The organism is Arthrobacter sp. NPDC093125 (genome assembly GCF_044754225.1).
Taxonomy (GTDB): Bacteria; Actinomycetota; Actinomycetes; order Actinomycetales; family Micrococcaceae; genus Arthrobacter.
Genome location: NZ_JBIVOQ010000006.1, coordinates 51454 through 108136, shown reverse-complemented (window position 1 = coordinate 108136; position 56683 = coordinate 51454). Strand labels below are relative to the sequence as shown.

The following is a 56683-nucleotide window of genomic DNA, read 5'->3' as shown; positions in this document are numbered from 1 at the left end:
GGCTTCGTGGGCCGGGGGATGGAGAAGCCGGCGCCGCGCCCGAGCAGGAGGACCGCCAGGCGAGGCTGCGTCACGTGGAAGAGGCCCTGGACCAGTGCTGGGACCTGCTGCGCCAGCGCCGGGCCAAGGCCAAGGCCGGCGATGATCCGGAGGACGCTGAGGTGCGCCCCGCCAACGAAGTGGAGGGCTACCGCCAGTAGGCCGGCCGCCGCCCGGGCGCGAACTCGCCGCCCGGCGCGGGGCCGCAAGTGTACGTTCGCGCGGGACCGCGGGGCCTCAAGTGTACGTTCGCGCGGGCCTACTGCTCGGCGCCGCCGTGGAGCCCGTCGTCGCTGCTGTCGCTGGAGGCGGCTTCGCCGGTGTCGTCAGAGAGGTCCATGTTTCCGCGCGCTTCGGCCATGGTGGGTCCGCCGGAGGGGATGTCGTAGCGCTCGGGCCGGATGCCGTGCGACTGTTCCTCGATGAGGGCCTGCTCTTCGCTGAAGCGGATCACGTTGGCTTCGTCGCCGGCATCACCCGGGATGTCCTCGCGGACCTTTGACGGGTCCGGAACTATGAAGCCGTCTTCGCGGTTGTTTTCGTCGCTCATGGTTCATCCTTTCCAATGCATTCCCCGGTTCGGGCCTACATGGTAAGCCTACTTCCTATCGTGGAGAGCGGGAAATGAGGGCCTCGCTGGGCGCTGGTGAGCGGCACTGCTCCTGGCCTGCCAATCCGAGACTTGAAGCTCATTTCGCGTGTAATCCGCGTCATAGTCGGCCGCGACACGCAGAATTAACGATTTCAAGTCGTCAGAATTAACCTCCGCACGGCAAACTACTGAGGGAACAATCGCTCTATGAGGGGAACCATGCGCAAGACTGCCGCAGAAAACACCAACTTCCGGCTTAAGGCCGTGCTGGACGTTCTGGCAGAGGGGGTGTTGACTGGTGAGTCGCAGAATGCCGGCGAGGTGCTGGCAGAAGCGCTCGTGCGGGTTCCGCTGAACGCCTACGAAGCTGAGCTCCTCAGCGGCGGCATTCCCCGCGGCCACAAGTCGCTCACCACTGCCACGGCCAAGCTCGTAAAGGCCGGCTGGCTGGTCAAGGGCCGCTCTGGCTGGATCATCACCGAAGACGGCCTGCGTGCCACCGTAGCTTTCCCGGATGCCGCAAGCTTTGCAGCCGCGCTCGACGCCGGAACTCCGGTTCCTGCCGACACGCCCCTTCCGGTCGCCGTCCCCGCCCAGTCTGCAGAAAAGAAGGCTGCCGCGGCTAAGAAGGCACCCAAGGCTGAAAAGGCCGAGAAGGCTCCGTCCAAGGCAGCGAAGGTCGTGGACAAGGCCGCCAAGCTGATCGAAGATGCGGTGGCCCCGGTTGCCAACGCGGTGCTCGGCAAGAAGGACGAGGCTGCCTCCGAAACGGAAGCTCCCGCCGTCGAAACCTTCCCCCAGCCGGAAGCAGTGGCTGTTGCGGGCGACTTCAACACCCTGCTCGGTGCGCCGGAAAACTGGGCCCCGCAGTACGACGAGGCGCAGATGCAGCTGGACGCCATCGACCAGCTGTGGAAGCTGACCGCCGACATTCCGGCCGGTTACTACACCTTCAAGATCGCCCTGAACCGGTCCTGGGAAGAGAACTACGGCGCGTACGGCGCGTTCGATGGTCCCAACCACGAACTGCACCACGACGGCGGCCGCCTCACCATCCGCTACGATCACCGCACCAGGGACATCACAGTCAACTAGTCGGTGCTGCTGCTGCCTGCGGGCAGCGTCCCGCCGGGAAGCCCCGCTGCCGCAACCGCGGCAGCGGGGCTTCGCTGTTCCCCGGGCGTTGAGATCAGCTGGAACGGGCTCGAAAGCAACGATTTGATCGCAGTTAGGGCTCCTCCAAGGACTTTCCAAGGTGGTGTAGGGCACTCTTAGTCCACCGTCTTTTTCAATCTTGGAGGGAGGGTTTGATGCGCCGACCAGCATCATCCGCACTGACTGCTTTTTCCGCGGTATGCCTCGCAATGACGCTTGCCTCCTGCGGTTCACCCGGCTCTGCACCAGCCACCGGCTCTCCCGCCGGGACCGCGACGGCGACCGCCACCACCTCAGCCGACGCGACGGCGACTGCCACGGAGACCACCCCAACGACAGCCGCGCCCGCCACGGGCACCGCCGCTCCGCCTGCCGAAGGCTGGAAGACGTTCACCGCCAGGGACGGGTCGCTGGCCTTCGACTATCCGGCTGACTGGACCATCAAGGATCCCGCCGGGCAGACGCCCCAAGGCGGCGGTGTCTTCGTGGAAGTGTCCAAGCCCGACGGCAAGTCCATGGCAACCCTGCGTACCAACATGGTGACCGGCGCCGAATGCACCAAGAAGACGCCGTACGGCGTCCTCGACTCCCAGCCGCTGCCCGCGCTGGCGCAGAACGGCCAAACGCCCCGGTTCACCTTCGAATCCCGCACCGATCCTGACGTGGCTGATCCCATGAAGTCTTCTGTCTTTGCCTACGGCATCACTGCGGCGCCGGAACCAACCGGACCGACGGCATGCCCCATCGCCCACTTCTTCGGCTGGCCGCCCAGCGGGGCGATGTTTGGAGGCGCCTACAACCCCTTCGACACATCCCCGGGGAATGAGCCGCATGTGGACACGCCGGAGGCATACAAGGAGACCACCGAGTACAAGAACGTCCGTCAGATGATCACGTCCCTGCGGCCCGCAAGCAAGTAGCTCCGGACTGTCTGGCCCGGCGCTACATTAGAGCCATGACTGAGTCGAATGCGCCCGAAGCAGACAGCGTCCGCCTCACAGCACGCGTGACCGGCATGGTCCAGGGCGTCGGCTTCCGCTACTGGACCGCCCGCAAGGCTGACGAGTTGGGGATTACCGGTTCCGTCAGAAATGACGACGACGGCTCGGTCGCCGTCGTGGCGGAGGGCCCGCAGCCGGTCATTGTGGAGTTCCGGCGCTGGCTGGGATCCGACGAGGCGCCAGGGCGTGTATCCCACGTTGATGAGGAGATGTCACAGGCTGAGGGGAAGTTCAGCAGCTTCGACGTGGTCATGTGAGGGTCCTGATTCTTCCGGCGCCGTCACCCCTGCAGCGCCGTCCGACCTGCAGCACCCTCATACCTGCAGCGGGCGGCGCGGACTGAGCCCGATGAACGCGCCCAGTTCCTCCAAGGCTGATGGCTTGCGGGGCATGTAGTTGGTCAGTTCCGGGGAGCGGACTATCACTGCCCGCCACTGGCCCCGTGAGACCGCCACATTGAGGCGGTTCCGGTTGAGCAGGAACTCTGCACCACGGGGTGCTTCGGCAATGGCCGAGCAGGCCATGGATACGAGCACCACCGGAGCTTCCTGGCCCTGGAATTTGTCCACCGTTCCCACCCTCACCCCGGAGAGTCCCTCCCGGTCGAGGGCATGCCGGATAACCTGCACCTGGGCGTTGTAGGCAGCGACCACCAGAATGTCCGTCGCCTCGAGCCTCCTGACGGGTTCATCCTTGCCCGCAGTCCATTTCAGCCCGATGTGCTCGCGGGCCAGCTGGATGACCTTCGCGGCCTCCTCCTTGGAGCTCGTAGTGTTGCCGCTGTGTTCCACAAGGACGGTTTCCACTCCTGCCGGAACGCCGTCCAGGTACCGGTGCGATGCTGCGGAGGCTGACTGGAGCCTGCCGTCGTAGCTCAGCACCGAGACCGCCTGGCAAAGCGCTGGATGCATCCGCCAGGAGTCTGCGAGGAAGTAACCGAGCTCCGCAGGCATGGTGGCGTGGCCGTCGGACAGCCAGCCGAGGGCTGACTCATCGACGGGTTCGGGGTGCGATCCCTGCGTGACCTGCGGGAGCTGCTGAGGGTCGCCCAGCAGCAGCAGACGCTTGGCGGCCCGGGCAACCGCCAGTGTGTTGGCCAGCGAGTACTGCCCGGCCTCGTCGATGACGAGCAGGTCGAGTGCGCCGGGAGGGACGCACTTGCCTGTCATGGTCCAGGCCGTTCCGCCGACCAGGCAGCCTCCGCCCGCCGCAAGGATGCGCGCCACGTCATTGTCCGTCGTGAGCTCCCACGGGACATCGGCACTGGTGCGAGGGGCCTTGACGTCCTTTGCCACCACCGCTGGGTCTACTCCTGCCGTTTTGATGGCGGTGCAGAGCATGTTCTCGACCACGGAATGCGACTGGGCCACGACGCCGACCTTCCAGCCGCGCTGCACCAGCCGGGCGATGACGTGGGAACCCACATAGGTCTTCCCCGTGCCGGGAGGCCCCTGGACCGCCACATACGACCGGTCCAGATCCTCGACGGCATCGGTGATGGCCGAGATGTAGTCGGCGGCTCCAGACTCGTTATGGGTGACCGTCGGAAGTGACGCCCCCGAGGTCAGCCGCGGAGGTACGCGGCGCAGTACATCAAGGCCGGCGTGCTTCGGCAGATCGGGCAACGTGGACCCGACGAGCTGCGCGAGTTCAGCAATCGCCGCTTCGATGTTGGCTGTGGGGATGGGGCGGTCTGAGGTGAGCGCCATGGGCAGCTGCTCGTACGGTGGCACCTTGCCGGTGGACTTCTCGGTGATGGTGATGATCGACTTGCCGGGCTGGTCGGGATGGTCTTCGACGGCCTCGATGAGGGTCCCGAAGATGCCGTCGCGGGACACTGACTCCTTCGCATCGGGGTGCAGGGCTGAGCCGCTTCGCTCCGGCCGCGGGGTCCGCCCGCCGTCGACCTCTCCAAGCCCCTCAGGCAGGGGATCTTCCAACATCCGGAACCAGGTGGAGCCTGTCCGGAATTCCGAGCCCTCGCTCATGGTGCCGGTCAGGCGCAGCGTCCGGGACTCGGTGCGCGCGCGGGACGTCGGCGGCGCCCAATCGGACACCACTGCGGCTTCCTCGACCACGAAGACGTTGCGCTGGTGCGACCAGTGGTCCACTTCGGACTCCAGACGGTCGAAATGCTCCCACCAGAACTGTTTGGCTTCCCGGCGGTGGTAGCCGGTGGCCGCCGCGACCATGGCCACGGCCTGCTCGTCCATGGTCAGGGCGCGGTTGTCGGGGAGGGACCCGAGGTAGCCGCGCAACGCCGCTTCCTCGGGCAGTGCTTCGTCCTGCAGCTCCGGCACAGCCTCCACGACGGCGCTGGTGCTGGTGCTTGCGCTTTCCTGCTCGTACCCGGCGGCTGGAACCCGTGCATTCCCCACGGCGGGCGCATCGTGGCCAAGCTGCAGCAGCCAGTCCCGCAGGCGCAGGGTGGAGAGGCAGTCGTACTCGTTGTAGTCGGAGATGGACGCGAGGATGGCGGCGGCCTCAGCCTGGGTTTCGGGTCCGCCGTCGCGCGCGGTGCAGTAGGCAGCGTAGGCCACCACGGAGGCTCCGGCGTCCTTGACGTCTCCGGACCGCAGGTTGTCGCCCATGTACAGGGGCTCGAGTTTCTTGATGGAGTAGGAGGCCTCGGAGATCCGCAGGGAGTGCCGCACGGTGGCGTAGAGATCCACGAGCAAGCCTTCACGAAGCCAGGAATCGACGATGTCCTCGCCGGCTACATGCCGCAGCGACAGCTTCCTGAGCGCTGTCTTCTCGTACGCGGCGTAGTGGTAGACGTGCATGTCCGGATACCGTTTCCGGCGTTCCTCCACATAGGCAAGGAAGTCCAGGAAGGCCTGGCGTTCACCCGCCAGGGAGTGCGCCCAGAAGGGCCGGAAGACCGGACTGGCGCCGGGCGCATCCCCGGGCAGCGGGGCCTCGATCACACCGAAGAGGTACTCCAGCCCCCATTGCCCGCCTGCAGGATCCTGCCACAGCGGATCACCCTCAAAGTCGAAGAAGATATCGCCGTCGCTGGGAGCGGGGATGCTGGCCAAAGCGTTTTCGGCCAGCACCTTGTAGGTGACGGTGTGCTCCTCGCCGTCCTTGAGGAACGTCCGGGAGCCGTCCGGGGCTTCGCGGCCGGTCTGCATGCGAGCCTGGTCGCGCAGCCGGCGCCATGAACCTGTTGCCTTGTCCTCGGGGAGTTCTGCAAGGGCATCGATGGTGGTGATGCCGTCGGCGATGAGTTTTTTCCGCTGGACGAGGTTCATGCCGCCGACCATCAGCAGGTCGCGGTGTGCGGACACCTGTTCGGCGCAGTAGTCGCACCTTCCACAGTGCGCGGTCCCGGGCTGCTGCCACTGGATGGGGGCTTCAGAGGCCCGGTGGGCCGCAGTGAGTTCACGGAATCGGTCGCGGCGCTCGCGGAATACCGGCAGGAGATCGGTGAGGGAGTGGATGCTGTGTTCGAGGTTGCCCAGCACCAGCGTGACACGGGGAGCAGGATCGAGTCCCAGTTTGATGAGCTGGTCCCCATAAGCGGCGAGCTGCAGCAAGGCGCCCACCTTCGCGTGCCGCGCCAGCTTCGTGTCCCAGACCGCGTACCGGGGTGGGGTAGCGTCAGTTGCCCTGCCGGCTGAACCGTCAACTGCATTGCCAGTGCCCGACGCCTCTGCGGGTTCCTTCACCAGGAAGTCCGCGTAGCCGAGGAATTCGCCGTCGAAGAAGGTGGCTTGGAAGACGACGTCGGCACCGGATCGGAGAGCGGCGGCAGTCTCCTGATGCTTGTCGGCCAGGGCACTACGGTCGGTGGTTCCGCGGTCAACGCTGTAAACGCCGGTACCGCGCGCCGCATCCCAGGTGCCGTACCGGGCGATGAGGGTGTCCAGGACCTTGTGTTCGTGGACGTCGCCGAGTTTGCCGGCGCGGGTCTGCATCTCGTCGGGCGGGAAGTCGGCTTTGGGGGAGCGCCCCAGCTTCTCGTCGAGGATGCGGAGGGTGCGGTATTCGCACTCACTGGCCGTAACGAGATCGCTGGCTGAGAACACCAGGTCACGGGGCGCCCCGGGCGTCAGTGGATCGAGCAGGAACATGGGGCCTCCCCATCGGCAACCTCACGCCGGGAGGGTTCCCGGTGCGCTAAGTCGAATCTAGCAAGAGGCTGTGACAAAGAAGCAGGTGCTCCCGGAAAGGACTGAGCAGGGCCCAAAGTGAGCGAAAAGAAGGTAACGGAGCGTTATAGACCTCACCGCCATGGCCGTTCTAGACTGGCGGCACCCTCCACTACCGTGCACCGACGACGCCGTTCGGCCTGCCGCCTGTTCCGGCCCGGAGGGAGCATCGCAGCACTTCACGAATCACAACCGGCCCTCATCGGTGAGGGTCCGTGACGCCAGGAGGAAGAGATGGAAGGGAACAAAGCCGTTGCCTACAAGGCACCCGGCAAGGTGGAGGTCATAGATATTGATTACCCCACTTTCGAGCTAAAGGACGGACCGGGCGTTAACCCGGCCAACGTGGGGCGGAAGGTGCCCCACGGTGTGATCCTCAGGACGGTCGCCACAAACATTTGCGGATCTGACCAGCACATGGTGCGCGGACGGACCACTGCACCGCCGGACCTCGTGCTGGGCCACGAGATCACCGGCGAGGTGGTGGAGGTGGGTCCGGACGTGGAATTCATCAAGGTGGGCGACGTCTGCTCGGTGCCGTTCAACATCGCCTGCGGGCGGTGCCGGAACTGCAAGGAGCGCAAGACGGGCATCTGCCTGAACGTTAACCCGGACCGCCCGGGCAGCGCCTACGGGTATGTGGACATGGGCGGCTGGGTGGGCGGCCAGGCCAACTATGTGCTGGTGCCATACGCTGACTGGAACCTGCTGAAATTCCCGGACAAGGACCAGGCCATGGAGAAGATCCTGGACCTGGCCATGCTGTCGGACATTTTCCCGACGGGTTTCCACGGTGCTGTCAGCGCAGGTGTAGGCGTGGGCTCCACCGTGTATGTCGCGGGCGCCGGTCCTGTTGGCCTGGCAGCGGCGACCAGCGCCCAATTGCTGGGTGCCGCCGTCGTAATTGTCGGTGACCTCAATGCCGACCGGCTGACGCAGGCCCGCAGCTTCGGATGCGAAACCGTTGACCTCTCCAAGGGCGGGCCGGCGGAGCAGATCGAGCAGATCCTGGGTGTTCCGGAGGTGGACTGCGGCGTGGATGCGGTGGGCTTCGAAGCGAGGGCTCACGGCGCCGGTGCGAAGGAGGCCCCGGCGACGGTGCTGAATTCGCTGATGCAGATCACTGCTGCGGGTGGCGCGCTCGGCATCCCCGGGCTCTATGTGACGGGCGATCCGGGCGGCATTGACGAGGCCGCGAAGACGGGGTCCCTGAGCCTGAGCCTGGGGACCGGCTGGGCCAAGTCGCTGAGCTTCACCACAGGGCAGTGTCCGGTGATGAAGTACAACCGGCAGCTGATGATGGCCATCCTGCATGACAGGGTGAGCATCGCCAAGAACGTCAACGCGAAGCCCATCACTCTGGATGAGGCGCCCCAGGGCTACGCCGAATTCGACGCCGGCGCCGCCACGAAGTACGTGCTGAACCCGAACGGCTACCTGAGTTAGGAGAAGTCTGACAGGGCGCGGGGTCAGGCCGCATCGGAAACCGTTGGCCGTCTGCCGGCAGGCAGCGGTGCGCCGAGGGCCGTGTGTTTGATCCCGCGTCGCTGTTGACCCACCCCGTCGCTGTTTACCCACGCCGTTGCTGTTTACCGACGAGGGACTGGTGGGGAGAATTGTTGCATCACGAACATCCAGCCAGAACCGAGGCCAGCGATGAGCAACCAGCCCGAAGAAACCCCGTTGGAAGTACCTGAAGCTGATGCCGTCGAGCAGCGGCTGTCAGCCATCCCCGACGCGGGAGGCGACGAGTTCAGTCCCTTGCCCGAGGACGCGTCGGAAGCGGACGTGCTAGAGCAGCGGACCCCGCTGGTGGCCACGCCCCTGCCCGATGCGGCCCCTGATCTTCCGGCAGAGCGGGCTGCGGAAGCGGATGCTCTCGAACAGGCAGCGGGAACCCCGGGCGGCGACGAGGACGACTACCCGTACGGCGGCGAGCAACCGGAAATGCCGGAGTAGGCCTAAGTGGGCTGGCAGGCTGACCGAGCCCGGCGACCTGGCGGCCCGGCGTCCTAGCGCGAAGTTCCGCCGCAGGCGGCCAGTACGGTGCTCATAGCGGTGTGCTCGGCGCGCGTGATCCAAAGCTTGTAAGCCGACTTGACCGAAATCTGCCGCGCGACGTACGCACAGCGGTAGGCCTTATTGCCGGGCAGCCAGGTGGCGGCGTCGCCGTCGCCCTTTTTCTGGTTGGCGGGGCCGGAGACCGCGAGGAGGTTCCGGGGATCGTTGGCGAAGGCGGTGCGCCGCGCCTTGGTCAGCTGCTGGGCGCCCTTCTGCCAGGCGTCGCTGAGCGCGACGACGTGGTCGATCTGTACCTCGCTGCTGGTGTCGGCGCCGCGCCGGAAGGAGATGGTGGTAGCGGTGTACGGGTCGGCCAGCCTGCCCGTGAGGATCACGCAGTTCCTGGTGCCGGGCTTGGTGGTTGTCGCGGTGAGGTCACGCGCGAGGATGTCGTTGCGGGTGTCGCAGCCGTTGTTGTCGGTGTCCGCCCATGCCGGGCCGAACTCCGTGCGGTCGTAGCCGGTTTTCGGGGCGCGGCCCTTGACGGGCAGGGTTGCGAGGAGGTCCTTCGCGGCAAGGGCCTCTGTCCGGCTGAACCCTTGTCCGGTCCCGCCCGGTTGGACGTCCGACGGCGGCTGTTGCGTCGCACTGATTGACCCGCCGCACGCAGTGCTCGCCAGGATGACCGCAGCGGCAACGCCGCCTTTTATCCAGTTGGCGCTTGTCGTCCGGCGGTCCGGCAGTGATGGTGCTTTATTCAAACTCGTTATGCCCCTATGGCGTGTGGTTTTTGCGTCCGTCGAGCCTACCGGCGGAGGCCGCTGGGACCGGGGAGGGTGAACCACAAGCAGGGGTATGTTGCGGCGCGGGCAGCTTGCGGAGCCTGGACCGCACACGCAGAAGGGCCTCGTACATCCTCACGGAGTGCGGGGCCCTTCCTAGCGGCAGGACCACCGCAGCTGGGGGACGCGGCGGGCCTGGCATCAGAATAAGGCCGTTCCCTGAGAATTGGCTAGGAGCTTTTAGGCAGTCCTTAGAATCATTTTTCGATTCTCCACACAATGAATTCGGAGGGCCGTAAAAGCCGGTTCGAGACGGAAGGGGAGCCGGGGATCCTTGACTTCAAAGGCGGGCTGAACAAGTGTGGAAAGCGCACCCATCCGCTGGCATTTTCACCTTGAGGAGATACGCGATGACGCTTCCCGCAGGCCTGACCCCGGGCATTTGGACCTTGGATATGTCCCACAGCGACATAGGTTTTACTGTTCGGCACGCAGGCATCAGCAAGGTGCGCGGCCGCTTCACGGATGCTTCTGCAACGGCACATGTCCGCGACTCGCTTAAGGACTCTTCGCTGCACGCCACGGTGAAGACCGCCAGCTTCGATTCAGGTGAGCCAAACCGCGACGCCCACGTGCGGGGAGCGGACTTCTTCGATGTGGAGAGCTTCCCCGAGATGACCTTCCGGGCCACCGGCGTGGAGGGCGACGGCGAGGACTACACTCTCACGGGCGATCTCACTATTCGCGGGATTACCAAGCCGGTTGAGCTGGAAGTCGAGTTTACGGGCGTGGCTGTGGATCCCTTCGGCGCGACCAGGGCCGGCTTCTCAGCGGAGACGGAAATCAGCCGCAAGGAATTCGGCCTGACCTGGAACGCGGCACTGGAGACCGGCGGGTTCCTGGTCAGCGACAAGGTGAAGATCAACCTAGAGGCCGCGCTGGTCAAGCAGGACCAGGGGCATCAAGAGCCGGGCCAGCAGGACGCCTCCGAAACCGCGGCGCCGTAGCTGCCGCTGATCGAAACACGCTGATCGAGCTACAGCCGTAATCGAAACCCGCTGATCGATCTTGTCGAGATCAAGGGTTTCGGCAAGCTCAACCAGCGGCAGTCCTAAGACAGCCGCGCGATGCTCCGCCGGACCGGACGCGAAGCCGTGCCGTCCGAGAACAGGTCCGGGGCTGAAGCTTGAATCCTTTTCACGTCCTCGAAGACGCCTCGCAGGTGCTCGCGCAGGGAATTATCTGCGTCAGTGAGATCGTCGGCTTCCAACGCGTCCACCACCGCCGTGTGCTGCTCAATGAGGGTGGAGACCGGACGGGTGTCGATGAGGCTCAGCCGCCGGGCCCTGTCCAGGTGTGCCTTGGCAGAGTTCACGGCCGTCCATGCCGATTCATGACCCGCGAGTCGCAGGAGTTCACGGTGGAAGTCCTCGTCCAGCCGGAAGAAGTCCTCAACGTCGCCCTTGACTTCGGCGTCGCGCTGGCTAGCCAGAATGTCCCGCAGCCCGGCGATTCCCGCGGCATCTACGGCGAGGTCACTCAGGGACGCGCATTCAATCGCCTCCCTGACGAACTGCGCTTCGGCCACTCGCCCCAGGTCCACCAGTGACACGAACGAGCCGATCTGCGGGAACACCTGAACCAGGCCTTCCTCCCGCAGCAGGATGAGGCTTTCGCGCACTGGGGTGCGGCTGACGCCCAGTTCCTGGGCGAGCTCATTCTCAGACAACGGCTCACCCGGCGGGAGCTGCAGGGAGATGATCCTTCGCCGAAGAGTTTCCAAGGTCTGGTCACGCACGGAGAGCCGTGGTGGTCGCCCTTTTTCGAGTTTGCCGCTTGCCATGCATCCAGTCTAACTACCGTTGACAAACTAGAATGGTAGTGCTTGTATGGTAGCTAGAAAAGCGGCCGAAAACCTCAGTGTGCTCACTGTTGCTACTCCTGGAGGGCGGCCCCTTCGCTCACCACTACCCCACTCGAAACAACCCTTTTCATCGCCTGCAAAGGAGCAATTGATGACTGAGAGCATCGCACCACCGTCGCACGACCTGAAGAAGGTCCGGCGCACAGCCGCCGCGTCCTTCATCGGGACGATGGCGGAGTACTACGACTTCTTTATCTATGGAACGGCTTCCGCACTGGTCTTCAACAAGATCTTCTTTCCTGAGATTGACCCCCTGCTTGGCACTCTTGCTGCCTTTTCTACCTACGCCGTCGGATTCTTCGCCCGGCCCTTGGGCGGGATCGTCTGGGGCATCGTTGGAGACCGGATCGGGCGGAAGAAGGCCCTTGTCTACACGTTGCTCATCACGGGCCTCGGAACGTTTGCGATCGGTCTTCTGCCGACTTACGAAACCATTGGTCTGTGGGCAGCAGTAATTCTGGTCTTTGTACGCCTTCTGCAGGGGTTTGGTGTCGGTGGCGAGCAGGGCGGCGCTGTGTTGCTCACAGCTGAAGCTGCTCCACCAAACCGCAGGGGCTTCTTCGCCAGCCTGGTCCAGCTCGGTTCTCCCGCAGCATACCTGGTTCCCTCGGCACTATTTGCCTTCCTCACCACACATCTGTCAGAAGAACAGTTCCTGCTGTGGGGCTGGCGTGTTCCGTTCCTCCTGAGCATCCTGGTTGTGGCGGTGGGCCTGTACATCCGGCTTCGCGTCGACGAATCAGAGACATTCAAAGCGGTCAAGGAAAACGCCGCCTCCCAGCAAGCACCGATGAAGGTCATCTTCAAGAACAGCCGCCGCGAAGTGTTTCTGGGCATGGGCTCGAAGTTCGTCGAAGCCGCAGTCTTCCCCTTCTATACAGTGTTCCTCGTCGCGTACTCCAAGCACCTCGGAAATGACTCGGCCTTTGTCCTTCAGGCCATCATCATCGCCATTGTCGCCGAGCTGATCATGATCCCCGTCTGGGGGCACCTGACCGACCGGTTCGGGCGGAAGAAGATCTTCCTGAGCGTCGCCGTGCTGAATCTCTTCCTGATCTGGCCTGCCTTCAGCGCCATTGCAAGCGGCGATGCGCTCCCCATCATCGCTATCCTCATTGCCGGCCTGGCTTTGGGACATGCCGGTACCTACGCCCCCCAGGCTTCCTACTACCCCGAACTCTTCCCCGTTCGCGGCCGCTACACCGGCGTCTCCGTCGTGTGGCAGTTCGGTGCCATGATTGCCAGCGGTCCTTTCACTGTTGTTGCCACGGCTCTGCTGGCAGCAGGCGGCGGGTCGGTGGCGGGTGTCGCAATCTATGTCTCAGCGCTGATCCTGGTCAGCGTCGTCTGCCTGGCGTTCCTTCCTGAAACCGCCCCCGGCAGGCTCGGAGGCAAGGAGTACGCGGACTGGGCATTGGACTCTGAGGCATCCACCGACCGGAGCGTTGGCGCCGCGCACCGTACATCCGCCCCCAGTTGAGCGGCCTGCGCTAACCGCGTGCCCGCCACCCAACTACCCACCCCACTAAGTAGCAGCAGACGTCGTTCTGAGAGCTGAGAACGACGCCTGCTGCTACCTACTTGCAAACCGCACACACACTTTGAAGGACCAACCAGTGAAGATCACCGACGCACGGGTAGTGGTTTCGTCGCCCGGACGGAACTACGTCACCCTCGTTATCGAAACCGAGGACGGCATCACCGGCATCGGCGACGCCACGCTCAACGGCCGTGAACTGGCCGTGGCGTCTTACCTGTCCGAGCACCTCTGCCCGCTGCTGATCGGCCGCGACGCCCGCCGCATCGAGGACACGTGGCAGTACTTCTACAAGGGCGCCTACTGGCGCCGCGGGCCGGTGACCATGACCGCGATCGCCGCGATCGACGTCGCACTCTGGGACATCAAGGGCAAGGCTGCCGGCATGCCGGTGTACGAGCTGCTGGGCGGTGCGGCACGCGAGGGCGTCATGGTCTACGGCCACGCCAGCGGCTCCTCGTTGGAGGACCTGAGCGCCGACTTCCAGCACCACCTTGACCTCGGCTACAAGGCCATCCGGGCGCAGGCCGCGGTGCCGGGGCTGGAGAAGACGTACGGCATCGCGCCGGTGGACGGCAAGACCTACGAGCCCGCGAGCGGCAACATCCCCCAGGAGGACCTGTGGGAGACCACGGCCTACCTGGACTTCGCGCCGAAGATGATGGCGCACGTGCGGGAGCAGTTCGGCTACGGCGTGCACGTCCTGCACGACGTGCACCACCGGCTGACGCCGATTGAGGCCGGCCGGCTGGGCGCCTCGCTGGAGCCGTACCGTCCGTTCTGGATTGAGGACCCGACGCCGGCAGAGGACCAGTCGGCGTTCCGCCTGATCCGCCAGCACACCACCACGCCCATCGCCGTCGGTGAGGTGTTCAACTCGATCTGGGATTGCCAGCAGCTGATCACCGAACGCCTGATCGACTACATCCGCACCTCGGTCTCGCACTCCGGCGGCATCACACACCTGCGCCGCATCTTCTCGCTTGCGGACCTCTATGGCGTCCGCTCGGGCTCGCACGGCGCGGGCGACCTTTCGCCGGTGTCCTTCGCCGCGGCGCTGCACGTGGACATGAGCATCCCCAACTTCGGCGTCCAGGAGTACATGGGCCACCGCGACCCCGCCAACGAAGTCTTCAAGACCTCCTACACCTTCACCGACGGCTACATGCACCCCGGCGACGCCCCCGGCATCGGCGTGGAGTTCGACGAGGAAGCAGCGGCCGCGTTCCCGTTCGACCCCAAGTACCTGCCCATCAACCGCCGCCTCGACGGGTCGGTGCATGACTGGTGACTAACGCAACGCACGAAACCCAGCCCCAGCCGTTCAACGTCGTCGTGATGGGGGAGATCCTCGTTGAGGTGGCCACCGACGTCGCGTTCGGGCACGGCGTACCGGCGCAGCTCGGCATCTCCGGCGACGCGCTGAACGTCGCGGCTGCTGCCGCGGCGGCAGGCGCCCGCGTGGGGCTGCTGTCCGTACTGCCCGACGACGACCTCGGCAAGGCGATCGCCGCCCGGATCGCTGAACTCGGCATCTCCACCGGACTGCTCAAGTTCAGGACCGGCCAGCAGGGCGTGTACCTGGTGCACTGCGACCCCGACGGGCAGCGCGAGTTCTCCTACGCCCGCAGTGGCAGCGTCGGCTCCACGTTGAGCCCGGACGACGTCGACCCCGTCGTCTTCTCGTCGGCAGGCGCCGTCATCGCAGGAGGTATCGCCTGCGCCATCTCCGAAAGCTCGCGGGCCGCGGTCCTCAAGGCCGCTGAGGTGTCCGGCCGGTTCGTCTTTGACCCCAACTTCCGGCCCCGGCTCACTTCTGTGGAGAGCGCGACGGCGGTACTCACCGAACTGGCGCCGCAGGCCTTCCTGGTCACGCCGTCCTTCCCCGGCGAAACGTCGGCCCTCCTGGCCACGTCCTCACCCGAAGAGGCAGCGGCGAAGCTGCGCTCGCTGGGCGCGGCCAACGTCGCCGTGACCTGCGGGGCCGAGGGGATCCAGCTGGACGGGGACCTGGCGGACGGCTCGCCGGAATCATGGATCGATGCGATTCCCGCCCCGGCCGTGGTGGACCAGACCGGGGCCGGCGACGCCTTCGTGGGTACGCTGACCGCGCGGCTGGTGCTGGGAGACAGCCTTGCCGAGGCTGCCCGCTACGGTGCTGCCGCTGCGTCGCTCGTGGTGGGGGGCAAAGGCGGGACCGGCTTCATCCCCACCTTGGCGCAGACCCGCGCCCACGCCGGCACTGCGCCTGCCAGCAAAGCCACGGAAGGAGCCCTGCCATCACACGCCTGAGTACCTCCTCGCTGGCAGCCGCCGGCCATCAGGCCCTGCTGCAGCGGGAAAAACTGCAGCCCGGAATCGTGCATCTCGGCCTCGGGGCTTTTGCCCGTGCCCACACCGCCGTCTTCACAGAAGCGGCGATGCTGGCCTCCGGCGATCTTGATTGGGGGATCGTCGGAGTCACACAACGTTCGGACACGGTGGCCCGGCAGCTCGCGCCGCAGGACGGGCTTTTCGCCGTGGCGGAACGCGGGGAGGGTGCCGCGCCGCTGCGCGTGGTCTCGAGCATCGTCGAGGCCATCTCCGGGCGGGACAACCCCGAAGCAGTAGTGGACCGGATTGCCGCGGAAGCCACGAAGATCGTCACGCTCACCGTCACAGAGAAGGGCTACCGGATCGATCCCCGGACAGGGACCCTTAACACAGGGGATGGGGAGGTCCGGGGGGACCTGGACGGGCGGGCGCCGCTCACGGCGATCGGACAGATCGTCCGGGGACTGCAGCAGCGTTCCAGCACCGGTGCCGGCCTGATCACCATTGTCTCGTGCGACAACCTGCCGGGCAACGGTGACCTGACCGGCAAGCTGGTGCGCGCCTTCGCCGCCGCCTTGCCGGCAGAGGAAGCCGAGCCGCTGCTCGCCTGGCTGGACGCCAACGTCACCTTTCCGAACACCATGGTCGACCGGATGGTGCCGGCCACGACGGCGGGTGACCTGGACGCCGTCGAACGTGAACTTGGGCTGCGGGACGAGGCCGCTGTGGTGGCCGAGCCATTCATGCAATGGGTCATCGAGGACGACTTCGCCGCGGGCCGCCCGCAGTGGGAGAAGGCCGGAGCCCTGTTCAGCGACGACGTTGCGGCCTGGGAAACGGCGAAGCTGCGGCTGCTGAACGCGAGCCACTCGCTGCTGGCATACCTCGGCCTGGCCGCGGAGAAGGCGACCATCAGCGACGCCGTGGCGGAGGACGCGTTCTATACCGCTGCCCGGCGCATGATGCACGAGGACGTCCTGCCCACCATCACCCTGCCGGACGGCCTGGACGCCGAGGGCTACTGCGCCCAGGTGCTGGGCCGCTTCGCGAACCCCGCGCTCGGCCACACCACCGCGAAGGTGGGCAGCGACGGCTCGCAGAAGATCGGGCTGCGGCTGCTCTCCACGGTTAGGGGAAGTCTCGACGCCGGACGCGAACCCAGGTGGGCGGCGCTCGCCGTTGCGGCCTGGATGCGGCATGTTGCCACCACGCCGGCTGCTGAACTGAACGACCCCCTTGCGGAGGAACTCCGCGCCGCCCTGCCCGCTGTGCGCAGCGCCGACACCGTTGTTCCCTCACTGCTCGGCTGCCGCAGCATCTTCGACGCCGGACTGGCATCGGACGCGCGCTTCGCCGGGCTGCTCACGCACTGGTACCGGATCATCGACACCCACGGGCTGGACGGCCTGAGAAATGAGATCAACCATGGCTGACGCAACAAACGTCCTGCATGTTTCCCCGGTGATTCCGGTGGTCACCATTGAGGACCCGCAGCATGCGGTTCCGGTCGCCAGGGCACTGGCCGACGGCGGCATCCGGATTATCGAACTTACGCTGAGGACCGACAGCGCCCTAACCTCGCTGAAGCTCATCGCCAACGAGGTGCCGGACATCCTCCTGGGCGCCGGCACCATCCTCACGCCCGGCCAGGCGGACGCCGCCGTGGCCGCGGGTGCGCAGTTCCTCGTCAGCCCCGGCGTCACGCCGGCGCTGCTGGACCACATGCTGACGCTGGACGTCCCGGTGCTGCCCGGTGTGGCAACGGTGGGTGAGGTCATGGCCGTTGCGGAACGCGGGCTCGACGCCATGAAGTTCTTCCCGGCCGGTCCCGCCGGTGGCCCGTCCTACCTCGCCGCTATCGGTGCGCCCGTCCCGAACGTACAGTTCTGCCCCACGGGAGGCATCAGCCTGGCCACGGCGCCGGACTACCTGAAGTTGCCGAATGTCTCCTGCGTCGGCGGCAGCTGGCTGACGCCGAGGGGCGCTGTCGAGGCCGAGGACTGGTCGCAGATCGCGGCACTGGCAAGGGAGGCCGCAGGACTGGGCGGGTGAGCGGGATACCCCAGCCCAACTAGGTAGCAGTAGAGGCCGTTCTCAGCCGTGAGAACGGCCTCTACTGCTACCTACATTCATGGGTGGCCGGCAACACGCCCGGCTGAAAAACCCCGTAGCCATGCTCCGGAGACGCGCGTAAAGTCGGGAAAGACCGGACCATCCACGGTCACCGACTGAATAGCCGCAATCTGAACTGAGGAGTTCACCATGAATTTGGGACACAAGATCAGGAATGCCGCAGAACGTCTTAGTGGGCGGACCGGTGCCGCTGGCGGCGCTGCGCGCCCTGCCCGTCCGAGGGCTACAGGAGCAGGAACCGGCATGAGCCACGGCGCTGGCGCCCACTTGGGTGACAGGCTCCGCAACCTGCTCAGGAGGCACTGACCTGCACACGGAGATTCACGGCGATGCGACGCTGGGATCTCTGCTCCAGAACGGTCTAGGGCGGCGGCAACCATTGGTTGCCGCCGCCACCGTTTCGCCGGGGGAGCTTTCGGTGGCCTGCCTTGGCGCGCCACTCGAAGCCGATTTTGAAATAGGATCCGTCTCCAAGGGGATCACCGGGCTCCTGTATGCGGATGCGTCTGCCCGCAATGCGCTGGTCCCGGACTCCACGCTGGGCGATGTGCTGCCATTGGGGGACTGTCCTGCTGCGGGCGTACCTTTGGCCGCGGTCAGCAGCCACACCTCGGGCCTGCCCAGGCTGCCCAAGTCAGCCAGACCGTTTCGGCGTAGTGCCGCCTTCCTGCTGCACGGGACGAATCCCTACGGCGACGCCCTGGAGGAACTCCTGGCGCAGGCACGCACCGTGCAGCTGTCTGCACGCCGGCCGCGGTACTCAAATTTCGGCTTTGAGCTGCTGGGCCACGCCGTCGCGGCCGGGGCAGGGATGAGCTACCACAGCCTTGTCCGCGAACGCCTGGCAGTGCCTTTGGGCCTGACCTCGATCTATATGCCTGCCACCGTGGAGCAACTGGGACCCCACGCCATCATCGGGAAGAGCCGCTCCGGACGTCCCCGCCAGCCGTGGACCGGGGAGGCTCTTGCCCCGGCTGGCGGCATCCGTGCCTCCATCGGGGACATGGGCCGCCTGGTGCAGGCACTCCTCGACGGCTCGGCCCCCGGGCTGGCCGCCCTCGATCCCGTGGCGAACTTCGCGGGGCCCGCGGTGCGCATCGGTGCTGCCTGGATGACCCTCCGCGTGAAGGGCCGCGACATCACCTGGCACAACGGCGCAACGGGCGGTTTCCGCGCCTGGGCTGGCCTGGACAGGCAGGCGGGGACCGGCGTCGTACTCTTGTCGGCGACAGCGGTGACGGTGGACCGGCTGGGGTTCAGACTGCTCAGGGAGTTGACGGAACGGGCCCAATGACGGGAAGGATGCCGCCGCGCCGCCGGGCACCGTTCCGGGATCAGCGCCCGTTGGCCCGTTCGAGGGCCTCGTCGTGCTCCTTGTGGGCCTGGCGGAGCAGGTTCATGAACTCGGTTTCGTTGCGGATGAGCCGCTTGTACTTCTCCGGCAGCTTCTTGAGTTCGGCCTCCTCGCGGACCATCTTGTTGAAGATGACCTCGCGCTCGGCGATGTCCGTTTCGTAGTTGAGGTCCACATACGAGGCGGCGTGGCGCTTGGCGCCGGAGATCATGTTCTTGGCCTTGCCCTTCGGGCTGAGGACCGACCCCATGATCGTGACAAGAAGGACGCCGAGAATGACCGCCAGGGAGGTGCCGGTGCTGATTTCGATGACGTTCACGTGCTCGCCGTCGTTGACGAACGGCAGGTTGTTCTCGTGGAGCGCGTGCAGGATGAGCTTGACGCCGATGAAGCCGAGGATGGCGGCGAGGCCGTACGAAAGGTAGATGAGGCGGTCCAGCAGTTCGTCGATGAGGAAGAACAGCTGGCGCAGGCCCAGGAGTGAAAAGACCGTGGCCGTGAAGACGATAAAGACGTTCTGGGTCAGGCCGAAGATCGCCGGAATGGAATCGAGGGCGAACAGGATGTCGGTGCCGCCGATGGCCACCATCACCAGGAGCATCGGGGTGAGGACCTTCTTGCCGTCCACCATGGTGAAGAGCTTGTCGCCGTCGTAGTGTTCCGTCGCCGGCAGGAACTTCCGGGCGAGCCGGACCACGAGGCCTTCGCTCCCCTCATCGTGCCCGTTGGGTTTGAGCAGGTTGCCGGCGGTGATGAGCAGGATGAGGCCGAAGATGTAGAACACCCAGGCGAAGCTGTTGATTAGCGCGGCGCCCAAGAAGATGAACCCGGTGCGGGCGATCAGCGAGAACACGATGCCGAACAGCAGCACTTTTTGCTGGTCTTTGCGGGGCACCCTGAAGCTGGCCATGATGATGAGGAAAACGAACAGGTTGTCCACCGAGAGCGCCTTCTCTGTGACGTAGCCGGCGAAGTACTCAGTACCCATCGTCGAGCCGCCGAACATCCAGACACCCACTCCGAACAGGAGGGCAATGCCCACGTAGAGCGCGGACCAGACTGCAGATTCTTTGAGCTTGGGGGTGTGGGCCTTCCGGACGTGGAAGAAGAAGTCGAAGGCCAGCAGGCCCAGGATTCCGGCTACGGTCGCTATCCAGACGATTAGGGGGACTTCCATGCTGCGTGCCTCTTTCCAGGTGAACGAAGTCGCATGCAGTGAGAGGGGTCAGCCGGTATGACGAACCCGCAACGCCGCATCGGTATTAGGTTTTACCCTACCGAAGGGCGCACGGGCCCGTCTCACCAACTCTCGCCGGGAAGTCATAAGTGACGTCAGGTGTACATCAGGGATCCCGGGGTGGTGAGCTTCTGCCCGGTCTCGAGCCAGGTCTTAAGGCCGGAGAGGATCATGGGCCAGCCGCCGTACAGCTGCTCGTTGGCACCCTCGCGGAGCTGGTCGTGGGTGACGGTCAGCCGGCACGAGTCTTCGACCTGTTCGATCTCCCAGGTGACCCGCGACGTGCCCTCGGCTTTGACGTCCTCGCCCCAGAGCGCCCGCATGGTCTGCACGAGCCGCCGGGGCGGGTCCACCTCAAGGTTCTCGCCCTCGCCGAGGGGAGCGCCGCCGTCGGGAGCCATCTCGAAGCGGGAGCCAGGTGTCCAGTCCGAGGTGACGTGCACGCCGAACTGGTACTTGCTGCGGATTTCGCTGTCCGTGATGGCTTCCCAGAGCCGTTCCGGCGTGGTCTTGATGTAGATCTCGAAGATTTTTTCCATGGGACTTTCCAATCTGGATTTGAGGTCGCTGAGGCCAGCGGCCCATGGTTCTGCGTACTTACTCACCCACCTGTCATGGACGAGCCTGATCGGAACCGGATTCAGGAAGTGCAGCTTTTCCCGACCACGACGGCGGGTCACCACCAGGCCTGCCTCTTCCAGGATCTTGAGGTGCTTCATGACCCCGAATCGGGTGATCTCAAAACGCGCTTCCAGGGCGCTCAGTGTCTGGCCGTCCTCGCGGAACAGCTCGTCCAGCAGCTCCCTGCGGATGGGGTCCGCCAAGGCCTTGAATACCGCGTCCACAGGGCCAGAATAGGTGACCATTCGGTCACGTGTCAATGGTTTTCGGTCTGTCGCGTCCGGCAAGCCGGGCGCGTAATTCTGGTAGCGGCACTTGACCGTGATTAGCGTCACTGCTTTACTAAATGAATCGTATTCATTTAAATCTCTGCACTATGAACTGGACTCCCGTGAGCCACGAAGCCAGGCGCCAAGGGGAGTGGCAGCGACGGCGCTGCCGCAGTTCCGGGCCTGGTGTCCATAACGAACTTTGCTTCTCCTCATGCCCTTCCCGCCGCTGATTCTCGGTGGCCTCTACGCTTAGGAAACCCATGAGCTCCGCTTTTGATACGCAGAAGACCTCAACCCATGAGAACCATGTGAGCAGCGAAACCCGAACAACAGGTAACGGCTGGCGCCGGGTGCTGGGGGTTCCCTCGCTGGTATTGCTGGGCCTGGTGTACATGGTGCCCCTCACCATATTCAGCACGTACGGAATTGTCGTCGAACTGACGGGCGGGCGCCTCTCAGCTGCGTACACCGCCGCCTTGGTTGTCATGCTGTTCACCGCCCGGTCTTACGGCCGAATGGCCAAGGCCTTCCCGTTCGCGGGCTCCGCTTACACTTACGCCACAAGTTCGTTTGGCCCCGGCCTGGGATTCATGGCGGGTTGGTCCCTGCTGCTCGACTATCTGCTGCTGCCAATGATCAATTACCTGCTCATAGGCATTTACCTGAACGCGGCCTTCCCGGCCGTTCCCGCATGGCTGTTCATGCTCGTATCCGTCGGTGCTGTGACCGCGCTCAACGTTTTCGGAATCACGGCGGTGGCCAGAGCAAACTTCCTGGTTGTGGGACTTCAGGCTCTTTTCATTGTGCTGTTCGTCGGACTCGCCTGGGCATCCGTCGCCGGATCCGGCAAGCTTGACCTTTTTGCACCCTTTACGGGAGTGGACGGCGCGGAAGGCTTTTCACCCATCTTGGCCGGGGCTGCAATCCTGTGCCTGTCCTACCTCGGATTCGACGCCGTATCGACGTTCGCGGAAGAGGCGAAGAATCCGCGGCACAGCATCCCGCGGGCTATCATGCTGACCACCGTGCTGGCGGGAATCATCTTCCTGGGACTGGCCTACATCAGTCACCTGTTGCTTCCAGTGGGCGTCTTCTCCAATGCGGACTCCGCGGCAATCGAAGTAGTAGGCGCTGCAGGCGGCAACTTTCTTGTAGCGTTTTTCACCGCCGCGTATATTGCGGGAGGCCTCGGGTCGGCGCTGACCTCCCAGGCTTCGGTTTCGCGCATCATCTACTCCATGGGCCGCGGCGGGGTTCTGCCCTCCGTTTTCGGGCGTCTTCATCCGCGTCTGGGAACACCAGTGGTTCCGATCATCGTGACGTCGGCCGTTTCGCTGCTGGCCTTCGTGCTCGACCTGACCACTGTGTCTTCATTGATCAGCTTCGGCGCCCTTGTGGCCTTTTCGGTGGTCAACATGTGCGTCATCAAGCATTACTTCATCAACGAGAAGGACCGCGGGCTCAAAGGCTTGCTTAACAACGTCCTGCTGCCGGGTGCGGGGTTTGTGCTGACGCTCTGGCTGTGGACAAGCTTGAGCGGGCTGTCGTTCACCCTGGGGCTGTCCTGGGCCGCCCTCGGGCTTGTCTACTTGGCTTGCCTGACACGCGGCTTCCGCCGCTCAACACCGCACCTGCAACTTGAGGAAGCATAGTGTCTGCATTGACCCAGCACCTCAACGCTTCGCACAGTCTGGAGTTCCCATGGCTTTGACCCTCTTTCTGGGCGGCACCATTGCACCGTCCTACCACTCGCAAGGCCAAGGGACAGAGGCGGGTCCGCCTATAACGGCGCTGGCGGTACGCGACGGAGTGATCGAAGCAGTTGGCATGGAAGCACTCGCATTGGCATCTCTGGCGGACGAGACGGTGGACCTCGACGGCGGCCACCTATCGCCTTCATTCGCCGATGGCCACGCCCATCCCCTTCTCGGCGGACTGGAAGAGATGGGCCCGCAAATCCGGTCCTGCACGTCCGTGACCGAAATCGCCGAAGCCGTCCGTAAATGGGCGGACTCCCACCCGACAGACAGCTGGATCGTGGGGGCCAGCTACGATGCAACCCTTGCACCCGACGGGGTTTTCGACGCCGAATGGCTCGATGCCGCCGTACCGGACCGGCCGGTCCTGCTGAAGTCGTGGGACTACCACACCGTATGGGTGAACTCGGCGGCACTCCGCGCCGCCGGCATCGATGCCGGCACGCCGGAGCCGGCACTTGGCAGGATCGTGCGACGGCCGGACGGATCTCCATGCGGCACGCTCCTGGAAGCAGGCGCGATCGACCTTGTTCTCCGAGTCGCGCCCGGATACACCTTGGACGAACGTGTCAATGCTCTGGAATCCGCGACTGCACGATATGCCGCAGCTGGCGTGACCTGGATCCAGGATGCCTGGGTGGAGCTGGAAGACGTCCCTGCATATCTGGCCGCCGCCGATGCCGGCCGGCTGAGCGCCAGAATCAACCTGGCATTCCGTGCCAATCCTCAAGATTGGACGAACCAGCCCTTCGAGTTCGAAAGAGCCCGCCACGGTATCCAAGAGCTGGCTAGTCCCATGCTCACTGCCAACACGGTCAAATTCTTTCTGGACGGCATCATCGAAAGCCGCACCGCCTTCATGCTGGCCCCTTACACAGACTCACCGGGAGAGGCAGGCCTGCCCAACTGGGAACCCGCCGACCTGCACGACGCGATGACGCAGTTTGACGCTCTCGGATTTCAGCTTCACCTGCACGCCATCGGCGATGCCGCCGTACGCATGGCCCTGGACGCCCTGGAAGAAATCCGGCACCGCAACGGAGCCCGGGACCGCAGGCCTGTGATCGCGCACCTGCAGGTTGTCGATCCGCACGACATTCCCCGCCTGGCGGATCTGGGTGTTGTGGCCAACTTTGAGCCGCTCTGGGCCTGCGCGGACGAGGTCATGCAACTTCTGACCATTCCCCGGCTGGGCAGCCCCCGCGCGCAACTGCAGTATCCGATCGCTTCACTCGCCAAAGCCGGAATCCCGCTCTCCTTCGGCAGCGACTGGCCGGTTACCGGACACCACCCGGTCCCCGGACTCGCAACAGCAGTCACCCGGCAAACCGCTGATCACGTTCCCGCGTCCGGCTGGATACCTGACGAGCGTGTAGACGTTGAAACGGCACTGGCAGCGTACACTTCCGGAGTTGCACACCAAGCCTTTGCTGAGCAGGAATGGGGCAGGCTTCTCCCCGGGATGCGTGCCGACTTGACCCTGCTCTCGGCGAACCCCATGCAGGTCCAGAACGACCGGCTCGCTGATATCGAAGTCCTCGGAACTTGGCTGGCCGGTCGGCCAACGTACGTGCACCGTACAGCTGGGACGAGCTCCGGAGGGGACCAAACTCGGTGACATAAACGGAGCTCCCCGAGTTGCTCCCGGCCCAGTGCCGGCCCGCCATTCCTTGGCCGCGCATTCTACGAGTGCCCGAACGAGGGCGGCGATTGCGGTGGCATGCGTGGCGTCCATGCAGACACCCGCGATGCGTACCTCAACCGTCGGGTGGTTGCGGGAGAGACGCGCATCAAAGTACACCATGCCCTCGTCGAGGAGAACACCGGTCGACAGCAGAGACTGAATCTGACGGCGGTACTCCCGTTCGGAGCCGAACCGTTCGCACGGTCCCGCCGTCGGTGATCTGTTAAGCCCTGGTCGAAGGGATTGCTGGCCTGTTCATTGAAGTTTCAATGCAGTTCCTATGGGGATAGGCCCCGGACCCTGTGACGCACGGGGCGGGCTGCCGGAAGGAGCATATTTAGGCTCGCTTTCCTGCATGGTGGGAGTGAGCGGGCCTAATGTTATATCTCGGCGCCGTCGATGATGTCCCGGGCGAGCAGGTGCAGTGGCTGGTTCCTCCGGCGGGACGCTGTGATGAGCGCGGCGACGGCCTGGTCCCGGCTGAGGTGAAGGCGTTCCATGATGATGCCGGTGGCCGTTCCGACGGCATCACGGGCGCCCAGTGTGGCGATCATGCCGTCGCTCAGGCGCTGGGCAGTGTCGCGGGCCTGGGCGTTCGCAAGAATCAGCGCGGCAGGGCGGGCGAGCAGTTCGAGCAGGCGGACCGACTTGGGGCCAAAGCCGTTCGGGGCGGGGGAGTAGATTTTCAACGCCCCGATGGCCCCGTCAGGAGTGGCAAGCGGAGTGCTGATGGCCGAACGCAGTGGGAGGTCCGCAATGGCGCGGGTCCACGCGGGCCAGCGGTGTTCCGTGTGACTGTCCTGCATTGTCACCGTTGCCTCCTGGGCCCAGGCCGTCAGGCAGGGCCCCTGCCGGAGTTCGTACTGCAGCTGGTCTGCCTGCAGGGTAACGGCATCAGTGGAGGCGGTGCTGATGCGCTGGCCGCGGGTGTCCATCAGGCTGGCGCCGGCCCCTGCGGTCCCGGGGATCGCTTCCTTGAGGGCGTGCGCCAGTGCCTGGACACTGTCCTTTACGGTGTCGCGGCTCAGCAAAAGGTCTGCAATCCGCGCAGTCTGTGCCGCGAGTTCGTCAGCGAGGGGCGGATGGGTTTCCATTAGGGCCTGGCTGTCGCTTGGTGCCGGGATGGCCGACGGGGACACGGTCGGCATGAGGGTACTTCCCAGGCAGGGGTGGCTGATGAGGCGGGCACGAGCCTCTTCCTTTCGCTGGCGGGAAGGACTGGCATGCCGGTGTTGGCTTGCCGCATCCACTTACGATAATCATCTCAGCGAAGGGCCCGCGCCGCGAGAGAGTGCGGCCAAGAAATGGCAATTACGGAATCAGCGCAAACAGGCGGGGCATCCTCACAATTTTCGTGTCCGTGACGGACGTGCCGACGAGTAAGACTCGTAATTCGGGAAATTGAGGAACTGATGAATTGCTAAATTGATGGTTTCTTCCAATCCTCCCATTGGCTTTCTGCTGCGCGAATCTTGCCAGTTCTGATCGCTGGGACTGCTCCGTGGCTCGATGATTCCTGACGTCGCTTTTCCACAGGCGCTCAGCACACGAGGTTGACCGCAACCAGAAGCGCCCAGCCAATCATTGGCGCGCGTTCCACTTTGAATCCCGATGAAGAAGGGGCATTGGAAATTGATAAGACTAGAATTTTTAGTGGGACGGCTTGGTGATCGGCGTGCGTGGAGCAGCGAACGGGAGGATCTGTAACAGCTCCCGTGTTTGCTTCATGCCGCTGTTTACCGGTGAGGACTCTTTGCCTGCCACTTTGAGTCTCTGCTGGGCAAGTGGACCCACAAAATGAAACCGTCAGATTCCGCAGCAGCCCGGGCTGTCCCGGGCACGACAGAGGTGAGAAAGCAATGGACAATCTTCCCCTAGCAAACGAGTTCGCTGCGCTGACGGGACAGATGGCAGGTGGTTTCCTCACCGAGGAGAACGCGTCCAAAGCTGTGCAATCTTTGGCGTACGTACTCAAGGACTCTGTACCCAATTCAGCAGGAGCCGGCGCTTCGCTCATCAACGCCCGCGGCCGCAGAGAAAGCGCCGGGGCAACTGACCCGGTGGTGCTGCAGGCGGACAAACTACAATACGAGCTCGGCCAGGGACCGTGTCTGAGCGCCTGGGCAGAACAGCGCGCCATCATCGTCGGGGACACGAGGCAAGAGACGCGCTGGCCCGAATGGACGGCGGCAGTTGCGGATCTTCCCCTCCGGTCTGTTCTAAGTGCCCCTCTCACCACCGAGGGAAGACGCATCGGAGCCTTCAAGGTCTATTCACCGCTCCCTCAGGCTTTTGACGAACACTCGGTTTTCCTCATCGAGCGGCTGGCCGCCCCTGCCGCCATCGTGCTCGGTAACGCCCGGGACAGGAAAGCCATGCAGCGGCTGAGTTCGCAGCTGGTGGAAGCCCTGGCAAACCGCGACATGATTTCCAGGGCTGAAGGTGTACTGATCGAGCGAATGAACATCACATCGCGTGAAGCGTTCACCGTCATGCTGTCGGCTTCCCGGGAAGAGCATAAGCCTCTACATGCTGTAGCAAGGGAAATCGTTAGCGGAACGACCAACCAGTAGGAGTCCCCGGTGGTGGCATTCGATGAACCGGATGAACAAGCACAAGCAACCCGGGAAGCCATGGAAGAAGCCGGGCTTCCTATGAGTGCTGTCTGGATCCGCTATTTCAGCTTTACAGGCACCGCAGGCGAGTACGAGATCGATGCCTACCTGAACGGGTCAATGGAACTGCCAGCCCACGAGCGTGACCTCGTCGCCCATGCCGTCAATGAACTGATCAAAGAGCTGCCCCCGCGGCGTATGGCGCCTTACAGCAAAAACGGGACCAAGCCCAGCCAAGGACGTAACCCGGCGCAGGAGGATAAGGCCTTGTAGGACCGAACATAGGGCCCTCCACCTGCCATGGGACTTTCAGCGACTTCGAGGGGTTGATGGGGGAGAGACGTCGGCGTAGAGTCCACGCAGTCACAGGAGCGAGGAGCCGATCATGGGGCAACTGGTGGTCCAGGAGTTTGTAAGCGCGGACGGGTTTGCGGCAGACGCCAACAACGAGTTCACCTTCTATGAACTGCTGGATGGAGGTACTGCCGAATTCGACCGAAGCCAGCTGAAGTGGCTCGAAACCGTCGACACCATGGTCCTCGGGGCAAACACCTACCGGATGTTCGTCGAGTACTGGCCAACGCCGGCATCCAAAGACGAAATCATCACGCCGGCACTCAATGGGCTCCGCCGTGTCGTTTTCTCAAGTCGGCTTAAGAGCGCCCCGTGGGGAGACATGCCGGAAGCGACGGTCGAATCCGGTGACGCCGTCGAGGTGATCCGGCGGCTCAAGAGCGAGACCGACGGCGACATCGTGGTCTGGGGCAGCCTAACCCTGGCCGGAACGTTCCTGGCCGCCGGCGAAGTGGATCAGGTGAGGCTGGTCGTGATGCCGATCGCCATTGGTGCGGGGCGGGGCGTCTTTCCGCCGGAGCAGGGCCCGAACCTGCTGGACCGTCAGAGCGCAACAACGTACGACCAGGGACTGGTCGAGCTGGTGTACGGGCTCCGGGCGAGGAGTTGAGGATGCAATGGTTCAGGATTCGAAGGTGACGGAGGGCCGGGTCGACGTACCGGGCGGTCGGGTCTGGTACAAGATCGTAGGCGCCGGACCCGGCCTTCCGTTGGTCACCGTCCACGGCGGTCCCGGTGCCACCCACGACTATCTGGAACCGCTGGAGGCACTGGCCGAAGACCGGCCGGTGGTGTTCTATGACCAGCTCGGGGCGGGAAAGTCGGACGCGCCGGATGACGTCGAACTATGGACCAATGACCGTCTGGTGGACGAACTCGAACGAGTCCTGGACGCCACAGGGCTGGCACGCGTCCACCTGCTGGGCCAGTCCTGGGGAACCATGCCCGCGGCAGAAGTTGCCCTCCGGGCACCCGGGCGCCTGTGCAGCCTGATCCTGTCCGACCCGGTGCTCAGCATGCCGCTCTTCGCGGCCGGCGCCGCGGCCCTGCGCGCCGCTCTTCCGGCAGAGGTGCGTGAGGTGCTTGACCGCCACGAGGCGTCAGGCACGATGGACTCCGAGGAGTACCAGGAGGCGTCGATGGAGTTCAACAGGCGCTACGCCTGCCGGCTGGATCCTTGGCCGGAGCCGCTGCTGCGCTCGTTCAGCCAAGCCAACCTGGCCATCTACGAGCACATGCAGGGGCCCAGCGAGTTTATGATCACCGGGACCCACAAGGACTACGACATCACCGGACGCCTCAGCGAAATCACTGTTCCCACGCTCTACATCTGCGGCCGCTACGGGGAAACCCGCCCGGAGGAGACCACGCTGTATCACAGCATGACGCCGGGGTCGGAGCTGGAAATCTTCGAAGAGAGCAGCCACGTACCGCATCTGGAGGAACCGGAACGTTACCTGCAGGTGCTCCGGGACTTCCTGCAGCGGGCGGAACAGGTGGCCAGCAAGAATGAGTCATAGGCCAACGCCCCCAAACTCCCCAACTAGGTAGCACTTCAGGCCGTTCCCAGCGCTGGGAACGGCCTCAGCTGCTACCTAGTTGGGTGCGGCGGCGATCAGTTACTTCGCGAGGGTCAGGAGCTTGCCCTCGGTCACGGCCTGGCGGGAGAGCGTCTTGTAGCCCTCCTGCTCGAAGAGCACCGTGATCACATCCTCCTCGTGCCGCATCACGATGCCCGGCCCCCATTCCTTGTGCACCACCGCGGCCTGGAGCGAAAATGGTTCCCCGCCCGCGGCAGCCGCGGCACCGCCGTCGTAATCCTCCTCCTGGGCGGAACCGTTGGTGCAGGTGTCGCAGTTGCCGCAGGGCTCGGGGAGGTCCTCGCCGAAGTAGCCCAGCAGGAACTGGCGGCGGCAGGCGTCTGTCTCGGCATAGCCGCGCATCATCTCGATCCGCGACCGGTCCACGCGCTGGCGTGCTTCGGCGAGTTCGACGGCGCGCTCCACCACCTTGGGCAGTTTGGCGCCCACCTCCAGCCGGATGCCGCGCTTGCCGGTTTTGACCGAGCGGGTTTCCTGCAACTGGTTCAGCAGGCCGGTGAGTTTCCGCGGGGACATGTCCGTCTGCTCGGCGAGCGCCTTCTGGGTGACCGGGCCGTCGGCGGCGCGCAGGGCTGTGAGGACGGTCAGCAGAGATTCCTCGTCCGGGGTGTGCGTGCCGAAGAACTTGCGCAGGCCGAGGTCCTCTGGCCGGTAGTGGAGCACGGCGAGGGCAGCATCGCCGTCCCGCCCGGAGCGGCCGATCTCCTGGTAGTAGCTGTCGAGGGACTCGGGGATGTCGGCGTGGAGGACGAAGCGGACGTTGGGCTTGTCGATGCCCATGCCGAACGCGGTGGTCGCCACCACCACGTCGAGCTCGTCGTCGAGGAACCGCTCGTGGACGCTGTCCCGCTCGCTCTGCTTCCGACCGGCGTGGTACGCCTCGGCACGCAGCCCACGTTCGGTGAGCTCCGCCGCGTACTCCTCCGTGTCCTTGCGCGTTGCGGCGTAGAGCAGGCCCGGTCCCTTGAGCTCGGCCACCTGCTCCACCACGGCGCGGCGCTTGTCCCTGTCCCCGAGGTGGCGCAGCACCTCCAGGCGGATGTTTGCGCGGTCGAAGCCGTGCACCAGGACCAGCGGGTCCTCCATGCGCAGGCGCTGCTGGATTTCGTCGCGGACCGGAGGAGAGGCCGTCGCCGTGAGCCCGACGACGGGCGGGTTCCCCAGCTGCCCCCGGACCTCGCCGAGGCGCAGGTAGTCGGGCCGGAAGTCGTGGCCCCACGAGGAAACGCAGTGCGCCTCGTCCACCACGAACAGCGAGACGTCCATGGCCGCGAGGCGCTCCACCGTCTCGGTCTTGGCCAGCTGCTCGGGCGCGAGGAAGAGGAACGTGGCGTCCCCGCGCTCGGCGGCCTCCCAGGCGTCGCCCACCTCGGAATCCTTCCGGCCCGAGTTCACGGCGACGGCGGCCTCCCCGCCCATGTCCTCCAGCAGGCCGTCCAGCTGGTCCTCCTGCAGGGCGATCAGCGGGGAAACCACGACGGCGGGACCCCGCCTTGCGCTGTTGGCCGGACCTGCGCCGTTGGCGGCGCCTGCGTCCGGGCCCGCCTTGGCAGCCCGATGAAGGTAGTGCGCGGCGACCTGGTAGATGGCCGACTTCCCGTAGCCGGTGGGCATCACGGCCAGGACGTCGCGGCCTTGGATAAGGGCGCGCATCCCGGCGAGCTGGCCGTCCTGGAGGCGGGCGAGCCCGAAGGTGTCGGCAGCCAGCTGGCGGAGGCCGGCGTCGGGGTCTGTCTTTTCGTCAGGGATGGTGCCGGCGTCAGCGTCTAAGGCGCTGGCGGCTGGTTGGTCATTAGCGGCGGGGGCGAGGGCCTCGGTCATGGTGCAGCTCCGTAAGGGCGGTCCATTGGCCGGGTGTCTTCAGCCGTGAATCCAGCCTACCTGCCAGTAAGCCCCTACAGGCAAGAGATTAGAGAGACCTCAGACCCCGGTCCGTCGCCGGAAACCGCGTGTGGGAGTGGAGTCTCGCCGTTGCCTGGGCAGGCCTGGACTTGGGAATGATGACTTCCCCGTGGCCGCCGCGGCTCATGTCGCGGATAAGGCCAGTCCCGGCGACCTCCCTGATTGCGGAAATCCCGGCAACGGCGGCCCGCTTGGTCGGGTACTTCATCGAGGTCGCCACCAAGGCGCCTGCGCCATCCAGAAGTCTGACGCGGAAGCCGCGGCCGTCCGGAGCATCAATGATTTCGAAGTGTCCAGCCATGACAATCCCTCCATTCGTGCTGCGCTTGCGTGTATCCCCTCACTCTATTTTGCGCCCCTTCCCGCCGCATGAACTGCCTTGTTGTGTCCGGGATCAAGGAAGCAATTCGTCATTGTTGCCCCCACCCCTGAGTGGGAAAATCTAGCTGCCCCAATAGGAACCATGAAGGAGCCTGAAATGGCTGACGGAACTGGACTGATACAGCGCTTCTACAACGAAGTAATCGTGGGCGGTGATTTCTCCTTAATCGACGAATTGGTCCTGGATGACTACGTCGACCACGAGGAGCGCATGCCCGGGCAGCCCGAGGGCAAGGAGGGCGTGAAGTTCTACGCCAACACCGTCCGCTCGGCCTTTCCGGACCTCACCGTCAAAGCCACCGAACCCTCGCTGACCGACGCGAACCTGGAATGCGCCTACGTCACGCTGGCAGGCACCCACCAAGGGGACTTCGCGGGCATCCCGGCGAGCGGCAGGACGGTTGAATTCTCGGGGATCGACATCATCCGCCTTCAGGACGGCAAGGTCGCCGAACACTGGGGATCCACGGACATGCTGGGTCTGATGCAGCAGATCGGAGCCGTGCCCCGGTAGCTGTCCCCGAGGCTGCCAGAAGCGCCTTCGCAGCACGACGACGGCGGCTGCGGGCCGCCGTCGTCATGGCCGTTTTGCGTCCGCTGGGGCGCGTGTGAAAGAACACTCCGGTGACCTTAACCGCACCTGCGTGGACACTGCTGTTTTGACTCTCCCCGCCCGTGTACTATCCCTTCAGGGGCGGAGACGCCGGAGCGTCAAACTGGGGGACATCAGCGCATGAGCAAGCCATAAAAGCCTTGTAAATCCGCGAAAACAGCGTTGGGCAGTCAGCGCACCCCAGCGTTACCCGCAGCCTCCCCTTTCCACCTCTCCTTTCTGCAGAACCGGCGGTCCGCCTCACCGGTCGAGCACCCACCAGCGTCAGCCCCCGCACCCACCTTCCTAACCCGCCATTCGGTGACCCCTGCCGTCGCCAGCCTTGAAAGGACGCCATGAGCCAGCCCGGCCAAACCCCGCCACCACCACCGCCGGCCCCCGATTACACCACCTACGGTGCGCCCGGGTTCCCGGGGGGACAGCAGTACGGGACAGGCGAGTGGTACGGCGGCCAGCAGTTCGGCACGGGCCAGTATGGGTATGGCGCAGCTCCACAGAAGTCCTTCCTCGCGGCCTGGCTGTTCTCGCTGTTCCTGGGCGGCCTGGGCGTGGACCGCTTCTACCTTGGAAAGGTCGGCACGGGCACCGCCAAGCTGCTGACCCTTGGCGGCCTGGGCATCTGGTCGCTGGTGGACCTGGTCATCACCCTCGCCGGCAAGCAGACGGACAAGAACCGGCAACCGCTGGCCGGGTATGTGCAGCACAAGAAGGCAGCCGTCATCCTCTCGGTTGTCCTCCTCGCGGTCAGCCTGGTGATGAGCGTGTTCATCGGGCTCGCTGCTGCCGTGGCGATCCAGCAGGCGTCCACGTCGCCGATCGTCTCCGCGGCGCCTGTCACCGAGACGGGCGCCCCCGGTTCCTCCGGGGAACCGACGGCGTCCGAGGAAGCAGCTGCCGGGGAAGACCGGCCGCGGCTGGAGGCGCAGACGCTGACGGGCACGGGCGACGACGTCAAGACGGTTGACCTCAAGGGCGTTCCGGCCGTCGTGACGTTCACGTGCAGAGCCTGCAGCGGCAACACCGTCCTGGAAACCAACGGCGCCGAGATGCTGCTGGTGAACACAACTGGCGCCTACGCCGGTTCGCACCTCGTGGACACCAGCGCAGGTGTGCCCACCACTGAATTCGCCATCAGCGCCGACTCCGCCTGGACCCTGAAAATCGAGGACATCGACAGCGTCCCCGCCTCAACGGGCATGGCGAGCGGCAGCGGCGACATGGTCCTCTACTGGGACGCGCCCAGCGACAGGGCTGCCATCACCAACAAGGGCGAAGGCAGCTTCCTGGTGCAGGGCTTCGGCAGCGAGATCCCGGAACTTGCCGTCAACAAGATCGGCGCCTTCAACGGCACCGTGCAGCTGACCCCCGGCTTCGTCCAGGTCAACTCCGACGGCGACTGGACCATCACGGCCAAGTAGCAGCTCCGCGCAGAAGGCTGGGTGGCTGGCTGCCGCACGGAAGAACAGATCGCCCCGCCGGACTCACGTCCGGCGGGGCGATCTGTTTGTAGCACCGCGAGGTGTTTCGGCCGCTGACCTGCGTAAACGCACCCTTTTCGAGTGGATGATCCTTCCAAAAAGGTAATAATAAGGCTACTTATATAACGATGGGGTAACACAGCAAGCTTTCTTACCTTCCGGCCGACGCGACACTATAACGTTCAAGTGTTTACGCCTGCTTTCCCCTCTCGACGAGGGCGTTGGCAGAGCACCAAGTTGACCAGTTATGGGGGCTGTCAGCTTCCGCACCTAGAACACCACCACGTGACCGTGCCCAACGGCGGCGGTGGGCTGTAGGAGGAGGGCTCCGCAGCATGTTCAGAAGACGCGGCTGCCTGGCGGAACTTCATCTTTAGGAGAAGAAAATGAGACGTGCACTTGGAACCCTGGGAATTGCGGGTTTGCTCTCTCTGAGTGGCGCGCCAATTGCGGTCGCAGCGCCCGCAGAGACGATTGACATATGTCATGCCACGGGCGCGGCCAGCAACCCGTTTGTCACCATCAACATCAGCCTCAACGGGCTTAACGGGCATGGAGACCATAGCGGTGACATCATCCCGCCCAACAGTGTCCTGCCAGCTGGCTTGAATTTCGACGCCACCGGCGAAGCGACCTACAAGAACGGCTGCGTACCTGTCGTCGCACCTGTGCGGGCCCCGGCACAACCCGAGCGGCCGGTACCACCTGTAACGGAAAAGATTGACATTTGTCACGCCACAGGCTCGGCCCGCAACCCGTTCGCTAGCATCAGCATCAGCCTTAGCGGGCTTAACGGACACGCAGGCCACAGCGGTGACATCATCCCGCCTAACAGTGTCCTGCCTGCTGGCTTGAATTTCGACGCCACCGGCAAGGCGACGTTCGAGAACGGCTGTGTTCCTGTTGTCGCACCCACGGAGCTCACGGGCAAACCGGAGCAGCCGGTAGCGCCGGTAGTGTCAGTAACCCCGACCCCGACCCCGATTGCGCCAGTGACGTCAGTGGCCTCGGGGCAGCGCGAATCGTCAGGTCAGGTGGGCCACCTGGGGCAGCTGGAATTGAACGGAGAGACGGGCCAGCTCGCGCAGGGGATGTCAGCACAGGCGGGCGAGCTGGGCCAGCTGGGGCAGCTGGGAATGCCAGGACAGGAGGGCCAGCTGGAGCAGGCAAGCGGTAGTGCCGTGGCCAGCAACCAAGGACTGAACGTGCAAACGGCAGCCGGCGGAGCTGACCCTTCCGAACCTGCTCCTTTGCTGCTGGGAGGGTTTGTGGCTGCTCTCGCTATCGCTGGTCTGTGGGCAGCGCGCAGGAGCATGCTGCGGCAGTAGATCCAAGCCATCCGTCATCGGATCGTGGAGATGGCGCTGCACTTGGTGCAGCGCCATCTCCTGCGCTTTGCATGCGCTGAGTCCGGCGCTCCTACCTGGGCGGGCTCCGCAGCGGGGTCAGGCGTGGAGGTCGCCTTTCAACGCGCCGGCGAGGTCCCGCAGGGACGTCACTGCGTAGTCCGGTTCGGTGAAGTAGGCAGGGTAGGGCGCGCCGGAGCGGTTGATCCACGCCGTGTTGAGTCCGGCCCGCGCGGCGCCGTGGATGTCCCAGGGGTGGACCGCCACGAGGAGCATGTGCTCGGGATCCGTGCCGCAGGCTGCAGCAGCATAGTCATAGGCGCCGCGGGCAGGCTTCCAGGCAGGTGCGTCATCCACGGACAGCAGGCGGTCGAAGCTGTCCCGTATCCCGGCGGCATTGAAGAGGTTCTCGGCGACGTCAGTGGAGCCGTTGGTCAGCGTCGCGAGCCGGTAGCCCGCAGCTTTCAGGACGGACACCCCGTCGGGCACGTCGCCGTGGACTTCCAGCCCGGCCATGCCCTGCATGATGTGGTCCACGGCCGCGTCCGTCTCCATGGTGAGGTCCTGTCCGGCGAGCAGTCCGCGCAGGGCCTCCGCCCCGATCTCGGCGAACGAACTGTTGTCCCCAGCCGCCGTGAGGGCGAAGCCGTCACGCAGCAGCGTTGCGAACCACAGCTTGGCGAGCGACGCCGGGGCGCCGGTTTCGGCGAAGCGGTCAGCCAGCGGGGACATGTCGGACAGTGTTTCGTTGACGTCGAAGACGATGACGGACGGGGCGGTTCGCACGGATGGCTCCTTCTGCAGCGGCTGGTCATGCCCAGTCTTACGTGCGGGGAGCGCGGGCGGTAGTCCCTGGGTGGGCGTGGCGGTGGATGCGGATCGGGCCGCCCCCGAAGGGGACGGCCCGCCGTCGTACTCGCTGAAGGCGGTGTGCCCTAGGGGGACCCCTCCAGCTCGTACGCCTTCGGCAGCTTCAGGCCGCGTTCGTCCATGAGGGTGCGCAGGCGGGTGGGGTAGTCGGTGATGATGCCGTCCACGCCGAGGTCCATCAGGCGCGCCATGTCTGCAGTGTTGTTCACTGTCCAGGGGATGACGGGCAGGCCGAACTCATGCGCCTCGGCGATCATCTGCGGCGTGACCGAGCGGAAGGTGGGGGAGATGATGTCGTAGCCCTGGGCCTTGGCAGCCTTGGCGAGGGAGCCGTCGTAGTCGTCGATGTCGATGCCGCCCAGCTCGGGCGCGGCGCCGGGCTTACCGACCTGCAGCCAGGCGTCGCCGCTGGAGAGCGCGACGAGCGGCAGCTGGGGCGCGATCTTCCTGGCCAGGTTCAGCGTGGACCAGTCAAAGGACTGCAGGGTGGTGCGGCCCGACATGCCCGCCGTGTAGATCTCGGCGACCACGGCCTTGGTGAGCGCCACCGAGCCTTCGCCGCCGGCCCGGCCGCTCTCCACCTTGGTCTCCACGTTGAAGCGGACCTTCTTCGCGTCGAAGTCGCGGACCAGCTGGAACACGTCCCTGAGCTCGACGATCCGGTTGCCCTCGATGACGTCCTGCTCCGGGTAGCCGGCCAGCTGGGTGTGGCCGCAGTTCAGGGTCTTGATCTGGGCCAGCGACAGGTCTGCCACGCGGTCGCCGACGTAGGGGAACTCGGCGTCGCCGGGGGCGGCCGGGGCGGTGTCGATGCACTTGCTGGCCTGGATCGTGTCGTCGTGCCAGACGATGACCTTGCCGTCCTCGGTCAGGTGCGTGTCCAGCTCCAGCGTGCTCACGCCCAGCTCCAGCGACTTCGCGAACGCCGCCAGCGATTCCTCGGTCCACTCGCCGCGGCCGCCGCGGTGCGACTGCAGGTCAAACGAGCCGTTGCGCTCGTTCGTCTTGATCGAAGTTGTGGGCGCCGGTCGCAAGGTGCCGGCGTCCGACGACGGCGCGTTGCCGGCTTTCGCCGTCGGTGCGGCAACGGCGGGGCTCGCCAGTGCGGTGAGAAGGGCGGGGCTCGCCAGTGCGGTGAGAAGGGCGGCTGCTGCCGCTGCGGTCAGGACTTTGCGCATGCTCGTGGTTCCTCCGGGATGACGGGTGCCGGCGCTGAGCCGCCGACCCGTTCACACTAGGAAGGCCAGATGGCGAACACCGTGACTGCAGGTAGCGCCGAGGTGAACAGGGCCGACGCGTACCTGTGTCCGTAAAGCCCCGAATCCACGGGTCCGTCCGGACACTCCTGGACCCGGCTCAAATGCCGTTTCTCATCCTGAGCAGCAGCCAAATGGTGCGCGGGATCGCCCAAAGGATGGCCAGCCCGAGCGCGGGAATCAGGGTGACGCCGACGTCCGGAAACTGCCGGACGATGACGGCAAGATTTGTGTCGAACTTTGTGGGGGCGTAGGACAGGCACAGCCAGAGCACAAAGGCGTCGAGCACGAGCGCGGCCAGCGCAGTTAATAGAAGCCGCCGTTTTCCCGTGGCGATGGCTGAGGTTCGAAGCAGTATCCGCAACGCCAGCACCAGGCTCAGCAGTTGCGCCACCAGCAGTGCCAGGGCGACTGCCCAGCTGTAGCGCTGCAGCCAGTCCTCCTGGACCACCGCGGGCACCGGCTCCTGCCCGTGGAGGATTCTGAGGATGTTGGTGTCGATGGCCTTGAGGCGTGATGGGGCCGATGTGTCGTTCGCGTTGATGACCAGGGCAACGCCGAGGCCTGAGGACGGAACCAGTGCGAGGTAGGTGTGCGAGTTGCCCCATTCGCCTTGGTGCTCCACGAGCAGCGGCAGATCCTTGTCCGGGGGCTGGAGTGCGGGATCGACGGACTCCACGAGCGGGCGGGTGAACCAGCCCATGGCGTACATCTTTGAGCCGTCCACCTGCACCCGCGGCTCGAACATGGCCTTGACGCTCTCCGGCTTCAGGATCCGGCGGTCCCGGTACTGTCCCTCGTTCAGCAGGGCAATGAGCTCACGGCCCAGGTCCTCCGCCGAGGCGTACATGGTGCTGGACGGCATTCCGGTGGTGGGTGCGGGGACCTCGGTCTGGCGCCAGAATGAGCCGAACCACAGCGAATGGCCGGCAGCGGCGTTGTCGCTCTTCGCGGCTGCCCGGGTCGGGTGGCTGTGGTGCATGTCCAACGGGTCGAAGACGTGCTGCTCGATGTAGTCCCCAAACGTTTGGCCGGAAACCGCCTGCACCAGGAGGCCGAGGATGTTGAAGTTGGCATTGGCGTAACCGAATGCCGTACCAGGGGCTCCGGCCAGAGCGGAATCTGACAGGGCGCGAACACCTTGTTCGATTGCCTCGGGACCCTGCGCGTCTGTGCCCTCGAAAGCGGTATCCTTGGCGGCCATTCCGCTGGCCTGGTGCAGCAGATGGCGCACGGTGATGTCCGAGGCGCGGCTGTCCCGCAGCGTGAACCAGGGAAGGTAGGTCTTCACGGGCTCGTCCAGGCGGAGCCGTCCGGCCTCGACCTGCTGCATCACGGCGATGGCCGTGAGGGACTTGCTGGTGGAGGCGAGCAGTACCGGTGTCTGGGCCGTCAACGGCCGCCCTGACTCATCGGCGTCGCCAAATGCGGCAGAGTGCACCGGCTCGCCGTCCTGGACGACGGCGATCGCGGCACCGGGCAGACCCATGGCGCCGATTCGCTCCTGCAGGAAGGCATCCACCTTTTTATAGCCCTGGTCCGGGACGGCGGTTCCCGCCGCGGGCTCCATGGCCGCGCCTGCGGCTGCAACGAGGCCAAGCGCCAGAACAACCGCCAGGAGGCAGGACGCAAACCAGCACGACGACCACGGACTAATTCGCATACCCGCACCTGCACTTCGGCTGACCGTGTCTTTACGGTATTGCCAGGCAGGAAGGAAAACAACGAGCAGCAGGCCACAGTGCAGCCATGACGAATTCTGCGGGGCGGCATACGTAAAATTCAAAAGTGTGCGTGTGAACCGCAATTGCCGGCTAAATGGGGAGCGGAGAGATGAATTTCAACGACGCAGAATCTTCGCCACGCGACCGTAAACAGGCTGTGGCCCCGGAAATCCACCGTGCCACGAACAGTGAGGTGGCGCGCCTGGAGGCAGAACATGCCCACGCGCAGGCCAGACGAAGCGGGGACATGAAGCGCCGAAGGCTCGAACTTTGGCTGATTGGCGCCGGCGTCGCTGCCACTCTAATCGCAGCGGCGTATCAGTACTCCGGCATCAGGAACACTCTTGAAAGCAATACAGCGGCCTCCCTCTACTCACAGCAGCAGGAGATCGACAAGATATTCGTGGAGCATACGGATCTTCAGCCGTACTTCTGGCTCCGGAAACAACTGCCCGAGCCTGAAACCGCCAAAAATCCGGAGGAGAAACGCGCGGCAGAGAATTTGTCGGCCAGGGCTGAAGCTGTCTCCTACCGAATACTTGATCATTTTGCCCACCTCAAATATCAGATGAACATGCAGGCGTTCGATACGGAGCGGGCCGATTGGGAAGCCTACATAAGCCAGAGCTTCGAGCGCTCCCTTGTTCTGTGCCGGGCCTTGTGGACTGATCGTGAAGCTTTTGGTGGCACCGGTCCGCAATCATTGTGGGGGCTGTACGCTGAGCCGGCATGCAAGGACGTCGTCCAGGGCTAGCGCCCTCGAGATGGAGCAGGGGGCCTTAGTGCTGCTCCCGCTCATGGTGCGGGCTCCGGGAGGGATCGTGCCGTGCCCCAGAAACTGACGACGGCGAGGCCCGCGGCTACCGCTGCGCTCAGCACCACGGCGCCCAGCCAGAGCGCGACAGGCCAGCGGATTCCGTCCGCCACCGCGTACGCCACGAGCTGACCCGTCCACACGAGTGCCGCGATTCCGGCGGTGACCGCCGGCAGCCGCCTGCCCAGCCACACTGCCGGCACCCGGGTGAGCAGCAGGTCAGCCGCGGCGGCGGCCAGCGTTGCCCCTGCGGCTCCGGCGACCGCCGTCGGGCGCACGCCCACCATCACGACGGGAAGCCAGGCCGCCGCCACCACCAGCATGGTGACCACCCCGCGGAGGGGGCGGCGCGCGGCGGCGAGCGTGTAGAGGAAGGGCGCGATGATCAGCGCGGTGGTCAGCAGGTAGCTCACCAGGCCGACCACCACCGGCAGCTCCGCCTGGAGGCGGCCGGGCGTGCCCACCGGCAGCGGGGCGAAGAGGGCCGTCGGCCCCGGCCGGACGAAGGCCGAGGCGTACACGAAGAAGAACGCTCCCAGCCCGGTCATCAGGACGACGGCGAACATCGCCGCCGGCGTCCACGTTGGGGTTCCGTTGTGGCTGGCTGCCCGGGCGCTCCGGACGCCGGTGCCAAGGATGAGGAAGAGGCTGAACCCGAGCAGCAGGTGGGTGGGGCTGACCAGGGCATCGAGCGAGACTTCGAGGCCCAGGATCTCGTGCCACAGCAGGTCCAGGGCGCCCGCGGTGCCGAACAGGATGACGCCGACGGCGGTGCCGCGGTAGCCCGGCGGAGCGGCGTGCAAGAGCGGCTGCCCCGGCGTCCGGTTCCGCCAGATCACGACGGCGGTCCACGCCGCCGTCGCTACCATGCCGGAGTAGAGGGCCGCGTGCCACGGTGTAAAGAACGTCTCCAGCCCGGGGACGTTCAGGTGCGCCCAGCCGTCGAGGAAGACGGCGAGCAGCAGCCACAGGCCCAGGAGTTCGGTGACCATGTCGCGGAAGCCGCCGGCGCGGATGCGGTTGCCTTGTGCGGTTCTGAGCATCGTTGCCCGCTTCCCGAGAGCCGTCAGGTGAGGGGATGGTACTGCTGTGGCCGGACGCTTACAAGGGAAACGAGCAACCGGCTGCAACGCCTACGTTTCCGCCTCTTTCGATTATTGGGCCGCCCGGCGGTTGCGCGCCTGACGAGCGAGCTGACGGAACCAGAAGATGAAGACGGCCTCGATCACCGCCATCAGACCGACCATCAGCCACCGTCCCTCGGCGATGAAAAAGACGGCACCGGTGAGGACCAGCACGGTTCCGAGAATGAGCGCATACACGGCGAAGCCTAAGGCCACCCGCGCGCTGCGCACACCGGTGCGGAAGCCAAAGCCCTGCGGCTGCCCGCCGGGATGGCCTGGCACACGGTCGGGAGCGGCGGGCTTGAGCCTGTCGAACTCATCCCACAGGTCCCGGTCCTGATCCGTCATACCTCCATTATCCCGCGCATAGGGAAGCCCGGGGCCCCACCGCGGAGGTCAGAGCTGGCGAACCCGCAGGGCGGACACGTTCCATCCGCGAGGTCCGGCCGCTTCATGCCGCAAGCCGCGCCTGAACCTCAGCATCCTTCCGGGTGACCGCGCCGCGGCCAGCTGCTTGGCCAGGTAACTCGGCGTCCCGGCACACCCCGGGGAGGGTCTACTCAGGAGGGGCAGCAGCTCCACTTTCGCGGGAAAGCGGGAGGTCCATGAACTCGTACAGCTCCCGCCATTCGTTATCTAAGCGCAGTTCCGCCAGGACAAGCTCCTCCTTGCCCTTGGCGGATTCCCTTAGTTCCATGAGTTCACGGTAAAGCGCATCCACGCGGTCCAGGCGCCTCTTGAAATCGTCGTCAGCCATGCGACAAGACTAGAGGACGGAGCGGATGGAAGCCTGTGGAAACCTTGCAGGAAAAACCGGGACCCAGCACTGGCGGCTGGGGTAGCACGCTTTACACAATCCGCGGCAGACGGACTTATGGGCTCTGAGTTCCGCCCCCGGCCAGGCCCATGAACATCGTCCGGTGCAGCACATCCACGTGCTGGCGGGCGACCTCGACGGCGGCATGCCCGTCGCCCGCCCTCAGGGCTGACACGATCGCGATGTGGTCCCGGTTCGACTCGTGCAGCCGCTCGATGGGGTACGGGATGAAGTAGTCGTAGAGCTCGGCAAGGGTCTCGTGATAGACGTCCACAGCCGTGCCCATACCCGATGACGTTCCCACGAGCTGGTGGAACTTCTCATCGGCCTGATGGTAGTCGGACCAGTTGGCGGAAGCCGCCATGTCCTCGGTCAGCCGGTCCAGTTCGTCGAGCTGTTCGGCGCTCGCATTGACGGCGGCGTAGTGGGTGACCGCACATTCGAAGAGCAGCCTCCGGTCCACCAGCCGGTTGACTGCCTGTGACTCCGCGGGGGACGCCGACAGTTCGGCGAGGACGCTGCGCGGGGGCTCATCGGCCACGAAGGTCCCGCCGCCCCGGCCGCGGCGGCGGACCACCACGCCCTGCTCCGCGAGGCTCGCGAGGGCGCGGCGTGCGGTGATGGGGCTGACGGATAGGCCCAGCGCCACGTCCTCCTGGTCAGGCAGGCGCTCGCCGGGTTTCAGCAGCCCGAGCGAAATCGCCATGCCGATCCGCAGCCGGACGGCGTCGATGGCGCTCCGGCGGTCCATTCCGGTGAGGGTTCCGGCGCCGATGGGGGAAGCGCCGGCGGGGGAGGCGCCACTGGAAGGCGCGCCACTGGCAGAGGTGCTTGCGGAGTCCTCCAGCTGACGGGTCATATCCGCTACTTTACGGCCATCCTTACCCCCTTCCCTTTATTGGATCATTCTGATCTAATATTACCCGGATCACACCCCAACCCGGAGATAAACCCATGCAACGCATCCTGCCCCTCGTCGCCGCCCAGGCCCCACCCCGGCTCATCGGCGAACCCGTTTCTGCCTTCGCGGACGAGGTCAAGGCAGCCCTGGCCGAAAAACCGGACAGCAAGCTGGTGGTCTTCCCGGAGCTTCACCTCTTCGGCGACGGCAACCCGGACCTGCAGCGCACCGAGGCGCTGCAGGAGTCGGCGGAGCCGCTGGGCGGACCCCGCGTCAAAGAACTGAAGCAGCTGGCAGCGGACCTGGGCATCTGGCTGGTGCCGGGCAGCGTCTGCGAACGCGGCCCGGAAGGCCAGCTCTTCAACACCCAGCTGGTCCTCTCGCCGGAAGGGGAGCTGGCCGGCTACTACCGGAAGATCTTCCCCTGGCGCCCGTTCGAGCCCTATGACCCCGGCGACCGGTTCACCACCGTGGACCTGAAGGGAATCGGCAGGGTGGGCCTGAACATCTGCTATGACGCCTGGTACCCGGAAGTCTCGCGCCAGCTCGCGTGGATGGGCGCCGAGGTCATCCTCAACGTCGTCAAAACCACCACGCCGGACCGCCGGCAGGAACTGGTGCTGGCCAAGGCGAACGCCATCGTCAACCAGGTGTTCGTGGTCAGCGTCAACTGCGCCGGCCCCACCGGCCAGGGCAAGAGCATCATCGTCGACCCCGAGGGCAACACCCTCGCGGAGGCCGAGAACGACGTCCCGGTGCTGCTCACAGCGGACCTGGACCTGGCCGCCGTCGAACACGTCCGGACCCACGGGACCGAGAACCTCAACCGTCCCTGGTCCCAGTTCCGCGACGGCGAGGCCGCCGTCGAACTTCCCGTCTACCAGGGCCGGATCAATCCGGCGACCTGGACACCTCCGTCCTTCAACTCCTAAGGAAGCTTTGTGGCTACTCAAACCACCCTCACCCGCACGCTGAAGCTGCCGTCGCTGGTGCTGTTCGGCCTGGCGTACCTGACCCCGCTGATCGTGCTGGCCATCTTCGGCCTCATCGCCGAGACCACGGGCGGGGCGGCGCCGTCGGCCTACCTCGTGGCCATGGCGGCGATGCTGTTCACGGCCCACAGCTACGGCCGGATGGCCGTCGCCTACCCCGTGGCCGGCTCCGCCTACACGTACGTCCGCCGGTCCATCGATTCACGGATGGGGTTCCTGGTGGGCTGGGCAATCCTGCTGGACTACCTCTTCCTGCCCATGGTGATCTGGCTGATCGGCGGGTCGTACCTGAGCGCGCAGTTCCCGGGGGTCCCGATGGCGCTCTGGATCGTCGGCTTCATCCTCATCACCACGGTGCTGAATATTCTGGGCATTAAGGTGGCGGACAAGGCCAACTACGTGCTGATGGCGTTCCAGCTGCTGGTGATCGTGTTCTTCGTGGCGCTGGCCATCGGCAGCGTCGTCTCCGCCTCCGGCGCGGGCGGCCTGGCCAGCACCGAGCCGTTCTTCAACAGCACGTCCAGCTTCGCCACGATTTCCGCCGGCGCCGCCATCGCCGCCTACTCGTTCCTCGGGTTCGACGCGGTCACCACCCTCACCGAGGAGACCGTGGACCCGCGCCGGAACGTGCCCCGCGCCATCATGCTTATTGCGCTGATCGGCGGCGGCATCTTCGTGGCGGTCTCCTACGTGACGCAGCTGGTGCACCCCGGCGGCGTGTTCGAGGACTCGGCGTCCGCGGCCAGCTCCATCGCGCTGCAGATCGGCGGGCAGCTCTTCGGGGCCATCTTCCTCGCCGGCCTGGTGGTGGCGCAGTTCGCCTCCGGCCTGGCCGCGCAGGCCAGCGCCTCCCGCCTGATCTACGCAATGGGCCGCGACGCGGTGCTGCCCAGGGCGGTCTTCGGCCGGCTCAGCGCGAAGTTCCACACGCCCGTGGTGAACCTCGTCATCACCGGCATGGTCGGTCTGATTGCGATCTTCCTGGACGTGGCGACGTCGACGTCGTTCATCAACTTCGGAGCCTTTACCGCCTTCACACTGGTCAACGTTTCCGTGGTCTGCCACTACCTGCGCCGGCGCCGGGCCGGGGAGCAGCTGAACGCCGTCTCCTACGTGGTGGTCCCGGCGGTCGGCGCTCTCATCTGCGGGTACCTGCTCTCACAGCTGGACAGCAACGCCATTACGCTGGGAGTGTCGTGGCTGGCCCTCGGCGTGGTGGTCCTGGCGCTGATCACGCGCGGCTTCCGGGCGGCGCCGCCGGAAATGACGACGACGGAGAAGGCGACCGTGGAGGCCGCCGCCTAGGGCTGAGGTGCTCTAGGTTCTGTACTGGAAGCTCAGTGGAAGGAACGGGTGTGAGGATAGCCCTCGGGCAGCTGGAAACCGGCACCGACATCGAGGCCAACCTCGCTGCAATCGACCAGTTCGCCGCAGCGGCCGCCGCCGACGGCGCCACGCTGGTTGCCTTCCCGGAGTACGCCACGTACGAGAAGAAGATCGTGGACGCCTCCTTCCCGGCGCTGGCGGAGCCCTTGGACGGCCCGATTTGCCGGGAACTCGCGGCCACCGCGGCCCGCCACGGCATTGTGCTCGTGGCGGGTGTGGTGGAAACGTCCGACGAGGAGGACCGGGCCTACAACACGCTGGTGGCCTTCGGGCGGGACGGCACCCGGCTCGCGGTGTACCGGAAGATCCACCTGTTCGACGCGCAGGGCTTTGGGGAGTCGACGTTCATCAAACCGGGACTGTCCACCGAGCCGGTGGTGTTCGAGTCCGGGGGAGCGCGGTTCGGTCTCATGACCTGCTACGACCTGCGGTTCCCGGAGCTGGCCAGGTCCCTGGCCGACGCCGGCGCGCAGGTGCTGCTGGTCTGTTCGTCGTGGGTGCCGGGCACCCATAAGACGGAGCAGTGGCTGGCGCTGAACGCGGCCCGGGCGATCGAGAACAGCGTGTACGTGGCCGGTGTCTGCCAGGCGCCGCCGGTTTCAGTGGGCCGGAGTGTGCTGGTGGATCCGATGGGGTACGTCGAGGCCGATCTTGGCCTCGAGCCGGGTGTGAGGGCGGTAGACGTCTCATTGTCTACCGTGGCGCGTGTCAGGGAGCAGTTCCCGATGTTCCGCCAGCGGCGGCTGCCATAGACCACACTCCGCCGAGTGAAGTGGAGTCCAAGCCTGACCATTGGAACGGGCCTGCAGGAGCCGGGCGCCGCCGTCGTCCGCGGGGATGTTGCGGCGAAAACCGGATAGCGCCCAGCTCCCTTGGTTCTGCTAGTTCATCTACGTCAGCCCGAGTTGCTCCTGCTGGCCCGCGATGTCGTAGTAACGGCGCTCCTCCACGATCTTGCCGGACTCGTCGAGACGGCTGAAGAAGGCCATGGGGAACTCCAGCCGTCGGCCCGTTGCCGGGATCTCTTCCGCCCCGGGCAGTTGGATCGGCCCGCTATTGGTGCCGGCGATTTTGCCCTCGCCCGCGACCAGACGGTCGTCGACCAGGGTGTTGATCAGAGAGAATTCGAGGTCCGGAAATGCTTTGAGGAACGTCCCCACATCCTGCTCGATCGCCGCACGGCCGCGCAGCGGCTCGGGGTACTGGGGATCGACGACGACGGCGTCTTCCGCATAAAAGCTGGCAAAGGCGGGTCCGTCATGGGCGTTGAGCGCCTGAGTTTGCGCCTCGAGGGCCTGCCTGCTATCTGCCGGTCCCGCCTGGCCCGGGCTACTCGTGCCGTAGCTCTGGGTGATCATGAGAATTGCCGCGAATCTGCGAATGAACATGTGCGTGCTTCTTTGCTTGAGAAGGCCAGATAAGGTGCCAGCCCCAGCCTGTGGCGTTAGGTGCGGGGCAGCCTTGAAAGCCTGCAAGAGCCTTCGCGGCAATCCGTGAGCAGGGCCGCACCAGAGCGGCCAGCCCCATTTTAGGACAGGAGCAGAGGCGGGGGAAGGACGGGCTGCCGGCCACAGCATGCAGTGCAGATTGTCACGACCCGTTGCTGCGCAGGCTTGGCCCAGCTTGCGCCGTTGCCGCTGTTCCGGCGACGGCGACTGCCGTAGCGCGAACGCCCCTGTTGGGCGAAAGGCGCTCTCCCAGCCTTCTCAGAGGGCTTTTTATCGCAGCATTCATGTTCTTGGTCAATGATCAATCAATGAGGCTTTGGAAGAGGGCCGCTGTGCCTGGACTAGCAGCTTTGGCGGTCATTTTCCTGAGCGGCGCCGGCGCGACCGGGATTGACCAGATGGCAAACGTCAAAATTCACAGTCCGTCATCCGGCACCGCGTCGGCTGTCCTGGACGGCGGTCAAACCTCGCTGCATCGCATGGTCCTGGGCGGTCTTGCCAAAGGGTCCCTTCCCGGTGGCTTTCCCTACGATGAACCCCGGGATGAAAGGTACGACGAGAACTATCAGGAAGCTCAGCACCAGCACCGATCATCGACGAGCCCCGGCCAGTAAGAAAGGTGCGGTTGAAGCAAACTTCCCTACCGCTCCCCAAGCTCACTAATGCAAAATGGCGCTAATCTCAGCTCTGACCTGCCGCTCGGCCAGTCGCCAAGGTCCAGGTTCAGGACGGCTTTGAGGGCGCGGGCCATGCCGGACAGGCCTCAAGAATCGCTCAAGCAACAAGCCAGATTTATGCAGGATTTTCAGGTTTTACGGGGCCGCCGTGGGGAGCCCGGAAGTGTCCCGAGTTGGCTCCGGAAGCACCATGTGCGGAAGACTGTTGCCGTGAGCAACACCTCCCGCACCGGCCTCGTCGTAGCCGGCCTCAGCCTTGGTACCTCGCTGAATCCGCTGAACTCGTCGATGATCGCCGTCGCCCTGGTGGTGCTGCGCGAGGACTTCCGGCTCGACGTCGCCACGGTCACCTGGGTGATCACGGCCTTCTACATCACTTCGGCGGCGGGCCAGCCGCTGATGGGGAGGCTTGCCGACAGGTTCGGGCCGCGCCGGCTCTTCATGCTCGGCATGGCGCTGGTGGCGGTGACCTGCGCGCTGGCACCCTTTTCGCCCAACTTCCTCTTCGTCTGCATCGCCCGAGCGCTTATGGCACTGGGGACGGCGACGGCGTACCCGAGCGCCGTCGTCATGGTTGGCGCTCTGGCCCGGTTGGCGGACACTTCCTCCACCCGGCCGCTCGGTCGCATCCAGATGGCCAACACCACCGGGGCGGCGGTCGGCCCAGTCATCGGCGGGCTGCTGGTAAGCCTGGTGGGCTGGGAGGCGCTGTTCCTGATCAACGTGCCGCTCGCGCTGGCTGCCCTGTTCATCGTGCGGAAGTTCGCGCCAGCCGACGAAGCACGGGAGCAGGGCAGTGTGGCAAGCCTGCTGCGCGACTCGGACATCCCCGGGATCCTCGCGTTCACGGCCAGTATGGTCCTGCTGCTCATGGGTCTTCTCAACGCGCTGCCGGGATACCGCTGGTGGCTGCTGGGCAGCGCCATGCTCCTGGCCGTGCTGTTCGCCTGGCGCGAGCTGAGCTTCAAACGACCGTTCCTGGACCTGAGGCTCCTTGGCAGGAACCGGCCGCTGCTTCTGGTGTACCTGGGCTTCACGGTATTTAGCGCCGTCTACTACTTTGCGTTCTTCGGGCTGCCGCAGCTGCTGCAGGAAGCCGCGGGCTACAACCCCGGCCTGGTGGGCGTGCTGATGCTGCCGCTGGCAGCCATGTCGGTGGTCATCACACCACTCGCCGTTCGGGCTATCGACCGGTTCGGGGTGCGGCGAGTGCTGCTTGCCGGCGTCGTACTGCTGGCAGTGGCGGCAGCGGCACTGTGGCTGCTGACAGCGTCATTCGCCGTCCTCCTGGTCCTGGCGCTGACTGCCCTGATGGGCGTGCCGTACGGCGTAGTCGGCCTCGCCTCCAACCAGGGCCTCTACCTTTCGGCGGCACCGGAGGACAGGGGAGTGGCTGCCGGAATCTTCCAGACCTGCCGCTACGTCGGCGCCATCAGCGCCACCGTGATGATCGGCCTCTTCTACGGCACCGGCGTGAACCAGGAGAACTGGGGGCGCATCGTGCTGGTCATGCTCGGGCTCAGTGCTGTCACATTCGTCGTTTCGCTGCTCTGGCGGGAGCGGAAGACGGCGTAGACATTGTCGCGCGGTCTCATATCTCTCGGGTCGTTGATTCCTGCTTAAGTTAGGTGGGCGGCGAGGCCGGAAAGAAGAATGCTGATGCCTTGGTCGAGTTCGGCTGCTCCGTCGTAGTCCGCGAGGACGGGGGCAAGGGCCCGGAGGTGCGGGAAGTCCTTGGCCGGCAAGCGGTGCAGGCCCAGGCGGAGGAGTGCTTCATTTTCTTCCGGATCGACGATGAGCACTTGGAGTTCGTTGAGGATGTGGCCGTAGAGGAACCCGTAGTAGGCGCGGTAGACGTGCAGTGCGTCCTCGGGCGCGAATCCTGCGTCGATCAGCAGGGACAGGATCTGCTCGAGTGGCCGCAGGGTGCCCAGTGGCCGCAGGCCCAAGGGCGTGGACAGCGGGCGGGTGACCAGCAAGGGCACGACGTTGGGGTGGCGGAGTGCCAGGAGGCGCAGGTCGTGGGCGATGCGGCGCAGTTGTGTCTGCCAGTCCTTGTCGTCAGGGAAGATCGCCAGTTCTTTCAGGACGAGCTCGGTCACCCCGTCAAGCAGGGCCGCCCTGTTGGCGGCGTAGCGGTAGAGGCTCATCGGGTCCCGGCCCAGTTCCTGCCCGAGCCGCCGCATGGTCAGGGCTTCGAGCCCTTCGGAATCCACGAGCTCCAACGCGGTGGACAGCACCAGTTCACGGCTCAGCGGCTGTTTGCCGGCGGGGGATCGGCCGTTCTGAGGAGTCTTCTTCGAGCGGGACATGGATTTCATCCTGGTGGGGAGAACAAGCAGCAGCGCCCCTTCCGAAAAGGTAAGCCGGCTTGCTATTCCTCTAGTCTACGCCTAACGTCTACAGCGTAGAGAAGTTGTTATCACAGGTTTCAGCAGTGAAGACCCGGGTTGCACGGCCACACTGGCCCCTCACACCATCCCAGGAGTAAACCATGACTGCACACAACACCCAGACCACCCGCACCGACGTCGCGCAGACCACGAACGACATGAAGGTCTCGACAAGGACCCTCGAATTCGCCGTATACGTGGCTGCGGTTCTCGCCACGATCATCACCGCCGCGGTCGTGGGAGACAATGCGAGCGAAAACGGCGTCGACGTCTTCAACGCCAGCACGGCCATGCAGTACATCACGTGGCTGACCGTGGGCTTCATGGTCGCCCGCGGCCTGGCCAAGGCCGGCAACCGGAACCACAACCGCGCGTAAGCTCGCGCACGGTGCGCAGGCTCTAACGCCTGCGGCGCGCTAGTTGATCCTGGTGGAGCCTCCGGAAAGCGGGGCCTCACCAGGATTTGCCTTTTCAGCCTTCGCATTGCATTTCGCTACGATTGAGTTGCCGACGGGATCGGGCGCCCAGCGTGGCGCCCCGGATCAGACTTGGAGTGGGTAAGTGGATTCTGTACGGACTTTCGAATCAATAGTCATCATCTTCAACCCCAACAGCACCGGAGACGCGCCAGAACTGGCCGAAAAGCTCCGGGATCGCCTGACTGAACTCCTCACTTACTCGCCCGAGATCAGGCTGCAGCCGACCAGTCACGCCGGGCACGCCGTGGAGCTGGCCCGCGAGGCCTCCACCAGCACCAGGAACGTGCTGGTTGTCTCCGTCAGCGGGGACGGGGGCTACAACGAAGTCGTCAACGGTGTGATGCAGGGCGGCAATCCCGAGGCCGTATGTGCTGTCATGGCCGCAGGCAACGCCAACGACCACCGGCGGACCATAGGCACCAAACCCCTGGAAGAAGCCATCGCCGAGGGCCGCGTACGGCACATTGACCTGCTGCGCATCCATACCGGCCAGGGACCCGGCGAGGTGGCCGAATACGCCCACTCTTACATCGGCTTCGGGCTGACACCGGTGGTGGCGATCGACCTTGAAAAGGGCAGCAAAGGTGCCCTCAAGGAGATGTTCTCCGTGGTGCGCACGTTCTCGAAGTTCAAGCCCTTCGAGATACGCCAGACGGATGGAAAGCGCCGGAAGTTTGACAGCCTCGTCTTCGCCAACATTTCCGAAATGGCCAAGTACGCCACGCTCAGCGAAGCAGACGACAAGGCTTCCGACGGGAAATTCGAAGTTATCATTTTCCCGCACATGTCCAAGTGGCGGGTGCTCCTGACAGCGCTGCGGGCCACCACCCAGGGACTGGGGGATCAGCCCAGCGTCAGCAGCTACGAATTCACCACGCTCAAACCGCTTCCGTACCAGATCGACGGGGAAGTGAAGTCCGTGGCCGCAAAGACCGCGGTTAAGGTCGAGAGCGCCCCGTCCGTCCTGCCAATACTTGGGTAGGGCCGGCCATCACTCAGGCGGAAAGCCCGGAACGAAAGGAAGCCTCCGGATGGGTGTTCCTCCAGGGATGACGGCCAGGGTGGTCACCGCCGGAGCGCTTTCCTCCCACGTGTATTCACTGGCCGGACCTCACAGCAGATCCGCGGGTCACGTTTTCGTGCTGCTCCACGGCATCGGCATGTCCCACCGCTACTACCGCAGGCTCCAGACTCTGCTGGCCGGGCACGGAGACACGCACTCCATCGATCTGCCCGGGTTCGGCGCAGCAGCAAAACCGGACCGGCAGATATCCGTCGCGGAATACGCGACGGTCATCGCCGACACGCTCGAAACCCTCGGCACCGGGCCGGTCGTCGTGGTCGGGCACTCGATGGGTACCCAGTTCGCCACGGAATTAGCCGTCCTGCGCCCGGACCTGGTCTCACACGTGGTGCTGATCGGGCCCGTCGTGGACTCAGCACGCCGCAGCGTCCTGCGACAGTCCCTGCGGCTAGGCCTGGATTCACTCATGGAGAGCCCCTCAGGCAATGCCATCGTCTTCACCGATTACGCCCGCTCCGGCCTGCGCTGGTACCTGACCGAGCTCCCGGTGATGATGTCCTATGACCTCGAAGAGCGTCTCAGCAAGGTCCTCCAGCCTGTCCTGGTGGCCCGCGGCTCACGCGACCCGGTCGCACCCAGGTCCTGGTGCCGGAAACTTGCCGCTGTTGCCCGGAACGGGCGATTCGTCGAGATACCCGGCAAACCGCACATCGTCCAGCACGGGGCAGCCGCCCGGATGGCCGCAGACATACTCGCCCTCATCCACCACTAGGACCGATCGTGGACGCCTCCTCCCGGCGCAGGCCGAGCCGCTGGACGGCCCCACCTTCCAGGAACTGTCAGCCACCGCAGGCCGCCACGGGGGAGCGGAGACGGGGTAAGGCCAGTGCAAGACTCTGTTGCGAGCTGATGTGACCACCAAGACGTTCAGACAGCCGCAGCGGGCATTCCCACCGCCAGATAGCAATGACCCTTATCGTGCGGGAGGCCAGAAATATCCGCCTCTTGTCAGTGGTCCAATCGCGCCCATATTTCCTCCGCTATGGGCATCAAATTCGCGGCAATCAGTTTGATCAGTTTTTGCCCAGCTTTTTCGCATTTTTAGCTTCCAAGGGCCAGACGAAAGTTACCGTTTATAGTGCGGCGCAGCATTGGGGGTCGGGGAACCGGCAGAACAGTTCTGCCGCGCATATCCCGAGCCATCGCTACCAGAGAGGCGCTAACTTGTCGCACCAGTACCCGCAGTATCCCGCAGGCCCCCCAGCCCAGCCGCCTGCACCCTCTCACGCACCCTTCCAGCAAGGTCCAACGCCGCCGTATTTTGCTCCTGGACAACCGCCGAAGAAAAAGAAGAAGAAGTGGCCGTGGATTGTCGGCGCTGTCGTCGTTATCGGGGCGTTCGGCTCAGCCGCTGGTGGCGGCAATGAACCCACTGATTCGTCCCCTGCCGCAGCGGTAGAAGCGTCAAAGAACGCTGAAGACGCAGCAGCACAAGAAGCAGAGAAGGCAGCAGCAGAGAAGGCGGCCGCGGACAAGGCTGAAGCGGAGAAGGCGGCTGCGGAAAAAGCCGCGGCGGATAAAGCTGAAGCTGCCCGCGTAGCAGCTGCCAAGAAAGAGGCAGCCGCCAAAGCGGCTGCGGAAAAAGCTGCCGCGGAAAAGGCCAAACGGGATGCGCAGGCCAGAATCGCGAACGCAACTGAAAAGTCCCCTCGAGATTTGTCCCTCGTAGCCAAGAATCCGGACGCTTACCTTGGCCAAACAATGGTTGTCTACGCGAATATCACCCAGTTCGATGCTGCGACCGGAAAATGTACGTTCCGCGCAAATATCGCACACACAGTCATGGCGCAGTCCTACGAATACGAGCACAACTCGATCTTTACGGGGGGCGACGGGGACAGCAATTGTCCGGCACTCGCGGACTTTGTGACCGACGACCAAGTCCGCATCACCGCGACCTCCATGGGATCGTTCAGCTACGACACGCAAATCGGAGGCAACACGACGGTGCCGATGTTCAAGGTTGAAAACATCACCCTCATTCAGTAGTTCCGCTATTAATGGGAAAGGCGCCCTCTCTTACCGCGGGGGCGCCTTCTGTTGGCCGGAGGACTGGCAACATCGTCTCGTCGGCCGTCGTGATCAGCAGCGAGCGGCGGGGCGGGGAGCCCATGGTGTTGCCCGCGGTCCAGCTGCCCCGCGGCGGACGGCCACGGGGACCGGTGGACCTGCGGAACCAGCCAGACGCGAAAGGCGGCCGACCGGTACACCCGGTCGGCCGCCTTTCGCGTCTCAGTCGGAACTGTTCCTATTCGGTAACAGCCACCGGTGCCGGCTCGCCGGCGCGTACGCCAGGAGCAGCGCGGCGGCGCCAGTAAGCCGCCAGGACCGCGCCGGACACGTTGTGCCAGACCGAGAAAATGGCACCAGGCAGAGCCGCTTCGGGGGTCAGGTACTGCCGTGCCAGCCCTGCTGCAAGGCCTGAATTCTGCATGCCGACCTCAATCGCGGTGGTACGCCTGGAGGGAATCGGCAGCCGGAACAATCGGGCCGCAGCGTAACCGAGGGCATATCCCAGGCCGTTGTGCAGAATAACAGCGGCGAGAACCAGCAGCCCGGCGGCGAATATGGCCTTGGCGCTTCCGGCAACCACCGCAACCACCACCATGGTGATCGCGAGGACCGAAATCCAGGGAAGGGCAGGCAGCGCCCTGTTGACGAGGCGGGGCAGAAAGAGTCGGATGACGAGTCCCAGCAGAACAGGGAACAGCACAATCTGGACGATGGACCACGCCATTGAACCGGCGTCTACCGGCATGTACTGCCCGGCCAGCCACAATGCCAGCACCGGGGTCAGCAGCGGAGCGATCAGCGTTGAAACGGTGGTCATCGCGACGGACAGGGCGACGTCGCCCTTAGCCAGGTAAGACACCACGTTGGAAGCAGTTCCGCCGGGGCAGCAGCCCACCAGGATAACGCCCGCGGCCAGCGCGGGTGGCAGCCCCAACGCCGCCGCGATCAACCAGCCCAGGAACGGCATGATGGCGTACTGCGCCACAACTCCAATGACCACCGGAACAGGCCGTTTGGCAATGACGGCGAAGTCAGGGGGTGTGAGCGTCAAGCCCATGCCGAACATGATGAGTCCCAGGAGGGGGTTGATCCAGGGGGCCAGCCCGGTGAAGGCTGTTGGCGCGGCAAGCGCTACGGCGCCTCCGGCCAGAATAAGTACGGGAAAAAGAGTGACGGCGACGCGGGCGCTGCGTTCTTCGGCGGCGGATGCCGTGGTGGAAGATTCGGATAAAGAAGACATGACTACCGGACTATCACAGTGAGGGTTAACTCTCGGAATCAGCGTGTGTTGATGACGCAGGCCGGGATGTCACACAGGCTTGAGCTCGTCGTTGTGGGCGGCGAGGGAGTCCTTGATCGCCATGGTCAGGTCGGGGGCCGCGTGGAAGGCTCGGCGGCACAGTTCCTTGTCGGTCAGTTCGGGAACCAGCACCTCCGCTTGAGCCAGGGACTCGTGCGAACTTCCACGAGCATGTTTCTGCCCGAGGTGATCCGTGCAGGACAACGGGCCTGCTGTAGCCCAGATCTCTGCGGCGACGCAAGCAAACCCAAGGATGAAGGCCACCTCTGTTTACCGGGGTAACCGGGTCAACGGGGCTGGCCGTGACGGGGGCCTTATACGGTCTGGCATTTTTTTGGAGATGCGTACCTATCGGCGGATTAAGTAGTCCGTCCGCCTCAAAACGACTACCGACTACTCGTGCCGTGCCCGGCCGTCCCGGGGATATTGGCTACCAGACAGCAAGAATCCAGGGCCAACTGCCAGGGGAGTATCAGGGCATTAGGGGGGGTGCTGCATGGCAACGTCATTAGTGTCGTTCAATGCAGTGCGCCCTGTGCTTTTAGCGGGCACCCTTGCAGTTGCCTGGCTGACCTTTTCAGCCCCGTCGGGTGCGGCAGACACAGGCACGGACTCCGGATTGGTGCTTGGCACCATTTCCGCTGCCGCGCCGGTGAGTTCCACCGCCTCCGGTGCAGCAGGCAGCGTCGGTTCAGGTCTCGACACTTCAGTAGCAGCGGTCACCAGATCGGCGGTGCCGGCAGCACCTGCCCCGCATCCTCCCGCACCGACGGTAGCTTATCCCGCACCCGTCCCCGGACCTCCCCAGTCCGTTCCCGCAGACCCAGCCGCAACGACGAGTGTTCCGGTGATCCCCCTCCCGGTAGTGCACGGGCTTGATCCGGCGAGGACTGTGGCCACGGTCATCGAACCCGCCAGCCCGGTGATTGACGTCGCTTCGCCGGTGGTTAAGGATGCGGCTGTGCTTAATGCCGCCCTAAAGCCTGTGACCAACCTGGTCACAGAGTCCGCAGGACCACTTGCCGCAGTAACTCCTAGCCCGACAGTCGACGTCCTGTCTCCGGTGGTGGACGTGGTGTCTCCGGTGGTGGACGTGGTGTCTCCGGTGGTGGACGTGGTGTCTCCGGTGGTGGACGTGGTGTCTCCGGTGGTGGACGTGGTCTCTCCGGTGGTGGACGTGGTCTCTCCGGTGGTCGACGTCGTGTCTCCGGTGGTGGACGTGGTCTCGCCGGTGGTTGGTGATGCGGCTGTGCCGGATACCGCTTTGCAGCCTGTCCCCGACCTGCTGACAGACGTAGCACCGTTGCCTGTTTCGGACTTCATTTCGGGCACGGTCGATGACCATGCAGCCGTGGTCCTGTCCGAGGTCTCCGCAGCTGACACCGGTGCCGCGGTCGGCAGCACCGGTCTCTGGTCCGCAGGACCGCCTGACACACTGACTCCTTGCGAATTACTCACAGGGTTCGTGAGCACGCTGCTGGTCCCGGCTGCTGCAGCATCCGCTGTCGGACCCGGCTTTCAAGCCGGGACCGGTGCTGACGGAGGGTCCTCCGGCGGCGCAACGCCAGAGCCAGTGCGGCTGCCGGTTTCCGGATCAGGATCGGGCCAATCATCCGGCGGTTCCCCAACTCCCGCGGCGTGGCTCTCCAACAATTTCGAGTACCTTCCCCTGCCGGGCTCTGTTCCCGTCAGCGGACTAATTCAGCATGCACCTGCGCCGGTGTCCTTCGACCCCGGCTCCTCCCCTGACTAGTTGGGTCGGCACTGTTCCATATGTGAGCAGAAAACGACCAACCAGGCCGCCTAGAGCGGCCAATAACAACTTTTCAGGAGAAACTCATCATGCAAACAGATATCCGCAGAGGGCTGCTTGGCGCCCTCTTCGCCAGCGGGCTACTAGCCCTCGGCTGCACCACTGCCCACGCATCAGAACCCCTCCAGGAAGCCGCAGCGGGACCGATTGACGCCGCCACCTCCGGTGATCACAGCATCGCCTCGGGAAACCAAGTCATCGCCCCGGTCACCGCCCCCGTCACTGTGGGTGCCGTTTCGGCCGCTGTCTTGGGTGATTCCACGGCCATCAACAAGGGCGGGAACCACAACGGCGGGGACAAGTGGTTCGCGCCGGGACCGCGGATCGACGCAGTAACCTCCGGTGATCACAGCATCGCATCCGGAAACCAGGTCATCGTCCCGGTCACTGCCCCTGTTACCGTGGGTGCCGTTTCGGCCGCCGTTCTGGGTGATTCCACGGCTATCAACAAGGGCGGGAACCACAACGGCGGTAGCTACAAGGACGGGAACCACAACGGGTCCGCGGCGGGGCCGAGGATTGATGCGGTAACCTCCGGTGATCACAGCATCGCCTCCGGAAACCAGGTCATTGCCCCGGTTACTGCTCCTGTCACCGTGGGTGCCGTTTCGGCCGCGGTCCTGGGTGATTCCACAGCTATCAACGAGGGCGGCAAGCCCAAGGATGACGGTTACAACAGCGGCAAGCCCAAGGATGACGGTTACAACAGCGGCAAGCCCAAGGATGACGGTTACAACAGCGGCAAG

At 64.9% G+C, this 56683-nt stretch carries 53 protein-coding genes and 1 pseudogene (1 of these 54 cut by a window edge); 34 read left to right on the top strand and 20 right to left on the bottom strand.

The genetic code is table 11. From position 1 onward, the window contains the following. Positions 1–200 carry the 3' portion of a DUF2630 family protein gene (locus ACIP9X_RS13370; protein WP_400480234.1) on the top strand. It extends 55 nt beyond the left edge of the window, so the window shows 200 of its 255 coding nt (coding positions 56–255); its start codon lies beyond the left edge, outside the window; the stop codon is at positions 198–200. A 98-nt stretch (positions 201–298) separates the two neighbouring features. On the opposite strand, the gene ACIP9X_RS13365 is transcribed toward ACIP9X_RS13370, so the two are convergent. Next, positions 299–589 carry a hypothetical protein gene (locus tag ACIP9X_RS13365; protein WP_400480233.1) on the bottom strand — a complete coding sequence of 97 codons (291 nt, stop codon included), beginning with the start codon at positions 587–589 and terminating at the stop codon, positions 299–301. Between the two features lie 261 nt (positions 590–850). On the opposite strand from ACIP9X_RS13365, the gene ACIP9X_RS13360 reads away from it, so the two are divergent. From ACIP9X_RS13360 to ACIP9X_RS13350, 3 genes are all read left to right on the top strand, one after another. Further along, entirely contained in the window at positions 851–1726 is an 876-nt protein-coding gene (locus ACIP9X_RS13360) for a glycosidase (protein WP_400480373.1), read from the top strand. Positions 1727–1995: 269 nt separating this feature from the next. Beyond that, on the top strand, positions 1996–2706 hold the full coding sequence (locus ACIP9X_RS13355) for a hypothetical protein (protein WP_400480232.1): 711 nt from the start codon (positions 1996–1998) through the stop codon (positions 2704–2706). A 35-nt stretch (positions 2707–2741) separates the two neighbouring features. After that, positions 2742–3044: an acylphosphatase gene (locus ACIP9X_RS13350; protein ID WP_400480231.1), complete on the top strand. Its 303-nt coding sequence runs from the start codon at positions 2742–2744 to the stop codon at positions 3042–3044. Positions 3045–3101: 57 nt separating this feature from the next. Here the strand turns inward: ACIP9X_RS13350 and ACIP9X_RS13345 are convergent, their stop codons facing one another. Further along, positions 3102–6863 (bottom strand): TM0106 family RecB-like putative nuclease, encoded by a 3762-nt coding sequence (locus ACIP9X_RS13345; protein ID WP_400480230.1) that lies wholly within the window; start codon positions 6861–6863, stop codon positions 3102–3104. Positions 6864–7175: 312 nt separating this feature from the next. Between ACIP9X_RS13345 and fdhA the strand changes: the two genes are divergently transcribed. Beyond that, positions 7176–8387, top strand: coding sequence for a formaldehyde dehydrogenase, glutathione-independent (gene fdhA / locus ACIP9X_RS13340; protein ID WP_400480229.1), 1212 nt, complete (start codon positions 7176–7178; stop codon positions 8385–8387). Between the two features lie 210 nt (positions 8388–8597). After that, positions 8598–8900, top strand: a complete 303-nt coding sequence (locus ACIP9X_RS13335) for a hypothetical protein (RefSeq protein ID WP_400480228.1) — start codon at positions 8598–8600, stop codon at positions 8898–8900. A 53-nt stretch (positions 8901–8953) separates the two neighbouring features. On the opposite strand, the gene ACIP9X_RS13330 is transcribed toward ACIP9X_RS13335, so the two are convergent. Continuing rightward, entirely contained in the window at positions 8954–9703 is a 750-nt protein-coding gene (locus ACIP9X_RS13330) for an HNH endonuclease family protein (protein ID WP_400480227.1), read from the bottom strand. A 431-nt stretch (positions 9704–10134) separates the two neighbouring features. On the opposite strand from ACIP9X_RS13330, the gene ACIP9X_RS13325 reads away from it, so the two are divergent. Continuing rightward, positions 10135–10731 carry a YceI family protein gene (locus tag ACIP9X_RS13325; protein WP_400480226.1) on the top strand — a complete coding sequence of 199 codons (597 nt, stop codon included), beginning with the start codon at positions 10135–10137 and terminating at the stop codon, positions 10729–10731. A gap of 104 nt (positions 10732–10835) precedes the next feature. On the opposite strand, the gene ACIP9X_RS13320 is transcribed toward ACIP9X_RS13325, so the two are convergent. Further along, complete coding sequence (locus ACIP9X_RS13320; RefSeq protein ID WP_400480225.1) at positions 10836–11567, bottom strand: GntR family transcriptional regulator; 732 nt, start codon at positions 11565–11567, stop codon at positions 10836–10838. 172 nt (positions 11568–11739) lie between these two features. Here ACIP9X_RS13320 and ACIP9X_RS13315 point away from each other — a divergent pair, with 172 nt between their 5' ends. The 6 genes from ACIP9X_RS13315 to ACIP9X_RS13290 all read left to right on the top strand — a co-directional run bounded on the left by ACIP9X_RS13315 (position 11740) and on the right by ACIP9X_RS13290 (position 18925). Further along, positions 11740–13128: an MFS transporter gene (locus ACIP9X_RS13315; protein ID WP_400480224.1), complete on the top strand. Its 1389-nt coding sequence runs from the start codon at positions 11740–11742 to the stop codon at positions 13126–13128. Positions 13129–13264: 136 nt separating this feature from the next. After that, a complete protein-coding gene (gene manD / locus ACIP9X_RS13310) occupies positions 13265–14476 on the top strand; it encodes a D-mannonate dehydratase ManD (protein ID WP_400480223.1) in 1212 nt (403 codons plus the stop codon). A 47-nt stretch (positions 14477–14523) separates the two neighbouring features. Then, entirely contained in the window at positions 14524–15477 is a 954-nt protein-coding gene (locus ACIP9X_RS13305) for a PfkB family carbohydrate kinase (protein WP_400480372.1), read from the top strand. 68 nt (positions 15478–15545) lie between these two features. Beyond that, positions 15546–16931 carry a mannitol dehydrogenase family protein gene (locus tag ACIP9X_RS13300; RefSeq protein WP_400480222.1) on the top strand — a complete coding sequence of 462 codons (1386 nt, stop codon included), beginning with the start codon at positions 15546–15548 and terminating at the stop codon, positions 16929–16931. Then, positions 16924–17550: a bifunctional 4-hydroxy-2-oxoglutarate aldolase/2-dehydro-3-deoxy-phosphogluconate aldolase gene (gene eda, locus ACIP9X_RS13295; RefSeq protein ID WP_400480221.1), complete on the top strand. Its 627-nt coding sequence runs from the start codon at positions 16924–16926 to the stop codon at positions 17548–17550. Before ACIP9X_RS13300 ends, eda begins: the two co-directional genes overlap by 8 nt. A gap of 352 nt (positions 17551–17902) precedes the next feature. Then, positions 17903–18925, top strand: a complete 1023-nt coding sequence (locus ACIP9X_RS13290; protein WP_400480220.1) for a serine hydrolase domain-containing protein — start codon at positions 17903–17905, stop codon at positions 18923–18925. Between the two features lie 40 nt (positions 18926–18965). Here the strand turns inward: ACIP9X_RS13290 and ACIP9X_RS13285 are convergent, their stop codons facing one another. Further along, complete coding sequence (locus ACIP9X_RS13285; RefSeq protein ID WP_400480219.1) at positions 18966–20162, bottom strand: TerC family protein; 1197 nt, start codon at positions 20160–20162, stop codon at positions 18966–18968. A 155-nt stretch (positions 20163–20317) separates the two neighbouring features. Beyond that, positions 20318–21067 (bottom strand): ArsR/SmtB family transcription factor, encoded by a 750-nt coding sequence (locus ACIP9X_RS13280; protein WP_400480218.1) that lies wholly within the window; start codon positions 21065–21067, stop codon positions 20318–20320. Positions 21068–21375: 308 nt separating this feature from the next. On the opposite strand from ACIP9X_RS13280, the gene ACIP9X_RS13275 reads away from it, so the two are divergent. Next, positions 21376–22767 (top strand): APC family permease, encoded by a 1392-nt coding sequence (locus tag ACIP9X_RS13275; protein ID WP_400480217.1) that lies wholly within the window; start codon positions 21376–21378, stop codon positions 22765–22767. 49 nt (positions 22768–22816) lie between these two features. Next, complete coding sequence (locus ACIP9X_RS13270) at positions 22817–24490, top strand: amidohydrolase (RefSeq protein ID WP_400480216.1); 1674 nt, start codon at positions 22817–22819, stop codon at positions 24488–24490. 446 nt (positions 24491–24936) lie between these two features. On the opposite strand, the gene ACIP9X_RS13265 is transcribed toward ACIP9X_RS13270, so the two are convergent. Continuing rightward, on the bottom strand, positions 24937–25650 hold the full coding sequence (locus ACIP9X_RS13265) for a GAF and ANTAR domain-containing protein (RefSeq protein ID WP_400480215.1): 714 nt from the start codon (positions 25648–25650) through the stop codon (positions 24937–24939). A 765-nt stretch (positions 25651–26415) separates the two neighbouring features. Here ACIP9X_RS13265 and ACIP9X_RS13260 point away from each other — a divergent pair. The 4 genes from ACIP9X_RS13260 to ACIP9X_RS13245 all read left to right on the top strand — a co-directional run bounded on the left by ACIP9X_RS13260 (position 26416) and on the right by ACIP9X_RS13245 (position 29045). After that, positions 26416–27129: a GAF domain-containing protein gene (locus ACIP9X_RS13260; protein WP_400480214.1), complete on the top strand. Its 714-nt coding sequence runs from the start codon at positions 26416–26418 to the stop codon at positions 27127–27129. Positions 27130–27138: 9 nt separating this feature from the next. Further along, entirely contained in the window at positions 27139–27444 is a 306-nt protein-coding gene (locus tag ACIP9X_RS13255) for a hypothetical protein (RefSeq protein WP_400480213.1), read from the top strand. Positions 27445–27556: 112 nt separating this feature from the next. Further along, positions 27557–28135: a dihydrofolate reductase family protein gene (locus ACIP9X_RS13250; RefSeq protein WP_400480212.1), complete on the top strand. Its 579-nt coding sequence runs from the start codon at positions 27557–27559 to the stop codon at positions 28133–28135. A 7-nt stretch (positions 28136–28142) separates the two neighbouring features. Then, a complete protein-coding gene (locus ACIP9X_RS13245; RefSeq protein WP_400480211.1) occupies positions 28143–29045 on the top strand; it encodes a proline iminopeptidase-family hydrolase in 903 nt (300 codons plus the stop codon). A gap of 99 nt (positions 29046–29144) precedes the next feature. Here ACIP9X_RS13245 and ACIP9X_RS13240 read toward each other — a convergent pair whose 3' ends face one another. Both ACIP9X_RS13240 and ACIP9X_RS13235 read right to left on the bottom strand, forming a co-directional pair. Continuing rightward, positions 29145–30947, bottom strand: a complete 1803-nt coding sequence (locus ACIP9X_RS13240) for a RecQ family ATP-dependent DNA helicase (RefSeq protein WP_400480210.1) — start codon at positions 30945–30947, stop codon at positions 29145–29147. 88 nt (positions 30948–31035) lie between these two features. Then, complete coding sequence (locus tag ACIP9X_RS13235; RefSeq protein WP_400480209.1) at positions 31036–31329, bottom strand: YegP family protein; 294 nt, start codon at positions 31327–31329, stop codon at positions 31036–31038. A gap of 177 nt (positions 31330–31506) precedes the next feature. On the opposite strand from ACIP9X_RS13235, the gene ACIP9X_RS13230 reads away from it, so the two are divergent. The 3 genes from ACIP9X_RS13230 (at position 31507) to ACIP9X_RS13220 (ending at position 34828) form a co-directional block, all read left to right on the top strand. After that, positions 31507–31923: an ester cyclase gene (locus ACIP9X_RS13230; protein WP_400480208.1), complete on the top strand. Its 417-nt coding sequence runs from the start codon at positions 31507–31509 to the stop codon at positions 31921–31923. A 434-nt stretch (positions 31924–32357) separates the two neighbouring features. After that, positions 32358–33440, top strand: coding sequence for a TM2 domain-containing protein (locus tag ACIP9X_RS13225; protein WP_400480207.1), 1083 nt, complete (start codon positions 32358–32360; stop codon positions 33438–33440). 446 nt (positions 33441–33886) lie between these two features. Then, positions 33887–34828: a hypothetical protein gene (locus ACIP9X_RS13220; RefSeq protein ID WP_400480206.1), complete on the top strand. Its 942-nt coding sequence runs from the start codon at positions 33887–33889 to the stop codon at positions 34826–34828. 117 nt (positions 34829–34945) lie between these two features. Here the strand turns inward: ACIP9X_RS13220 and ACIP9X_RS13215 are convergent, their stop codons facing one another. The 3 genes from ACIP9X_RS13215 to ACIP9X_RS13205 form a co-directional block, all read right to left on the bottom strand. Next, on the bottom strand, positions 34946–35632 hold the full coding sequence (locus ACIP9X_RS13215; RefSeq protein WP_400480205.1) for a haloacid dehalogenase type II: 687 nt from the start codon (positions 35630–35632) through the stop codon (positions 34946–34948). Positions 35633–35781: 149 nt separating this feature from the next. Next, the gene (locus ACIP9X_RS13210; RefSeq protein ID WP_400480204.1) at positions 35782–36894 is read right to left on the bottom strand and encodes a glycerophosphodiester phosphodiesterase family protein; all 1113 of its coding nucleotides are present in this window, start codon (positions 36892–36894) and stop codon (positions 35782–35784) included. A gap of 178 nt (positions 36895–37072) precedes the next feature. Next, positions 37073–38635, bottom strand: coding sequence for a serine hydrolase domain-containing protein (locus tag ACIP9X_RS13205; protein WP_400480203.1), 1563 nt, complete (start codon positions 38633–38635; stop codon positions 37073–37075). A 170-nt stretch (positions 38636–38805) separates the two neighbouring features. Here ACIP9X_RS13205 and ACIP9X_RS13200 point away from each other — a divergent pair, with 170 nt between their 5' ends. Beyond that, positions 38806–39450 (top strand): hypothetical protein, encoded by a 645-nt coding sequence (locus ACIP9X_RS13200; RefSeq protein ID WP_400480202.1) that lies wholly within the window; start codon positions 38806–38808, stop codon positions 39448–39450. A gap of 41 nt (positions 39451–39491) precedes the next feature. Here ACIP9X_RS13200 and ACIP9X_RS13195 read toward each other — a convergent pair whose 3' ends face one another. The 4 genes from ACIP9X_RS13195 to ACIP9X_RS13180 form a co-directional block, all read right to left on the bottom strand. After that, the gene (locus tag ACIP9X_RS13195; RefSeq protein WP_400480201.1) at positions 39492–40553 is read right to left on the bottom strand and encodes a hypothetical protein; all 1062 of its coding nucleotides are present in this window, start codon (positions 40551–40553) and stop codon (positions 39492–39494) included. 111 nt (positions 40554–40664) lie between these two features. Further along, positions 40665–40982, bottom strand: a complete 318-nt coding sequence (locus tag ACIP9X_RS13190) for a hypothetical protein (protein WP_400480200.1) — start codon at positions 40980–40982, stop codon at positions 40665–40667. A 208-nt stretch (positions 40983–41190) separates the two neighbouring features. After that, positions 41191–41391, bottom strand: coding sequence for a hypothetical protein (locus ACIP9X_RS13185; RefSeq protein WP_400480199.1), 201 nt, complete (start codon positions 41389–41391; stop codon positions 41191–41193). A 115-nt stretch (positions 41392–41506) separates the two neighbouring features. Next, positions 41507–42310: a FadR/GntR family transcriptional regulator gene (locus tag ACIP9X_RS13180; protein ID WP_400480198.1), complete on the bottom strand. Its 804-nt coding sequence runs from the start codon at positions 42308–42310 to the stop codon at positions 41507–41509. A 95-nt stretch (positions 42311–42405) separates the two neighbouring features. Between ACIP9X_RS13180 and ACIP9X_RS13175 the strand changes: the two genes are divergently transcribed. Genes ACIP9X_RS13175 through ACIP9X_RS13165 form a run of 3 tightly spaced genes read left to right on the top strand, consistent with a single transcriptional unit; the run spans position 42406 to position 45482 of the window. After that, the gene (locus ACIP9X_RS13175) at positions 42406–43284 is read left to right on the top strand and encodes a carbon-nitrogen hydrolase family protein (protein WP_400480197.1); all 879 of its coding nucleotides are present in this window, start codon (positions 42406–42408) and stop codon (positions 43282–43284) included. A gap of 9 nt (positions 43285–43293) precedes the next feature. Then, positions 43294–44649, top strand: coding sequence for an APC family permease (locus ACIP9X_RS13170; protein ID WP_400480196.1), 1356 nt, complete (start codon positions 43294–43296; stop codon positions 44647–44649). 50 nt (positions 44650–44699) lie between these two features. Then, positions 44700–45482 carry a carbon-nitrogen hydrolase family protein gene (locus ACIP9X_RS13165; protein ID WP_400480195.1) on the top strand — a complete coding sequence of 261 codons (783 nt, stop codon included), beginning with the start codon at positions 44700–44702 and terminating at the stop codon, positions 45480–45482. Between the two features lie 138 nt (positions 45483–45620). On the opposite strand, the gene ACIP9X_RS13160 is transcribed toward ACIP9X_RS13165, so the two are convergent. Next, positions 45621–46118 carry an ester cyclase gene (locus ACIP9X_RS13160; protein WP_400480194.1) on the bottom strand — a complete coding sequence of 166 codons (498 nt, stop codon included), beginning with the start codon at positions 46116–46118 and terminating at the stop codon, positions 45621–45623. A gap of 392 nt (positions 46119–46510) precedes the next feature. Between ACIP9X_RS13160 and ACIP9X_RS13155 the strand changes: the two genes are divergently transcribed. Together ACIP9X_RS13155 and ACIP9X_RS13150 are read left to right on the top strand one after the other, a co-directional pair. Then, on the top strand, positions 46511–46792 hold the full coding sequence (locus tag ACIP9X_RS13155) for a hypothetical protein (RefSeq protein WP_400480193.1): 282 nt from the start codon (positions 46511–46513) through the stop codon (positions 46790–46792). 273 nt (positions 46793–47065) lie between these two features. Further along, positions 47066–48430: an MFS transporter gene (locus ACIP9X_RS13150; RefSeq protein WP_400480192.1), complete on the top strand. Its 1365-nt coding sequence runs from the start codon at positions 47066–47068 to the stop codon at positions 48428–48430. 44 nt (positions 48431–48474) lie between these two features. Here ACIP9X_RS13150 and ACIP9X_RS13145 read toward each other — a convergent pair whose 3' ends face one another. Next, on the bottom strand, positions 48475–49167 hold the full coding sequence (locus ACIP9X_RS13145; RefSeq protein WP_400480191.1) for a TetR/AcrR family transcriptional regulator C-terminal domain-containing protein: 693 nt from the start codon (positions 49165–49167) through the stop codon (positions 48475–48477). A gap of 182 nt (positions 49168–49349) precedes the next feature. On the opposite strand from ACIP9X_RS13145, the gene ACIP9X_RS13140 reads away from it, so the two are divergent. The 4 genes from ACIP9X_RS13140 to ACIP9X_RS13125 all read left to right on the top strand — a co-directional run bounded on the left by ACIP9X_RS13140 (position 49350) and on the right by ACIP9X_RS13125 (position 52800). After that, the gene (locus ACIP9X_RS13140; RefSeq protein WP_400480190.1) at positions 49350–49625 is read left to right on the top strand and encodes a hypothetical protein; all 276 of its coding nucleotides are present in this window, start codon (positions 49350–49352) and stop codon (positions 49623–49625) included. A 184-nt stretch (positions 49626–49809) separates the two neighbouring features. Continuing rightward, positions 49810–50709, top strand: coding sequence for a diacylglycerol/lipid kinase family protein (locus tag ACIP9X_RS13135; protein WP_400480189.1), 900 nt, complete (start codon positions 49810–49812; stop codon positions 50707–50709). 49 nt (positions 50710–50758) lie between these two features. Further along, positions 50759–51523 (top strand): alpha/beta fold hydrolase, encoded by a 765-nt coding sequence (locus ACIP9X_RS13130; RefSeq protein WP_400480188.1) that lies wholly within the window; start codon positions 50759–50761, stop codon positions 51521–51523. A gap of 194 nt (positions 51524–51717) precedes the next feature. Then, complete coding sequence (locus ACIP9X_RS13125; protein WP_400480187.1) at positions 51718–52800, top strand: hypothetical protein; 1083 nt, start codon at positions 51718–51720, stop codon at positions 52798–52800. A gap of 259 nt (positions 52801–53059) precedes the next feature. Here ACIP9X_RS13125 and ACIP9X_RS13120 read toward each other — a convergent pair whose 3' ends face one another. Then, complete coding sequence (locus ACIP9X_RS13120) at positions 53060–54064, bottom strand: bile acid:sodium symporter family protein (protein WP_400480186.1); 1005 nt, start codon at positions 54062–54064, stop codon at positions 53060–53062. Positions 54065–54133: 69 nt separating this feature from the next. After that, positions 54134–54388: a hypothetical protein gene (locus tag ACIP9X_RS13115; protein WP_400480185.1), complete on the bottom strand. Its 255-nt coding sequence runs from the start codon at positions 54386–54388 to the stop codon at positions 54134–54136. A gap of 232 nt (positions 54389–54620) precedes the next feature. Here ACIP9X_RS13115 and ACIP9X_RS13110 point away from each other — a divergent pair, with 232 nt between their 5' ends. After that, positions 54621–55877 (top strand): hypothetical protein, encoded by a 1257-nt coding sequence (locus ACIP9X_RS13110; protein ID WP_400480184.1) that lies wholly within the window; start codon positions 54621–54623, stop codon positions 55875–55877. An 89-nt stretch (positions 55878–55966) separates the two neighbouring features. After that, positions 55967–56683: pseudogene (locus ACIP9X_RS13105) on the top strand (hypothetical protein); the annotation flags it as partial.

Coding starts and splice junctions, on each gene's coding strand:
- ACIP9X_RS13365 (WP_400480233.1), bottom strand. CDS start 589: ATGAGCGACGAAAACAACCGCGAAGACGGCTTCATAGTTCCGGACCCG.
- ACIP9X_RS13360 (WP_400480373.1), top strand. CDS start 851: ATGCGCAAGACTGCCGCAGAAAACACCAACTTCCGGCTTAAGGCCGTG.
- ACIP9X_RS13355 (WP_400480232.1), top strand. CDS start 1,996: ATGACGCTTGCCTCCTGCGGTTCACCCGGCTCTGCACCAGCCACCGGC.
- ACIP9X_RS13350 (WP_400480231.1), top strand. CDS start 2,742: ATGACTGAGTCGAATGCGCCCGAAGCAGACAGCGTCCGCCTCACAGCA.
- ACIP9X_RS13345 (WP_400480230.1), bottom strand. CDS start 6,863: ATGTTCCTGCTCGATCCACTGACGCCCGGGGCGCCCCGTGACCTGGTG.
- fdhA (WP_400480229.1), top strand. CDS start 7,176: ATGGAAGGGAACAAAGCCGTTGCCTACAAGGCACCCGGCAAGGTGGAG.
- ACIP9X_RS13335 (WP_400480228.1), top strand. CDS start 8,598: ATGAGCAACCAGCCCGAAGAAACCCCGTTGGAAGTACCTGAAGCTGAT.
- ACIP9X_RS13325 (WP_400480226.1), top strand. CDS start 10,135: ATGACGCTTCCCGCAGGCCTGACCCCGGGCATTTGGACCTTGGATATG.
- ACIP9X_RS13320 (WP_400480225.1), bottom strand. CDS start 11,567: ATGGCAAGCGGCAAACTCGAAAAAGGGCGACCACCACGGCTCTCCGTG.
- ACIP9X_RS13315 (WP_400480224.1), top strand. CDS start 11,740: ATGACTGAGAGCATCGCACCACCGTCGCACGACCTGAAGAAGGTCCGG.
- ACIP9X_RS13305 (WP_400480372.1), top strand. CDS start 14,524: ATGGGGGAGATCCTCGTTGAGGTGGCCACCGACGTCGCGTTCGGGCAC.
- eda (WP_400480221.1), top strand. CDS start 16,924: ATGGCTGACGCAACAAACGTCCTGCATGTTTCCCCGGTGATTCCGGTG.
- ACIP9X_RS13285 (WP_400480219.1), bottom strand. CDS start 20,162: ATGGAAGTCCCCCTAATCGTCTGGATAGCGACCGTAGCCGGAATCCTG.
- ACIP9X_RS13275 (WP_400480217.1), top strand. CDS start 21,376: ATGAGCTCCGCTTTTGATACGCAGAAGACCTCAACCCATGAGAACCAT.
- ACIP9X_RS13270 (WP_400480216.1), top strand. CDS start 22,817: ATGGCTTTGACCCTCTTTCTGGGCGGCACCATTGCACCGTCCTACCAC.
- ACIP9X_RS13265 (WP_400480215.1), bottom strand. CDS start 25,650: ATGGAAACCCATCCGCCCCTCGCTGACGAACTCGCGGCACAGACTGCG.
- ACIP9X_RS13260 (WP_400480214.1), top strand. CDS start 26,416: ATGGACAATCTTCCCCTAGCAAACGAGTTCGCTGCGCTGACGGGACAG.
- ACIP9X_RS13250 (WP_400480212.1), top strand. CDS start 27,557: ATGGGGCAACTGGTGGTCCAGGAGTTTGTAAGCGCGGACGGGTTTGCG.
- ACIP9X_RS13245 (WP_400480211.1), top strand. CDS start 28,143: ATGGTTCAGGATTCGAAGGTGACGGAGGGCCGGGTCGACGTACCGGGC.
- ACIP9X_RS13240 (WP_400480210.1), bottom strand. CDS start 30,947: ATGACCGAGGCCCTCGCCCCCGCCGCTAATGACCAACCAGCCGCCAGC.
- ACIP9X_RS13235 (WP_400480209.1), bottom strand. CDS start 31,329: ATGGCTGGACACTTCGAAATCATTGATGCTCCGGACGGCCGCGGCTTC.
- ACIP9X_RS13230 (WP_400480208.1), top strand. CDS start 31,507: ATGGCTGACGGAACTGGACTGATACAGCGCTTCTACAACGAAGTAATC.
- ACIP9X_RS13225 (WP_400480207.1), top strand. CDS start 32,358: ATGAGCCAGCCCGGCCAAACCCCGCCACCACCACCGCCGGCCCCCGAT.
- ACIP9X_RS13220 (WP_400480206.1), top strand. CDS start 33,887: ATGAGACGTGCACTTGGAACCCTGGGAATTGCGGGTTTGCTCTCTCTG.
- ACIP9X_RS13210 (WP_400480204.1), bottom strand. CDS start 36,894: ATGCGCAAAGTCCTGACCGCAGCGGCAGCAGCCGCCCTTCTCACCGCA.
- ACIP9X_RS13205 (WP_400480203.1), bottom strand. CDS start 38,635: ATGCGAATTAGTCCGTGGTCGTCGTGCTGGTTTGCGTCCTGCCTCCTG.
- ACIP9X_RS13200 (WP_400480202.1), top strand. CDS start 38,806: ATGAATTTCAACGACGCAGAATCTTCGCCACGCGACCGTAAACAGGCT.
- ACIP9X_RS13195 (WP_400480201.1), bottom strand. CDS start 40,553: ATGCTCAGAACCGCACAAGGCAACCGCATCCGCGCCGGCGGCTTCCGC.
- ACIP9X_RS13190 (WP_400480200.1), bottom strand. CDS start 40,982: ATGACGGATCAGGACCGGGACCTGTGGGATGAGTTCGACAGGCTCAAG.
- ACIP9X_RS13185 (WP_400480199.1), bottom strand. CDS start 41,391: ATGGCTGACGACGATTTCAAGAGGCGCCTGGACCGCGTGGATGCGCTT.
- ACIP9X_RS13180 (WP_400480198.1), bottom strand. CDS start 42,310: ATGACCCGTCAGCTGGAGGACTCCGCAAGCACCTCTGCCAGTGGCGCG.
- ACIP9X_RS13175 (WP_400480197.1), top strand. CDS start 42,406: ATGCAACGCATCCTGCCCCTCGTCGCCGCCCAGGCCCCACCCCGGCTC.
- ACIP9X_RS13160 (WP_400480194.1), bottom strand. CDS start 46,118: ATGTTCATTCGCAGATTCGCGGCAATTCTCATGATCACCCAGAGCTAC.
- ACIP9X_RS13145 (WP_400480191.1), bottom strand. CDS start 49,167: ATGTCCCGCTCGAAGAAGACTCCTCAGAACGGCCGATCCCCCGCCGGC.
- ACIP9X_RS13140 (WP_400480190.1), top strand. CDS start 49,350: ATGACTGCACACAACACCCAGACCACCCGCACCGACGTCGCGCAGACC.
- ACIP9X_RS13130 (WP_400480188.1), top strand. CDS start 50,759: ATGGGTGTTCCTCCAGGGATGACGGCCAGGGTGGTCACCGCCGGAGCG.
- ACIP9X_RS13125 (WP_400480187.1), top strand. CDS start 51,718: ATGACCCTTATCGTGCGGGAGGCCAGAAATATCCGCCTCTTGTCAGTG.
- ACIP9X_RS13120 (WP_400480186.1), bottom strand. CDS start 54,064: ATGTCTTCTTTATCCGAATCTTCCACCACGGCATCCGCCGCCGAAGAA.
- ACIP9X_RS13110 (WP_400480184.1), top strand. CDS start 54,621: ATGGCAACGTCATTAGTGTCGTTCAATGCAGTGCGCCCTGTGCTTTTA.